Origin of the sequence: Curtobacterium sp. MCPF17_003, from assembly GCF_003224385.1 — a bacterium.
In the GTDB taxonomy this organism is placed as follows: Bacteria; Actinomycetota; Actinomycetes; order Actinomycetales; family Microbacteriaceae; genus Curtobacterium; species Curtobacterium flaccumfaciens.
In genome coordinates this window covers 1-55507 of sequence record NZ_QKLC01000020.1, presented here as the reverse complement: position 1 = coordinate 55507, position 55507 = coordinate 1, and the positions used below count along the sequence as shown (strand labels likewise).

The following is a 55507-nucleotide window of genomic DNA, read 5'->3' as shown; positions in this document are numbered from 1 at the left end:
TCGGCAGCGTCAGATGTGTATAAGAGACAGCGTGGTCGCCGGCACCGGCGCCGGCGCTGGCGCCGCGGGCATGGTGGCGTCGCGCAGCAGCTCCGCGAAGCCGATCTCGGCGGCGCCACGGACCAGGACGTCGCGGCCGAGTGCCGCCGGGACGATGCGGAGCCGGTCGGTCATGGCGGCCATCGTCTGCGCCCGGACGTCGGTTTCGATCCGGTCGCCGACGTGTCCGAGCAGCGCACCGAGGAACCCGCCGAGCACGACGACCTCGGGGTCGACGGTGTGGATGGCGTTCCGCAGTGCGGTCGCGAGAGCGGTGACCTGTCGGTCGACGACCCGCTCCAGCTCGGGCCGGCCCTCGGCGAGCGCCGCGGCGAGCGCGTCGAGGTCGTCCGGCGGGGTCCTGGTGACCGCGGTGAGCGCGGAGCGCGAGGCCTCGGTCTCCAGACAGCCGACCGCACCGCAGTGGCAGCGGATGCCGTTCGCCGCGACGAAGGTGTGCCCCAGCTCGCCCGCGTACCCGTCGGCGCCGCTGAAGGGCCGGCCGGCGCTGACGATCCCGCCGCCGATGCCGCTCGCGCCGCCGTTCAGGTACACGAGGTCGTCGACGCCGCGGGCGCTGCCGTACAGCCGTTCCGCCCAGGCGCCGAGGTTGGCGTCGTTCGCGGCCCGGACCGGCAGCCCCAGGCGTTCCGCGAGCGGTGCGGCGAGGGGTTCGTCACGCCATCCGAGGTGCGGGGCGTCGCGGACGGTGCCGTCCTCGACCCGGACGATGCCGGGCACGGCGACACCGACCCCGACGATCCGGGCCGCCGGTCCGGTGCGGGCGAGGAGTGCTGCGAGGACCCGGGCGACGGCGTCGATCGCCTGCGCCGCGGTGGGCACGGTGGTCTGCGGCTCGACCAGCCGGTCGCGGACGGTGCCGTCGAGGCCGACGAGGGCGACCCCGACGGCGTCGATCTCGACCGTGACCGCGGCGGCGAGGACGTCGCCGGACGCCCGGACGACCCCGCTCGGCCGTCCGACACCGGTACCGGGGGTCCCCGCGGCGGGAGTCTCCTCGTGCACGAGACCGGCGTCGACGAGTTCCCCGACGAGCGCGAGGATGGTCGAGCGGTTCAGGCCGGTGCGCCGGGTGAGTTCGGCGCGGGTGACGGGGCCGTCCTCGTGGACGAGCCGGAGGACGCGCGCGGCGTTGCCCGGCGTCGCCGTGGGCTGCCGTGCCATGGGTCCTCCTCGTTGGTGGGTGAGGTCGTGGGTGGGGTTTCGGGCTGAGCGACGAGTTTCGCACCGGCGGGCCCGTGAACTGTCGCGCCGCGCGAAACCTCGGCGACCGCGCGGCCCCGCAGCGTGGTGCCGGTCAGCGCGACCGCGAGAACGCGGCGTCGAACGCGGCGTCCGGCGGCGCGATGGTACCGAGCTGCCGGACGAACGCCAGCGCCTCGGGCCCGCCGACGAGCCGGTCCATGCCGGCGTCCTCCCACTCGACGCTGGTCGGGCCGGCGTACCCGATGTGGTTCAGGACGCGGAACACCCGCTCCCACGGCACGTCCCCGTGACCGGCGGTGACGAAGTCCCACCCGCGCCGGGGGTCGCCCCACGGCAGGTGCGAGGACAACCGCCCGTTGCGCCCGTCGAGCTGCTTCACCGACTCCTTGCAGTGCACGTGGTACACCCGGTCGGCGAAGTCGAGCAGGAACGCGGCGGGGTCGAGGTCCTGCCAGACGAAGTGCGACGGGTCGAAGTTGAACCCGAACGCCGGCCGGTCCTGGAACACCTCGAGCGTGCGCTTGGCGGTCCAGTAGTCGTAGGCGATCTCGGACGGGTGCACCTCGAGTGCGAACCGGACCCCGACCTCCTCGAAGACGTCGAGGATCGGTGACCACCGGTCGTGGAAGTCCTGGTACCCGGCGTCGATCATCCCCGGGGGCACGGGCGGGAACCCGGCGACGGTCTTCCAGATCGACGAGCCGGAGAAGCCGGTGACGGTGTCGACACCGAGCGCCGCGGCGGCACGGGCAGTCCACTGCAGTTCCTCGGCCGCACGCTGCCGCACGCCCTCGGGGTCGCCGTCGCCCCACACGCGCGGCGGGACGATGTCCTCGTGCCGCTGGTCGATGGGGTCGTCGCACACGGCCTGGCCGACCAGGTGGTTCGCGATCGTCCAGACCCGCAGGCCGTGGCGTTCCAGGATCGCCAGCCGGTCCGCCACGTACTCCGGGTCCGTCGCGGCGCGCCGGACGTCCAGGTGGTCACCCCAGCAGGCGATCTCCAGCCCGTCGTAGCCCCACTCGCCGGCGAGCCGGGCCACCTCTTCGAAGGGCAGGTCGGCCCACTGTCCGGTGAACAGGGTGACCGGCCGGGAGGCCCGGGTCGTCTCCGTCGTGTCGCTCGCGTCCGTCGTCGTCATCGTCGTCGTCCTTCTTCGCGGTGGTCGGGTTCCGTCACCAGGATCCGGGTGCGGACCCGGCGGGGACGGTGGCGGGTCGCTCGACGCGCGAGTGCACGTCGACGACCGAGTGGTCTCGGGCAGCGGCCGAGACCGCCTCCATGACCTCGAGCACGTGGAACGCGAGGTCGCCGGAGGCACGGTGCGGCCGGTCCGTCGCGATCGCATGCGCCATGTCGGCGAGGCCGTAACCGCGGCCGGCGTCGGCGTACCCGGCGGCGACCGGCAGGTCGCGCCACGAGCGGTCGTCGGCGGTGGCGATCGACACGGTGTCCGAGAACCGGTTCGGGTCCGGTACCCCCAGGGTGCCGGCGGTGCCGTACACCTCGAACAGCGGGGCGCGGGTGGCCCAGACCTCGAATGAGACGCTCACGGTGGAGACCACGCCGCCCTCGTGCTCGAGGATCGCGACGACGTGCGTGTCGATGTCGACCGGGATCGACGTGCCGGCGTTCGGTCCGGTCGCGATCGTCCGTTCACGGGTGGAGCGGGTGGCGCTGCCGCTGACCCGGACGACCGGCCCGAAGAACGTGACGAGGCTGGTCAGGTAGTACGGCCCCATGTCGAGGAGCGGTCCGCCGCCCGGCTGGTAGTAGAACGCCGGCGCGGGGTGCCAGAGCTCGTGCCCGGGTGCGCTCCAGGCGACGGCAGCGCCGACCGGGGTGCCGATCGCGCCGTCGTCGAGGGCGGCCCGTGCGGTCTGGATGCCCGTGCCGAGGACGGTGTCCGGGGCACTGCCGACGCGCAGGCCGGCGGCGTGGGCGGCTTCGAGCACCGGTGCGGCCTCGGCGGTGGACATCGCGAGCGGCTTCTCGCCGTAGACGTGCTTGCCTGCTGCGAGTGCCCGGGTGGCGATGTCGGCGTGCGCGGCCGGGATCGTCAGGTTGAGCACCGCGTCGACGTCGTCGGCGGCGAGCAGGTCGTCCACGGTGGTCCCGCGCACGCCCTGAGCCGCACCGACCTGCTCGGCACGGGCGACGTCGAGGTCGGCGACCGCGGCGAGCTCGAGGCCGGGCAGGGCCGGGAAGTGCTCGAAGTACTGCTGGCTGATGACCCCGACGCCGACCACGCCGACGCGAAGCACCCCTTCGTTCACCGTGCTGCCCACAGGAGTCCCCGTTCGATGATGGTGCGGACCGGCTGCGACTCGACGATCTCGATCCGGTGTCCGGGGGCCGAGACGAAGATGCGTCCCTTCCCCCACTGCCGGGTCCAGATCGCCGGTGCGGTGACCGGCCGGTTCCAGGGGTCCCACGAGCGGGCCTCCTGCGTGGTGGTGGCGAGGACGTCGTCGTACTCGTCGCTCAGCACCCAGTACTGCTCGGTGACGAGGTCGAAGTCCTCGATGCCCTGGGTGATGGGGTGCTCGTGCCCGAGGTCGGTGATGTGCACCGTGTAGGGGATGTAGTTGTCCGACTGCTCCCCGACCCGGTCGTCGGGGTGCTTGCCCGCGTGGTGCGCGAACTGCCCGCCGATCATGTGCAGGTAGTCGGCGTTGTCGCGGTACGAGTCCGCGATCCCGCCGTGCCAGCCGGCCAGGCCGGTGCCGTTCAGGACGGCCCGCTGCAGACCGGCGAACTCGTCGGCGGCGATGGTCGTCATGGTGTTCACCTGGACGATCAGGTCGACCGTGTCCATGTACTCCCGGTCGGCGTAGACGGCGGGCGATCCCTCGACCCGGACCGCGAAGCCGTGGTCCTGCAGGAACGGGATGAACAGGTCGGTGGTCTCGACGGGCTGGTGGCCGTCCCACCCGCCGCGGACGACGAGCGCCTGGCGGGTCTGCTCGGCGGCGCTCACGAGGTCGCCGTCCAGGTGCTGCCGGCGGCCGCGCTGCGTTCGACCGCGTCGAGGACCCGCTGCACGTGCAGGCCGTCGGCGAACGACGGCGACGGGTCGGTGCCGGCGACGATGGCGTCGACGAAGTCCTTCACCTGGTGGCTGAAGGTGTGCTCGTACCCGATGAGGTGCCCGGTCGGCCACCAGGCCGCCATGTAGGGGTGCTCGGGCTCGGTGACGAGGATGCGGCGGAACCCCTGCTCCCCCGCCGGTGCGTTCGACTCGTACAGCCGGAGCTCGTTCATCGACTCGAGGTCGAACTGGATCGCGCCGTCGGAACCGCTGATCTCGAGCGTCAGACCGTTCTTCCGCCCGGTCGCGTAGCGCGTCGCCTCGAACGTGCCGATCGCACCGTCGGCCGCGCCGCCGTCGAGCCGTGCGGTGAAGAACGCGGCGTCGTCGACGGTGACCTGCCCGCGCTCGCTCGACGCGGTGCCGGAGAGCCCCACCCCCTCGGCCATCAGCGGACGCTCGGTCACGAAGGTCTCGAGGGTGCCGGACACGGTGGCGAGCGACGCGCCCGTGACGTGCTCGACCAGGTCGATCGCGTGCGCGCCGATGTCCCCGAGCGCCCCCGAGCCCGCGAGCGACTTGTCGAGGCGCCAGGTCATCGGGCCGTCGGCGTCGGCGAGCCAGTCCTGCAGGTAGAGCGCACGGACCTGGCGCACGGTGCCGATCCGGCCGTCCTGCACCAGCTGCCGGGCGAACGCGATGGCCGGCACCCGGCGGTAGCTGAACCCGACCATCGCCCGGACACCCTGTGCACGGGCGGCGTCGGCGGCGGCGGTCATCGCCTCGGCCTCGGCGACGGTGTTCGCGAGCGGCTTCTCGCACAGGACGTGCTTGCCGGCCTGGAGCGCGGCGATCGCGATCTCGACGTGCGAGGACCCCGGCGAAACGACGTCGACCACGTCGATGTCCGGATCGGCGACGACGGCACGCCAGTCGGTGGACGCCGCTTGCCAGCCGTACTGCTGCCGAGCGGCCTCGGTGCGTTCGGGATCACGCCCGACGATCACCGCCATCTCCGGCTCGGCGCCGAGGTCGAAGAACCTGGGGGCGGTCCGCCACGCCTGTGAGTGCGCGGCTCCCATGAAGCCGTGCCCCACCATCGCGACCCGCAGTCGTTGCTGCACCGTCGACTCACTTGCCATCCGCTCGCTCCTTTGCGATCACGTGCTTGCCACAGCCAACACTACCGCTTATGTTGGGCGCGGCAACATTTTGTTTCGACGACGAACGGTGACCACCATGGCAACGACGCCCACCCGTGCAGACAAGTTCTCCTTCGGTCTCTGGACCATCGGCTACAACGGCTCCGACCCCTTCGGCGGGCCGACCCGACCCGCCCTCGACGTGGTCGAGGCGGTCGAGAAGCTCGACGAGCTCGGCGCCTACGGCCTGACCTTCCACGACGACGACCTGTTCGCGTTCGGCTCGACCGACGCCGAACGCCAGACCCAGATCGACCGCCTCAAGGGCGCGCTCGAGTCGACCGGGCTCGTCGTGCCGATGGTCACGACGAACCTGTTCTCCGCCCCGGTCTTCAAGGACGGCGGCTTCACCTCGAACGACCGGCAGGTCCGCCGCTTCGCGCTCCGCAAGGTGCTCCGCAACATCGACCTCGCCGCCGAGCTCGGCGCGTCGACGTTCGTGATGTGGGGTGGCCGCGAAGGCTCCGAGTACGACAGCGCCAAGGACGTGCAGGCCGCGCTCGAGCGGTACCGCGAGGCCGTCAACCTGCTCGCCCAGTACGTCACCGACAAGGGCTACGGCATCCGGTTCGCCATCGAGCCGAAGCCGAACGAGCCCCGCGGCGACATCCTCCTGCCGACCCTCGGCCACGCGATCGCCTTCACAGAGACGCTCGAGCGTCCGGAGCTGTTCGGCATCAACCCCGAGGTCGGCCACGAGCAGATGGCAGGCCTGAACTTCACGGCCGGCATCGCCCAGGCGCTCTACCAGGGCAAGCTCTTCCACATCGACCTCAACGGTCAGCGCGGCATCAAGTACGACCAGGACCTGGTGTTCGGTCACGGCGACCTGCAGAACGCGTTCTCGCTCGTCGACCTGCTCGAGCACGGCGCCCCGCAGGGCGGCCCGGCGTACGACGGCCCGCGCCACTTCGACTACAAGCCGAGCCGCACCGAGGACATCACCGGCGTCTGGGACTCCGCGTCGGCCAACATGCGCATGTACCTGCTCCTCAAGGAGCGTGCGCAGGCGTTCCGCGCCGACCCCGAGGTGCAGGCGGCGCTCGAGGCCTCCAAGGTCGGCGAGCTGTCGACGCCGACGCTGGACGACGGCGAGTCGTACGACGCGTTCCTCGCCGACCGCTCCGCCTACGAGGACTTCGACGCCGATGCCTACTTCGGCGGCAAGGGCTTCGGCTTCGTCCGCCTGCAGCAGCTCGCGATGGAGCACTTGATGGGTGCTCGTGGCTGAGAACACGGACGAGCGCCAGCTCGTCGCCGGGGTCGACTCGTCGACCCAGTCCTGCAAGGTCACCATCCGTGACGCCGCGACCGGTGCGGTCGTCCGCGAGGGACGCGCGTCCCACCCGGACGGCACCTCCGTCGACCCCCGCCACTGGTGGGACGCCCTCGGCGCAGCCGTCGCGGACGCCGGTGGCCTCGACGACGTCGGTGCCGTCGCCATCGCCGGGCAGCAGCACGGCATGGTCGCGCTCGACGCCGACGGCCGCGTGGTCCGCGACGCCCTGCTCTGGAACGACGTGCGGAGTGCGGACGCGGCCGCGCAGATGGTCGACGAACTCGGCCGGGAGGCCTGGGTCGCCCGGACGGGGCTGGTGCCGGTCGCGTCGTTCACGGGCACCAAGCTGCGGTGGCTCCGCGACGCGGAGCCCGAGAACGCGGCCCGCGTCGCGGCCGTGGCGCTCCCCCACGACTGGCTGTCGTGGCGGCTCCGCGGCCACGGCCCGGCGGACGAGAGCCCGCTCGGCCCCGACCTCGACGCCCTGGCGACGGACGCGTCCGACGCCAGCGGCACGGCGTACTGGGACCCGGTGCGCCGCGAGTACGACCCGGAGTTGTTCGAGCTCGCGCTCGGGCGACCGATGCGTCCGGCGTCGATGGGTGACGACGACGCCGTGGTCGTTCCCCGCGTGGTCGCTCCCGACGAGGCGATGGGCACCCTGTCCACCGACGTCGAGCTGCCCGGCGGCGCTGTCGCCCGGTCCGGCCTCGTCGTCGGCGCCGGACTCGGCGACAACGCCGGGGCAGCGCTCGGCCTGGGTCTCGGCCCTGGTGACGTCGCGGTGTCCCTCGGCACCAGCGGCACGGTCTTCGGGGTCAGCGACGCCGAGGTGCGTGACCCGAGCGGGACCGTGGCGGGCTTCGCCGACGGGACCGGGTCGCGCCTCCCGATCGTCACGACGCTCAACGCGGCCCGCGTGCTCGAGGTGATCGGCGGCCTGCTCGGCGTCGACCACGACGCACTCGGCGAACTGGCGCTGCAGGCGCCGGCCGGGGCCGACGGCCTCGTCCTGGTGCCGTACTTCGTCGGCGAGCGCACGCCCAACCGGCCGGACGCGACCGCATCGCTGCTCGGCATGACGCCGGCGACCACCGACCGGGCGCACCTGGCCCGGGCGGCCGTCGAGGGGATGCTCTGCGCCCTCGCCGACGGACTGGCCGCGGTGCAGGGCACCGGGGTGACCGTCGAGCGGCTGCTGCTCATCGGTGGCGCTTCGCGGAACCCGGCGGTCCGCACCGTCGCCGCACAGGTGTTCGGCCGTGACGTCCTGGCGCCGGAGCCCGGCGAGTACGTCGCCGCGGGTGCTGCGAAGCAGGCCGCGTGGGCGCTCACCGGCGCACTGCCGACGTGGGACACCGCGACGACCACCGTGCCGTCCGACCCGCACCCCGCGGTGCTCGAGCAGTACCGCGCCGCGGCGCGCTGACCGACGCACCGGATCCGACACTCCCCGCCCCCGGCGCCCTCCACCAGGGCGCCGGGGGCATCATCGTCCCCGGAGGACCCCATGCCACTGACCGACCTGCCCCTCGACGCGCTCCGCGCCCACCGCTCGGACGTCCGTCGTCCCGCTGACTTCGACGCCTTCTGGGCGGACACGATCGCCGCCGCCCGGACCGCGGGCGAGGGGGTCGAGTCGACCCTCGTGCCGGCCGAGACCCCGGTGACCGGTCTCGTCGTCGAGGACCTGACGTTCCCCGGGTTCGCCGGCGACCCCGTGCGCGCGTGGGTCAACCGCCCGGTGTCCGACGACCCCGGCGCACTGCCGGTCGTCGTCGAGTTCCTCGGCTACGGCGGTGGCCGTGGTCGCCCCGGCGAGCGCGTGCACTGGGCCCTCGCCGGCTACGTGCACGTCGTGATGGACACGCGCGGCCAGGGCTCCGGGTGGGCCGGCGGCGACACCCCGGACCCGCACGGCTCCGCACCGCACGCCAGCGGCTGGATGACGAGCGGCATCGGCTCACCGGCCGAGCACTACTACCGCCGCGTCTACACCGACGCCGTGCGGCTCGTCGAGGCGGTGCGGACGCTTCCCGGGATCGACCCCGAGCGCATCGCCCTGACCGGGGGCAGCCAGGGCGGCGGCATCACGATCGCCGCGGCGGCCCTGGTCGAGGCACACGTCGGACCGGTCGCCGCGGTGCTGCCCGACGTGGCGTTCCTCGCCGACTGGCGGAACGGCACCGACGTCGCGGTCGGCGGTCCGTACCTGGAGCTCGCGCAGTACCTCTCCGTCCACGGCGACGCGGCCGACAGCGTGTGGGAGACCGCCGCGTACCTGGACGGGGTGAACCACGCCGCCGGCATCACCGCCCCGGCGCTGTTCTCGGTCGCGCTGATGGACGACGTCGTTCCGCCGCGCACGACCTTCGCCGCGTTCAACGCCCTCGGCTCCACCGACCGCGAGATCGTCGTGTACCCGTACAACGGGCACGAGGGTGGCGGCTTCCGGCACTGGGAGCGTCAGGCTGCGTTCCTGGCGGACCGGCTGCAGAGCCCGGTCAGATGAAGTAGTGGTGCCGGTGGTGGGGGCCGGGGCTCCCTCCACCGACGTCGTAGTGCACGGTGAGGGTCTGCTCCCAGTCGCGTCCGCGGTGGTCGCCCCACTCGAACAGGATGCTGTCCGGCACCACGTCCGGCTGGTGGAGCAGGACCCGCTCCGCCAGCCCGATCAGCCGCTGTTGTCGCGTGCGCACGGGCGGGTCAGGTGCTCGTCTGGAGCGTCTTCTTCGGGTACTCGTCGAAGCGCTGGTGGTACGTGCTCGAGAACCGCCCCATGTGGCGGAAGCCCCACCGGTGCGCGACCTCGGCCACCGTCGTCTGCGCGCAGTCGGCGAGCTGGAGCGCGATCCGCACCCGGTCGAGGCGGACCTGCAGCAGGTACGTCATGGGGCTCACCCCGACGTGCTGCACGAAGTTCTCCTGGAGTGTGCGGGAGCTGACCCCGACGGCCCCGCAGACGTCCGCGAGCTGGAGCGGCCGGTCGCAGTGCTCCGCGAGCCAGGCCTGCGCGAGCTGCACGGTGTTCACCGTCCGGCGCACCGGCGGTGCGTCGCCTTCGGCGCCCGTCCCGCCGAAGGCCCGCAGGACGGACTCGGCCAGCAGCACCTGTGCGGACAGGTGGCCGCCCGGGTTGCGGTCGGGGTGCAGCGCGTTGACCGCCACCGCGTCGATGCGGGCGAGCAGGTGGGAGACCTCGGCCTCGGCCGGGCGGGATCGCAGTCGCCCGGCGAAGCGGTGGTCGAACACGACCCCGTTCACGGCGTCGAGGAAGCCGCGGTCGACCCGCAGCACCTGGACGGTCCCCGCCGGCACGATCAGGGTGAACGGTCGGTCCGTCGGCAGGAGCACCGGCACACCGGGACGGGTGGGCGCGTCGTCGTCGACCCGGAGGCACCCCACGGTCGACCACGCCAGCACCGGCGTGCCGTCCGGCGTGAACGAGGCGGCGGCGGCCGTCGACACCGCCGACGACAGCAGCGCGACGTTGTGGTGGCGCACCGTCCGGTGGCGGAACGCGAACCGGTCGGTGGGTGCGAACCGAACGTCGCGACCGTCGTACACGGCACGGACCGTCCGGACGGCGTCGGAGGGGGTCCGGCCGCACCGCTCGGCGGCCCGGGGTGCGTGGCCGACCACGGCCCGCGGGACGGTGTCGCTGCTCACGGGTTCCGCCCCCGCTGTGCGCGGAGGTCCGCGAAGGTGAAGCGCTCGCGATCGACGTCGTCCTCGGACTGCACGATCCACCCGCGTCGGGCAGCCCGTGCCCGCGCCCGGTAGGAGGTGATGTGGACCGGGGCGACCCCCGGTGCACGTTCGTAAACACTCATGAGATCCTCCGATCTGCCCCCGCACCTCCGACCCTGTTCGGAGGGGGACAGTTTGAGTACCTTCTGGACGATAAGCGCCTCCGTCGAGGTCCACAATGGCCCCCGAACGGGTGCGATCCACATCCGCGCACCCCGGATAACGGCGGCGTCGTGGCGTCGGGGGCCGATCCGCCCGACCGACTCGTACCCTCCACGTATGGACCAGGCACCGACCACGGCGAGTGGTCCCGAGCACGGCGGAGCACGGCTGTCCCGCAGCGTGCACGAGGCGCTGCGGTTCGTGCACGCCCACGCCCGTGAAGCGATCTCCGTACCGGACATCGCCGCCGCCGCACACCTGTCGACCCGCGGCCTGCAGAGCGCGTTCCGGCGGGAGCTGCAGACCTCACCCGCGTCGTACCTGCGCGGGGTGCGGCTCGAGGGCGTCCGCCGCGACCTGCTGTCGATGACACCGGCCGACCGACGCACCATCGCAGACGTCGCGAAGCACTGGCACTTCAGCAACGCCGGGCGGATGGCTGCCGAGTACCGTGCCGCGTTCGGCACCGCACCGTCGGCGGCGCTCCGGTCGTTCGACCCGGAGGACCCGGAGCCCCTCGCCACGCCGGACCTCGCTCGGCCCCCGGGCGAGGGATCACGCTTCCGGATCGTGCTCGATTGCGAGGTGGAGGTCGACGACGCCGACGCGACGTTCGCCAGTGCCCTGCGACGCGCCCAGGGCGACGACCGCCCCTGGCACGGCTACGACCCCGACGGCAGCACGGCCGACGTCGTCGCGTTCCTGCTGGCGAGCGCCGTCCGCGGGGTCACCGGGGACAGCTCCGGCATCCGGCTGCGCGCGGTCAACCCGATGCTGCGGGCGCCGGATGAGCACGGCGGGTACCCGTCGGCCGAGCTCCCACCGTGGTCGGCACCGACCGTCCCGCCGTCGGCCGCCGGCACGGAACGGGACTGATCACGCCGTGGATGGACGAAAAGCGCCAGGGGTCGAGGAATCGGGGGAGGATGGACCCCGCGGGCCCGGCACGTGCGGCGGGTCCCACCCGACGGAAGGCAGCGCCATGGGCCAGCTCATCTACGACTCGCAACCCCTCGAGCTCCGCCTCGACGACCGTGCGCTCACGCACCTGCAGATCGTCATCGTGAACCTCATCCGCCGCGGAGAGAGCTTCGTGTTCTCGTGGAAGGACGACCCCGCCGTCGGTGGCGGCCGCAGCAGCATCTGGATCCACCCCTACTGCGGACTGCACTTCAAGTTCGCCGGCGGCAAGTCACCGAGCGTGAACCGCTCGTGGCTCGACGAGCTCTACGCCAGCGCGGCGAGCGGTTCCGGCCTCGTCCTGAGCCCGGAACCGACGGACGCCGAGGGCCCGGTCTCCGCCGACGAAGTCGCCGGGGCCCCGCCGGCACGCCCCACCACGACCATCAGCGCCTCCTGACCGGAGCGCCGACGACACGCCCCGACCGGGTACCAACGACAGGACGCCCCTCCCCGTGACCACCACCCCGCGTCGACGCCGCTCCGCGCTGCTCGCAGCCGTCCTCTCCACGGGACTCGCACTCGCCGGCTGCACGACCCCGACCGCTGCCCGGGCCGACGGGTTCGACGTGACCGGCTTCCAGCCCGAGAACGCCGACACCGCCCTGGTGGACGCGAACGCCGCCGCGATGGACGTGGTCGGCGTCGACGGCCTGCTGCTGAACCGGACGGGCACGAAGGTCACGGTCCCCTCGCGTGCCGCGAAGGCCCAGCGCGACCGGGCGCACGCGAACGGGCTCACCGCACAGCTGCTCGTGAGCAACTACTCCGAGGCCGACGGGGACTTCAGCGAGCCGATCGCGCGGAAGCTGCTCACCTCGCCCGCGAACCGCGCCCGGGTCGTCCGGTCGCTCGCCGCCGACGTCACCACGGGCGGCTGGGACTCGATCATGATCGACCTCGAGGCGTTGACCCCGGCCGAGAAGCCCGGCCTCACCGCCTTCGCCTGGGAGCTCCGAGCCGCCGTCGGCGACGACGTCCGGCTCGACATCGCCCTGTCCGCGTCGACCACAGCCGCCGGGTACGCCCGCCTGGGCTACGACGTGCGCGCCCTCCGCGCCCCGCTCGACCACCTGACGCTCATGGCCTACGACCAGCACGGCCCCTGGGAACCGGACGCGCCCGGCCCGGTCGGGTCGCTCGCGTGGTCGTCGAAGGCCGCCCGTGCACTCGCGACCCTCGCCCCCGCCGACCAGATCGTGCTCGGTGTCGCCGGGTACGGCTACCACTGGAAGGGGACGCGTCCGGCCGGTCAGCTCTCCGACGCCCAGGCCCGGCTCCGGGTCCGGAAAGCGGGCGCGACCGCCCGGTGGGACGCGACGGTCGGCGAGTGGACCGCGACCCTGCCGAGCGGTGAGGTGCTCTGGTGGTCCGACGCACGCTCGCTGCGCGAGCGGATCGCGCTGGCGGACCGGCTCGGCCTGACAGGCGTCGCCGTCTGGTCCCTGGACCTGTCCGACCGGATCGAACCGGTCGGGTGACCGCGACCCACTGACGGACAGGAGGCCCGGTGCACGCTGGCACCGGGCCTCCTGTCCGTCTCCCGGTCAGACGAGCGACCACTCCACCAGGCGGGGGTCGTCGAGGGTGACCTCGTGGACGGCGCCGGTGACCGCGACGGTGGCGCGCTCCGTGGCGGTGCCGGGGACGGGGTGTCGGACCGGCCCGTCGCCCGAGGCGACGATCCCACCGGCTGCCACCGGGCCTCCCGGCCGTGACACCGCCGCGTGCGACGCGACCCAGACCTGCACGTCGCCGGGCTCGACCACCCTGCGCATGCGGCGGTCGGTGAACGCGAAGCGCTGCACCGGGACGCGGAAGCGGACCCGCGCGAACTCCCCCGCGGCGAGCGCGACCCGCGCGTACCCGAGGAGCTGCACCTCGGGCCTGGTGACGCTGCCGTGCACGTCGTGCCCGTAGAGCTGCACGACGTCTTCGCCGTCACGGGACCCGGTGTTCCGGACCGTCACCGACGCGGTGAAGACGCCGTCGGAGCGGACGTCCTGGTCGACGACGAGCTCGTCGTAGGCGAAGTCGGTGTAGCCGAGGCCGAAGCCGAACGGTCGCACCGGCGTCGAGTCGGCGGCGGTGACGTCGGACGGACCGCCGAGCCGCGGGTGCAGGTACGTGAACGGCTGCGCACCGGCGGACCGGGGCAGGGACAGCGGCAGGCGGCCCGAGGGCGAGGCGACACCGGTGAGCAGGTCGGCGATCGCCAGCCCGCCGCCCTCGCCCGGGAAGAACGCCTGCACGACCGCGGCCGGACGCGGCTGGTCGCCGTCGAGCGCCCAGCCGATCGCGTACGGCCGGCCGGTGAGCAGCACCATCACGGTGGGGGTACCGGTCGCGACGACGGCCTCGACCAGCTCGCGCTGCACGCCGGGCAGGTCGAGCGACTCGGTGTCGTTGCCCTCGCCGACCGTGCCGCGGCCGAAGAGTCCGGCCTGGTCACCGACGACGACCACCGCGACGTCCGAGGCGGACGCCACGGCGACCGCGTCGGCGAAGCCGGCCCGGTCGTCGCCCGTGACGGCGCAGCCCGCTGCGAAGCGCACCGCTGCCGGGCCGAGGGCCTGGGCGACGGCTTCGCGGACGGTCGGGATCGCGAAGCCGAGCGGCAGGTCGGGGTGCGAGGCGAGCACGTGGTTGGCGAACGAGTAGCAGCCCTGCAGGGCCTCGGCTCGGTCGGCGTTCGGGCCGATGACCGCGACCGAGGCGCCTGCCGCGAGCGGGAGGACGGGGGTGGCGTCGCTGGCGCCGTCGGCGCTGCCGCTGTCGGTGGCGCCGCTGTCGTTCGACAGCAGCACGAGCGACTTCGCCGCCAGCCGGCGTGCGAGTGCCTGGTGCAGCGGGGTGTCGAGGTCGATCCCGGTGGAGGCGTCTCCGGCGAAGGCGTCCGGTTCGAGCAGGCCGAGCCGTTCCTTCTGCCGGAGCACCCGGAGCACGGCGCGGTCGACGAGTGCCTCGTCCACCTGCCCGCTGCGGACCCGCTCGACGAGCGGCGCGAGGTACGCGTCACCGGTCGGGAGCTCGACGTCGACGCCGGCCTCGAGCGCCAGCGTCGCGGCCTCGCCACGGTCGGCGGCGATGCCGTGCATGACCTCGAGGAACGCCACCGAGAAGTAGTCCGCGACGACCGTGCCGTCGAAGCCGAGCCGGCCGCGGAGCAGGTCGGTGAGCAGCTCGCCGTTCGCCGCGACGGGCACGCCGTCGATCTCGGCGTACGAGTTCATGACGCTCCGGGCGCCGCCGTCCCGCAGCGCCATCTCGAACGGCGGCAGGTACACGTCGGCGAGTTCGCGGGCCCCGGCGTGCACGGGGGCGTGGTTCCGTCCCGCCTGCGACGCCGAGTACCCGAGGAAGTGCTTGAGGGTCGCGTCGACCCCGGCGGACTGCAACCCGCGCACGTACGCGGTGCCGACCGTGCCGACCAGGTACGGGTCCTCGGCGATGCACTCGTCGACCCGGCCCCAGCGGGGGTCACGGATCACGTCGAGCACCGGTGCGAGCCCCTGGTGGACGCCGAGCTGCCGCATCGACGCACCGATCGCGGCGCCGACCTGCTCGACGAGCTCCGGGTCGAACGACGCGCCCCACGCCAGCGGGGTCGGGAACGTCGCGGCCTTCCACGCGGCGAGGCCGGTCAGGCACTCCTCGTGGACGAGCGCCGGGATCCCGAGCCGGGTCTCGCGCTGCAGTCGGCGCTGTTCGGCCCAGAGCCAGGCGGCACGCTCGTCGGGTTCGACGGGACGGGTGCCGTAGACGCGGGTGAACTGCCCGATGCCGTCGCGGGTGATGTCCGCCAGCGTGCTGCCCTGCTGCACGGCCGCCATCTCGCCCTGCATGGGGGCGACGACGCCGTTCTGGTCGAGCCAGTAGCCGACGAGCTGGGCGACCTTCTCGTCGAGGGTCATCACGGCGAGCAGGGCGTCGGCGCGGGCTCCGGCGGTGGTCGCGGTCGCGGCCGTCGCGTCCGTCGCGTCCGTCGCGTCCGTCACGCTGTCGGCCTGGAGGCGCGGGTCGTGTCCGGCGGTCTGCGTCGCGTCGGTCGCGGTCACCCCTTCACCGCCCCGGTCAGGCCACCGACGATGCGGCGCTGGAAGATCGTGAAGAACACGAGGGCCGGGATCATCGACATCGAGGTGAACGCGAGCACCTTGGCGGTGTCGACGGAGTACTGCGACGAGAACGACTGGACCCCGAGCGGCAGCGTGTACGCGGCCTCGTTGTTCAGGATGAACAGCGGCAGGATGTAGCTGTTCCAGCTGGCGATGAACGCCAGGATGCCGACCGTGACGACGCCGGGCAGCGACAGCGGCACGACCATCCGGAAGAAGAACCCGAGACGGCTCGCTCCGTCGATCGACGCGGCCTCCTCGAGCTCGTCGGGGATCGCCCGCAGGAACGGCACCAGGATGATGACGGTGGTCGGCAGCGCGAACGCGATCTGCGGCAGGATCACGCCGGCCAGGCTGTTCGTCAGACCGAGGTCCTTGACGAGCAGGTACAGCGGGGTGATCGCGACCGTGATCGGGAACATCAGGCCCGCTGCGAACAGGGCGTAGAGCGCCCCGCGGCCGGCGAACCGGTAGCGGGCGAGCACGAAGCTCACCATCAGCCCGAGCACGACGACCCCGAGGGTGGTCGTGACGGCGCTGATCGTGGAGTTGCCGAGCTGCTGCCAGAAGATGCCGCTCGACAGCACGGACCCGTAGTTGCCGAACTCGAACGGTGCCGGCAGCCCGGCGGGGCTCGTGGTGATCTGCGAGTTGGTCCGGAAGCCGCCCAGCACGATGTAGAGCACGGGTGCCAGGTTGGCGGCGACGAACAGGATCGCGACGACGTAGGTCAGCGGGTTCGCGCGTCCGATCGCGGCACTGGACCGGCGCTCCCGCACGGCCCGGCGCCCGGGGGCGACGATGCTCGTGGTGGCCATCAGTTCTTCCTCTCGGTGAGTGCACCCGCGGTGTCGCGGCGGAGCACGAAGCGCTGGTAGATCAGGGCGACCACGAGCGAGATCACGAACATCACGACCGCGACGGCGCTGCCGAAGCCGAAGTTGCCCGAGGTCCGGCCGTTGGCGACCATGTACGTCGCCATCGTCGAGGTGCCCGCGGTCGACGCGATGTACTGCCCCCAGATGATGTAGACGAGGTCGAACAGCTGCAGCGAGCCGATGATCGACAGGAACGCCCAGATGCGGATGGTCGGACCGAGCAGCGGCAGCGTGATGCGCCGCTGGATCTGCCAGTAGCCGGCACCGTCGATGGCGGCGGCCTCGAACAGTTCCTCGGGGATGCTCTGCAGGCCGGCGAGGAACAGGATCACCGCGAAGCCGATGTACTTCCACGAGATGATCACGAGCAGCGTCCAGATGGCGATGTCGGGGTTCGACAGCCAGTCCGCACGGAGGCCGCCCAGGCCGATGCTCTGGAACAGGTCGTTCACGGCGCCGTTCGACTGGAGCATCAGGCTCCACCCTGTGCCGACGATCACCTCGGAGATGACGTACGGCACGAAGACGAGCACGCGGACGAGTCCTCGGCCGTGCATCTTCTGGTTGAGCAGCAGTGCGAGCACGATCGCGATCGGCCCCTGCAGCACCAGGGAGAGCACGACGATGAAGCCGTTGTGCATCAGGACCGCGTGGAACGCCTTGTCCTGGAAGATGATCAGGTAGTTCTGCAGCCCGACGAAGTCGGTGGGCGGGCCGTAGCCCTGCCACTTGAAGAACCCGTAGTACGCGGCGAGCGCCACGGGCAGGATCACGAACGTGACGAAGACGATGACCGCTGGTCCGGCGAGGACCGCGATCTCGACGCGCTTCCGCCAGTCCGCGATGCGGCGCTTGGTCCGCCGACCGGCGGGGAGCGGCGAACCGCTCCCCGCCGGGGACGTCCCCGCGGCCGTGTCCGACCCGGTGGTCGGAGTCGTACCGAGCGAGGTGTCGAGGGTCATGCTCAGCCCTTGGCCGCAGCCTGGTTGGTGGTCTCGACGATGTCCTTCGCGTCGCCCTTGCCGGCGAGCAGGTCGACCACGCTGGTGTTCAGCGCGTTGCCGACGTTCTGGCCGTACAGGGTGTCGAGGTACTGCGAGACGAACGGGGCCTCCTGGTAGGCGGCCAGGGCCGACTTGAGGTAGTCCGAGTCGACGACCGACTGGGCTTCCTTGTTCACCGGGATGGCGTTGAAGGCCTTGTAGTAGCCCTCCTGGTTGTCCTTCTGCACGATGAAGTTCAGGAAGTCGGTGCACGCCTTCTTCGGTGCCTGCGCCGAGCAGGAGTTGCCGTCGACACCACCCATCATCGACTTCGGGTCACCCTTGCCGCCGTCGATCGCGGGGAACGGGAACCAGCCGAGGTCGGGCAGCGGCTTGGCGTCCGGCGTCAGCGACGCGATCACGCCCGGGTCCCACGCACCCATGAGCTCCATCGCGGCCTTGTGGTTGGCGAGGAGACCGGCGGAGCTGCCGGCGCCCTGCTGTGCGGCGGTGGTCAGGAAGCCGTTGTTGAACGGCTTGGTGGCGTTGAAGTCCTCGAGCTGCTCGCCCGCCTTCGTCCAGCAGGCGTTGTCGAACTTCAGCGACTCCGCGGCGTCCTCGAGCGTCTTCTGGCTGCACTCGCGGAGCGCGAAGTTGTAGTACCAGTGGGCGGCCGGCCAGGCGTCCTTCGCGCCGACGGCGACCGGGTCGATGTCCTTGGCCTTGAGCTTCGTGATCGCGTCGTTCAGCTCGTCCATGGTCGTGGGCGTGCCCTCGATACCGGCTTCCTTGAACAGGTCCTTCGAGTACCAGATGCCCTCGGGGAGCACCGCGCCCGGCATGGCGTACGTCTTGCCGTCCTTCTCGTACCCGGCGAACGTGCCCGCACTGATGGACTTCTTCGCGTCGGCGCTGATGGAGTCGGAGATGTCCATGAGCTGCCCGGCAGCGATCATCGCGTCCATCTTGCCGCCGCCGCGCTGCAGGAACACGTCGGGGGCATCGCCGGAGTTGAGGGCGGTCTGGAGCTTGCCGTCCAGGTCCTCGTTCTGGATCGCCTGGGTCTTGATGGTGACGTTCGGGTACTTCTCCTCGAACGCCTTGACCGTCGAGGCCCAGTAGGCCTTGCCCGGTCCGGTGGTCGAGTTGTGCCAGAAGGTCATCGTGACCTTCCCGCCGTCCTCGGAGGCATCGCTGCCCGCCGAGCACCCACTGGCCACCAGTGCTGTCGCCCCGATCAGCGCGATGGCTGCCGCGGCACGGATCTTCCTCGTCATCGTGGAACTCCTGAAGTGTCGTCGTTGACATGCGCGACATCGACTGCCGCTGCGGAGAGCATGCCTGCTGCTCCGTGCCGGTGTCAATCGATATCGATAACGTTTTCTTACTCGATTGCATGGTGCCGCAGCGGTACGGTGTGCACATGGACTCGGCACTCGGCGCGCGTCCCGGTGCCGGCCGGGTGACGATCGGCGACGTGGCGCGGGTGGCCGGGGTGTCGATCCCGACGGTGTCCAAGGTGATCAACCAGCGGGACGGCGTCGCACCCGCCACGATGCTCCGCGTGCAGCAGGTGGTCGAGGACCTGGGGTACGAGACCTCGCTGGTCGCCCGGAGCCTGCGGAGTTCGCGGACCGGGGTCGTCGGCATCCTGGTGCCCGAGTTCGAGCCGTTCTCGACCGAGCTGCTCCGCGGCATCTCGCGGGCGGCCACCGGCACCGGCTACGAGCTGCTCGCCTACGCCGGCCTGATGACCGGCGCCGACCGACCCGGGTGGGAGCGCCGGTCGCTGTCCCGCCTCTCCGGCACCCTGATCGACGGCGCGATCGTCGTCACCCCGACCACGGCACTGTCGAGCTCGTCGATCCCCGTCGTGGCGATCGACCCGCACACCGGGCCGGAAGGGCACGCCACCGTCGACGCCGACAACGAGGCCGGCGCGGTGCAGGCCGTCGAACACCTGCTCGCACTCGGACACACTCGCATCGCGCACCTGCAGGGACGCGCCGACCTGGCCTCCGCCCAGCTGCGCGCGGCCGGGTACCGCTCGGCCCTGACGGCCGCGGGCATCACGGTCGACGAGTGCCTGCTGCGTGACGGCGGCTACCAGGAGGACCAGTCCGCGGCCGTCGCCCGTGAGCTCCTGGCCCTCGCCGACCGCCCCACCGCGGTGTTCGCCGCGAACGACTCGTCGGCGATCGGCGTGCTCCGCGCCGCGGCCGAGTTCGGGCTCCGCGTGCCCCAGGACCTGTCCGTCGTCGGCTTCGACGACGTGCCGCAGGCGTCCACCACGACCCCGCCGCTCACCACGGTGTCGCAGCCGCTCGCCGAGCTCGGGTCACACGCCGTGCAGATGCTCCTGACGATGCTCCGTGGCGAACCGACCACAGACCACGTCCGGCTCCCCACGACCCTGCGCGTGCGGGCGAGCACGGGCCCCGCGCCGAGGCCGGCACCCGGCCGCTGAGCACCCGCCGTCGTCAGCGGCGCAGGGTCTGCTTCGGGTACTCGCCGAACCGGGCAGCGTACGCCGCCGAGAACCGGCCGAGGTGGGCGAACCCCCACCGTCGGGCGACGTCGCCGACGACCCCGGCCTGCGGGTCGAGCTCGAGCAGTTCCCCGCGCACCCGGTCGAGCCGGACCTCGCGCAGGTAGGTCAGCGGCGACACGTCGAACACCCGGCGGAACGACTCCTGGACCGACCGCACGCTCAGGCCGGCGACCTCGGACAGCTCCTGGACGGTGACCGGCTCGGCGGCGTGCGCGTGGATGTACTCCACTGCTGCCCGCAGCCGGGCGTTCCGGGGCAGGCCGAGCACCGCGGGCAGGTCGTCGGCCTGCGGCGGGAAGGTGTCCAGGAACGCGGTGGCCGCCGACCGCTTGGCCTCGTGCCACGCGTCCGAGTCGGGCCCCTCGGCGCGCAGCGCCCGGGACAGCGCCAGGAGCGCCCCCTGCCAGCGCTCCGCCGTGTCGGGCTCCGGCGCGCGGGTGGGGTCGAACCGCAGTGGTGCGGCGTCGACCTCCAGGTGCTCGAACGCGACGCGGTGCACGTACTCCCGCCCGAAGTGCACCAACCGCTGGTCGTGGTCCTCGGCCGTGAACACGAAGTCGTCCTCGGGCGGCAGGAGCACGGGGACGTCGCGGCGCAACTCCATCCGGACGCGCCCGGAGTCCAGGTGCGCGGTCCCGCTGGTGATCCAGGTCACCACGTAGTCGGTGCCGACGGGCACCGAGCCGCGCACGGCACCGCGGAGCTGCGAACGCCGGATGCTCACGTCGGAGTCCCCGACGGCCGTGTACCGGTAGGAGAAGTCGTCGTCGATGCGCCGGACGGACCACCGATCGGCGCCGTGGACGGCGGCGAGGTCGCGCTCGGCCGAGTCGGGGTCCCCGCCGGAGACCTCGAAACGGACCGGTTCACCGGCGCGGGAAGCGGACTGCGGAGTCGGGACGGGGTCAGCCACGGTGCCCCGAATCCGTCATCGCCACCTGAACCGTTCCACGCTTCGCGTTATGTGGATACGCTGGGGCGGTGACTGCGGCGTATCGTGATCCGGACGAGACCCGTGCAGAGGGGGCGTTGTCGTGAGCGATGTCGACCTGGACGCGGCTCTGACCCGGCTCGAGGCCGCGGTCTCCGAACTGCGCGGGCGCCTGCGCGACGAGCTCGGCGTCTCGGGCGGCGACCTGACGCTGCTGCAGTTCGTCTCGCGCGCCGAGGAAGCGGGCCGGACGGTGCGCGTGAAGGACCTGTCGAAGCACCTGGGGCTCACCGGCCCGGCGGTCACCGGCATGGTGGACCGACTCGAGCACAGCGGACACCTCAGTCGCATCCCGAACCCGGATGACGGCCGCAGCCGGCACATCGAGCTGACCGATGCTGCCCGCCGCGACTACGCGCGCGCGATGGACGGCACGAACAAGCACCTGCACGACCTGATGGCCTCCTTCTCGGAACGGGAGCGGGCCAGGTTCGTGCGGATCATCGACCGCATCGTCGCGGCCGTCGATCTCGGCGCACCGAGCCCCTGACGGCAGGTTACGGGCGGTCAGGACGACGCCCTGACGAATGTCCAGCATGCGCAGCTAGGTAAGTTCCCTACCTATCTCCGCATGCCGGACACCCGTCACCCCTTCACCGCGCCGGAGGTCAGACCGGACACGATCGAGCGACGGAACACGAGCACCAGGATGACGATCGGCACCGTCGCAGCGACACTCGCGGCGAAGATCTGCGCGAACGGCACCGTGAACTGCGTCCCGAAGAGCGCGATGCCGACCGGGATCGTCCGGAACGAGTTCTCACTGTTGAAGGTCAGCGCCATCAGGAACTCGCTCCACGACGCCGTGAAGGTGAAGACGCCGACCGTGAACAGGCCCGGCTTCGCCATCGGCAGGATCACCGACAGCACGGTCCGCCATGCCCCGGCGCCGTCGATCTCGGACGCCTCCTCGATCGTCGACGGGATCCCCTGCAGGTAGTTCCGCATGATCCAGATGGCGAACGGCAGGTTGAACGCCACGTACGGCACGATCAGGCCCGGGTACGAGTTGAGCAGCCCCAGGTTGCGCTCGAGCAGGTACAGCGGCGTCAGCACCGCGATCGCCGGGAACACCGACAGCATGAGCAGCGAGGTCATGATCACCGTGCGCCCCCGGATGAACCGGCCTGCCAGGGCGTACCCGGCGAGGAACGCCAGCGCGAGCACGATCACCGTGGTCGACACCGACACGATGACGCTGTTCACCATGTACTGGCCGAGCGCGTTGTCGCGGAAGGCCACCACGAAGTTGTCGAAGGTGAACGACTGCGGCCAGACGGTGGGCGGCGACTGCCCGATCTCGGACGCCGGCTTGAGCGACGTCGTGACGAGCCAGTAGAGCGGCAGTGCGGTGAGCACCGCGATGACGACGCCGCTGACGTTGACGGTGTTGACCCACTTCCGCCAGCCCTTGCGCACACGTTGACGGGGCATCAGTCGTCCCCTCCCTTCGCCTGGTTCCGGAACGCCCGGAGGAACAGCAGACACCCGGCCGCGACGATGACCGCGGTGGAGGTCGCGATCGCCGCGCCCGGTCCGATGTTGATGTCCTGGAAGAGCACCTTGTAGCCCATGATCGCGAGCGACTGGGTGGCGGTGCCCGGTCCGCCGTTCGTCAGCACGAACGGCAGGTCGAAGACGCCGAAGGCCTGCAGGATGCGGAACAGCACCGCGATCGTCAGGGTCGGCGTGAGCTGTGGCAGCACCACGCGCCAGAACGTCTGCCAGGTGCTCGCGCCGTCGAGCTCGGCGGCCTCGTAGTGGTCCTCGGAGATCTGCACGAGCCCGGCGAGCAGGATGATCGCGACGAACGGCGTCGTCTTCCAGATGTCCGCGACCATCAGCCCGGTGATCGCGGGCACCGGTTCGCCGAGGATCACCGGGGCGTCCCCGAACAACCCGAAGAACCAGGTCGCGACGCCGTAGGTGCTGTCGTAGATGTACTTCCACAGCTGCGCGTTCACGATGGTGACGAGCGACCACGGGATGAGCATGAGCGCGAGCATCCAGCCGCGGGTGGCCCCGAGGCGCTCGAGCACCAGCGCGACGAGCATGCCGAGCACGAGCTCGACCGACACCGTCACCACCGTGTAGAGCACCGTGAAGCCGAGCGCCCGGTACCAGTCGGCGCTCTGCAGCAGTGCCGCGTAGTTGTCGAGCCCGAACGACTGGATCGTGAAGCCCTCGTAGCCGACCTCGACGTCCGCGAAGCTCAGGACCACCGAGTACACGACCGGGAAGATCGTCACCGCCGCGACCACCAGGAGCGCCGGGGCCGCGAAGCCCCACGCGCCCCGCGAGCGGATGCGGTCGAGACGCGACCGCCCCGTCGGCCGGGGTGGCGGATCGACGCGACCCGTGCCTCCAGGCCGTGCCGGTCGTGTCGCCGTGCCGGCGCTCACAGCGCCGCTCCCTGCAGGGCGAGCGAGATGGCGGAGGCCATCGCGCTGGTACCGCCGTCGACGGTCGCCTGCCCGCCGAGGATGCTGTTGCCGTTCTGGTAGACGCCCTGCGACACCTTCGGGTAGTAGGCGGTCGAGGTCGGACGGGGCACGAGCGTGATGCCCGCCGCCGTGTCGTAGGTCGGGCGCTCCTGGCGCTTGGCGTCCGCACTGACGAGGCTCGCCGACCGGGCCGGCAGGACACCGCCCTCACGGGTCAGGAACTGCTGTGCGGTCTCGCTCGACATCCAGCGTGCGAAGGTCAGTGCCGCCGCGGGTTCCTGCGTGTGCGGGTTGATGTAGTTCCCCCACCCGCCGATCGTCGAGTGGTGCTCGTCCATGCCGTCGAACGTCGGCCGGGCGGCGAGACCCACCTTGCCGGCGACCCGGCTGTCCGGGCCGTTCGCGATCCCCCACGCGTACGACCAGTTGCGGAGGAACGCCGCGCGGCCGCCGGAGAAGGCGTCGTTGGTGTCCTGCTCCTGGTACGTCAGGGTGGCCCGTGGCGACGCTCCCGATGTCACCAGCGACCGCATGAACTCGAACGCGCGCTTGGTCTCGGAGCTCGTCGTCGCAGGTGCCGTGAGGTCGTCGTTGAGCAGTGAACCACCGGCGTCGGCGACGAACTCGGTGACGTTGCAGGTCAGTCCCTCGTACACGTCGCCCTGGAACGCGAACCCGTACGACACGTCGCCGGTGTCGACGAGCTTCGCGGCGGTCTCGCGCACCTCCTCCCACGACCCCGGCACCTGCAGGGAGTGCTTCGCGAGCAGGTCCTTCCGGTACAGGAAGAACGACTCGTCGATGTACAGCGGGAACATGTAGTAGGTCCCGTCGACGCTCGCCGCCAGCCGCAGGCCCTCGGGGAACTGGTCGAAGAAGTCCTCGCCGACGAGCTGGTTCACGGGGGTCGCGAGCTTGTTCTTCGCGAACTGCCCGGGCCAGGCGACGTCACCGAGGTAGACGTCCGGTGTGCTGCTGCCCGCCGCGATCTGGGTCGTCAGGCTGGTGCGGTTCGTGTCGGTGTCGCTCGGGGCGCTGACGATCCGGACGCGGATGTTCGGGTGCTCCTCCTGGAACTCCGCGATGAGCCGGCGCCGCAGGTCACCGCCGTCCTTCGAGGCGACCTGGCCGGCCCACCAGCTGATCGTCGCCTCGCCCTCGGGCGGCTCGGTCGGCCAGTCCTCGACCCGCGTGCGCTCGGGTCCGGTGGAGCAGCCGGCGAGCAGCAGCACCCCCGCTCCCCCGAGCATGAACGTCCTCCGGTCGATTGCCATCCGTCCTCCTCGACGTGTGGTGCTGCGAACCTGTACATCCACACAACCAGGCGGAGCCTGGTCTGTCCGGCAGGGCGCGGCGGCGGTGCCGTGCCGGGCACCTTTCGGTCTGGACGAGACCTCACGCGCTCGGGGATCCGTGGACTGTCGCGCAGCCCGGAACGTGGCCGGCGGCTGCCTGGAGGCGCGTGGCGGCGCCGACCCGTGCCTCCAGACCGGCAGGGGTCAAGCGGGGGCGGGGGCCGTCGATCCGGCGAGGTGCAGGGCGCACGGGATGAGCGTGTGCGTGCGCTCGGTGCTGCCGCCCTCGAGGCGGTCGACCAGCGACTCGACCGCCAGGCGGCCGAGCTCGGGGCCGGGGGCGTTCAGCGTCGTGAGCACCGGTTCGGTCGCCGCGCCGGCGCCGTCGGAGGACACGATCGCGATGACCGAGACGTCCTCCGGCACCCGGCGCCCGCCGGCCCGCAACCCGCTGACGAGCCCGAAGTTCGAGTCGTCCTTCATGATGATCGCGGCCGTGACGTCGGGGTCGCGCGCCAGCAGGTCCCCCGCCGCACGGCGCCCTCCCTCGGCGGAGGCACCGGCGGCGACCACGGTACCGGTGAGGCCGCGGCTCGCGATGCCGGCGCGGAACGCCGCCTCGGACCGGACCTTCGGGCCGTAGTCGGCCATCGACGTGCCGTCGAGGTCCTCGACCACGAGGCCGATCCGACGGTGCCCGAGCCCGGTGAGGTGGTCGAGGGCGTCCTCGACGGTGCGCTCGAAGTCGATGTCCACGTACGAGATGCCCGAGGGGTCGGCGGTGCGGCCGATCGCGACGAACGGGACCTCGAGTTCGGTCAGGCGGCCGATCCGGGGGTCGTGCATCGTGACCTCCATCACCACGACCCCGTCGGCGAGACCGCCCGAGATGAGGTCCTGCACGTCGTCCGCCGTCGTCACCGCCGGCCAGAGCACCAGGTGGTACCCGAGCTCCGAGGCGCGGCTCGCGGCACTCGTGAAGAACTGCAGCGCGGTCTGGCCGAGCCGGTGCTCGAGCACCGGGAACACGAGCGCGAGGATCCGGGTGCGGCGCGACGCCAGTGCCCGGGCGACCACGTTGTTCCGGTAGCCGAGCTCACGCATCGCCGCCGTGACCCTGGCACGGGTGTCGGCGGACACGCGCTTGTTGCCGTTCACGACGAAGGACACCGTCGCGATCGAGACGCCCGCCCGGTCGGCGACCTGCTGCATCGTCGCCATGCCGCTCCCTCACCCTGTCCCGCTCACTGTAGCGGGGCGGTGCCCGAAAAAAATTCGTCTAAGCGCTTTACCATCTAACCGCTTCGATGCTAGTTTCGACCCCACTCGGGACGCGACGGAGCGGTTCTGGTCCGGTCGTCCCCGATCCACGAGCGACACGTTCGACTCGTGTCCGGCAACCATCCAGAGAAGAGCGAAGCAATGAAGCCTCGACACCGCAGGATCGCCCCGGTCCTCAGCGCGGTCGCCATGCTGGCGACCGTCCCCCTCGTCCTCGCCGGCTGTTCCGGCGGCTCGTCCGCGAGCTCCGGCGGCAAGGTGGACTCCATCACCGTGCTCGACTACTACAACCAGGGCAACGACAAGAAGGTCATCGGCGAGTACCTCGACAAGTGCGGGGCCGAGAACGACGTCACCATCAAGCGCAGCCTGGTGCCCGGCTCGTCGCTCATCCAGAAGGTCCTGCAGCAGGCGTCGTCGAAGACCCTGCCGGACGTCCTGATGCTCGACAACCCGGACCTGCAGCAGATCGCCGAGACCGGTGCGCTGTCGCCGCTGTCCGACTACGACATCTCGACGGACGGCTACGCCAAGGGCGTGCTGCAGGCCGGGACCTACGAGGACCAGGTCTACGGCCTCGCCCCCACCGTGAACACCATCGCGCTCTTCTACAACAAGAAGGCGCTGTCCGAGGCCGGTGTCACCCCGCCGAAGACGTGGGACGAGCTGCAGTCCGCCGCGGCGAAGCTGACCGAGGGCGACCAGTACGGGTTCGCCGTCGACGCCAACGCCACGTACGAGGGCACCTGGCAGTTCCTGCCGTTCATGTGGTCGAACGGCGGCGACGAGAAGGACATCGCGACCCCGGAGACCGAGGAAGCACTGTCGCTCTGGAAGGGCCTGGTCGACGACGGCTCGATGTCGAAGAGCGTCGTGAACTGGACCCAGGCCGACGTGAACGACCAGTTCATGGCCGGCAAGGCCGCGATGATGATCAACGGCCCGTGGCAGATCCCCGGCCTGAAGGAGTCGAAGGTCGACTACGGGATCGCCCAGATCCCCGTGCAGTCCGCCAGCGACAAGGCCGTGGCCCCGCTCGGTGGCGAGGTCTGGACCGTCCCGAACACCGGTGACAAGGCGAAGCAGGCCGTCGCCGCCAAGATCGTCGACTGCATGAACAGCGACGCGAACCAGCTCGCGATGGCGAAGCTGCGGTACACGATCCCCTCGAAGACCGACGTCGCCCAGCAGTTCGGCAAGGACGTCCCCGAGGAGCAGGTGTTCGTCGACCTCGTCGCCGACGCCCGTGCCCGCACCGGCGAGCTCGGTGCCGACTGGCCCAAGGCCGCGACGAAGATCTACACGGCCGTGCAGTCGGCGCTGACCGGGCAGGACTCCCCGGCCGACGCCCTGCGGAACGCGCAGTCGAGCAACTGAGCATGACGAGCACCGCGACCCCCGTCGCCCCACGGCGGGCCGCCGGGGACGGAGCACCCGCTCCGTCCCGGCGGGCCCGCCCGGGCCGCTCGCTGCGCTTCGAACGGATCGCGCAGCTGCTGTTCCTGCTGCCGGCCGTCCTCTTCCTGCTGCTGTTCTTCGGCTACCCCGTGGTCAAGAACATCGTCATGAGCTTCCAGGCGTACACGACGTCGACGTTCTACACGGGCGAGGCACCGTGGGTCGGCCTGGCGAACTACGCCTCGGTCGTGTCGTCCCAGCTGTTCGGCACGGCGATGCTCAACACGGCGCTGTTCACGATCGGGTCGATCGTCGGCCAGTTCGTCCTCGGCCTGCTGCTCGCCCTGTTCTTCCGCCGGAACTTCCCGCTGTCCGGCCTCCTGCGCTCCCTGCTCCTGCTCCCCTGGCTGCTGCCGCTCATCGTCTCGAGCGCGGTCTGGAAGTGGATGCTCGACCAGGACTCGGGCGTCGTCAACCAGTTCCTCGGCACCTTCGGCATCCCGTCGGTCCCGTGGCTGACGAGTCCCGCCGTGGCGCTCATCACCGTCATCGCGGTGAACATCTGGATCGGGATCCCCTTCAACACCACGATCCTGTACGGCGGTCTGCAGGACATCCCCACCGAGCTGTACGAGGCAGCTGCACTCGACGGCGCGACCGGGTGGAAGGCCTTCTGGGCGATCACCTGGCCGATGCTGCGACCCGTCGTGAGCGTCACGCTCGTGCTCGGCGTCGTCTACACGATCAAGGTGCTCGACATCATCCTCGGGTTGACGAACGGCGGGCCGGCGAACGCCACCCAGACCATCGCGACCCAGTCCTACGACCTGTCGTTCAAGCAGTTCGACTTCGGGCAGGGCGCCGCGCTGAGCAACATCCTCATCGTGATCTCCGCGCTGTTCGCGATCGTCTACCTCCGCCTCAACAGGAAGGCCGTCGATGACTGACGCAGCGTCCACCAACGACGTCCTCCGGACCCGCGCGGTGGTCACCCGCGGCACCCGGCGACCCGTCCGTCCCACGAGCGCGAAGCAGTGGGTGCTGTCCGGCGTCGGGATCCTGATCCTCGCCGTGATGCTGTTCCCCGTCTACTGGATGATCAACATCTCCCTGCAGCCGGCCGGTTCCGCCATCGAGGCCGCCTGGTTCCCGATCAACGCGCAGCTCGGCGGTTACGCGCAGGCGATCGCCGACCAGGGCGGCGCCCTGGTCACGAGCCTGGTGATCGCCCTGGGCAGCGTCGTCGTCAGTCTGCTCATCGCGACGCCGGCGTCGTACGCGCTCGCCCAGTTCAAGGTCAAGGGCATCAACGCGGTGCTGTTCGGCATCCTCATCTCGCAGATGATCCCGGGCATCGTCGTCGCGAACGCCCTGTACGCGGCGTACAACGACCTCGGTCTGCTCAACACCGTGCCGGGGCTGATCCTGGCCGACAGCACCGCCGGCGTGCCCTTCGCGATCCTGATCATGCGGGCGTTCATGCAGAACATCCCGCCGTCGATCATCGAGGCCGCGAAGGTCGACGGTGCCGGCAACTTCCGGGCCTTCCGCTCGGTCGTCGTGCCGATCAGCGCCAACGCCCTGATCACCGCCGGACTGTTCACGTTCCTGTTCACCTGGAGCGACTTCCTGTTCGCCCTGACCCTCACCACCACCGAGGACGTCCGGCCGATCACGCTCGGCATCTACAACTACATCGGCACCTTCACCGCCGACTGGTCGACCGTCATGGCCGCCGCGGTGATGGCCTCGATCCCCGCCATCGTGCTGCTGCTCGTGGCGCAGAAGTTCATCGCCGCCGGGGCCACCGGCGGCGCAGTCAAGTGACCGGGTCCCACCACCCCCGAAAGGCACACACCATGACCACCACCCCGCTCCGCATCACCGTCTGGGGCGAGAACGTCCACGAACAGGTCGAGCAGCACGTCGCCGAGCGCTACCCCGACGGCATGCACGGCGCGATCGCGGACGGCATCCGCGAGCACCTGCCCGAGGCCGTCGTCCGGACCGCCACCATGCAGGAGCCCGAGCACGGCCTCACCGACGAGGTCCTCGCGAACACCGACGTCCTCACCTGGTGGGGGCACGCCGCACACCAGGACGTCGACGACGCCGTGGTCGACCGGGTGCACCGGCACGTGCTCTCCGGCATGGGGCTGCTCGTCCTGCACTCCGGCCACTGGTCGAAGATCTTCGGCAAGCTGATGGGCACCACCTGCACCCTCCGCTGGCGCAGCGAGCACGACCAGGAGCTCGTCTGGACCGTCAACCCGCAGCACCCGATCACCCGGGGGGTGCCGAACCCGATCGTCATCCCCGAGCAGGAGATGTACGGCGAGTACTTCGACGTCCCGACGCCCGACGAGCTCGTGTTCATCTCGGGTTTCACCGGCGGCGAGGTGTTCCGGAGCGGCATGACGTACCGCCGCGGACTCGGGAAGATCTTCTACTTCTCCCCCGGTGACCAGGACTTCCCCGTCTACCACCACCCGGACGTCCGTCGCGTGATCGCGAACGGCGCCGAGTGGGCCCGGCCCGAGCGCGAGCGGGAGATCCCGACGCTCCGCCGCTACGACCTGGGCGAGTACTTCGACGGGCAGCACTACCGCGGCCCGTTCGACGACGCCGAGCCGGAAGCGGTCGACGCGTGAGCCCGCTGCGCGTCCTGCAGGTCGGCGCCGGCGGGATGGGGCGGGCCTGGCTCGCCACCGTCGCAGCCGACCCCGAGGTCGAGCTGGTCGGCATCGTCGACCTCGACCTCGACGCCGCCCGCGCCGGGGCCGAGCACGCCGGTGACCCGTCGATCCCGGTCGGCACGGACCTGACCGTGCTGGCCGCCGAGACCGGTGCCGAGGCCGTCCTCGACATCACGGTGCCGGTCGCGCACCACCCGGTCACGCTGCAGGCGCTCCGTGCAGGGCTCCCCGTGCTCGGCGAGAAGCCGGCCGCGCAGACCGTCGCCGAGGCGCTGTCGCTCGCCGCCGCCGCCGAGGCCACCGGCAAGCTGTTCATGGTGTCGCAGTCCCGCCGCTACAACGACCAGCTCGTCGCGTTCCGGCAGCACGTCCGCGACCTCGGTGCCGTGGGCGGGCTGAGCACCCGGTTCGCGAAGGCTCCGCACTTCGGTGGTTTCCGCGAGGAGATGGACGACGTCCTGCTGCTCGACATGGCCATCCACGCCTTCGACTCCGCCCGGTACGTGCTCGAACGCGACCCGGTGTCGGTGTACTGCGAGTCGTGGAACCCGTCGTGGTCCTGGTACCGGGGCGACGCGGCCGCGGCAGCCGTCTTCACGTTCGAGGACGACGTCCGCTACGTCTACGACGGCTCGTGGTGCGCGCCGGGTGCCGAGACCTCGTGGAACGGCGACTGGCGTGCCTCCGGCGCGGCCGGCACGGCACTCTGGGACGGCGACCACGACCCGTCGAGCGACCTCGACGGCACCCCCGGTTCCCCTGCCGCTGCGCCGTCGGTGGGGCACGAGATCGCCGGGTCGTTGGCGTCCTTCGTCCGGGCGGTCCGCTCCGGCGAGGTGCCGGACGGCGAGGTGCACGGCAACGTGATGAGTCTGACCATGGTCGACGCGGCCATCACCTCGGCCCGCAGCGGTCGCCGGGTCGTCATCGACGAGGTGCTCGAACAGGCGCACCGGGACGCCCTGGCCGCCGAGCAGGACGACGCGATCCGCGACCGCCTGGCGGGGTGGGAGTCGGTCCGCGGCGCCCTGCGCGAGCGGCTGCCCGCTTCGTGAGCAGGAACGGTCGGGTCGCGCGCGGCGACCCGACCGTTCCTGCTCACCACGTGCGGTACGACGCACCCGAGCAGGCCTGGAGGCCCGTGGCGACGCCGCCACGGGCCTCCAGGCCTGCGTTCTGCGGCGATCCGGGCCCCGCGCGCGCTCGGCGGGGACGCCGCCGGTTACGGTGTCCGGGTGCACGGACAACGGTCGTCGGACAGTGACACGGCGGCGGAGCCGGTCGTGCTCGTCGCGGCCGACCCGCGCCGGCGGACCGGCCGGACTCCTTGGCGGCTCGTCCTGATCGGCGTCGTGCTCGCCGCGGTCGTCGGCGGCGCCGCGGTCGCGACCGCCGGCACGCTGGTGGCGCAGCGCATCGCGGAGTCGTTCGCCGTCCGTGACGCGACCAGCGACACCGCGGCGCTCGCACGCGTCGTGGTCGAACCCGCACTGCTCGACGCGGTCGCCGACCCGTCCCGGTCCGCCGTCGACCGGGCTGCCGCACGGACGCGCCTGGACGACGCGGTGGCCGGTGAGCTGCGCACCGGATCGGCGGTCCGGATGAAGCTCTGGGCGGCCGACGGCACGGTGCTCTGGTCGGACGAACGTCGACTGGTCGGCGAGCGCTTCCCGCTGTCCGACGAGGACCTGGAGGCGCTGGAGTCGGACCGGTCCGACGCCGAGGTGTCCGACCTGACCGAGCCGGAGAACCGCTACGAGCGCGGGCGCGGGCCGCTGCTCGAGGCCTACCAGGCGGTGCACACGCCGTCCGGCGAGGCGCTGCTGTTCGAGGCGTACCAGCCGTACGACCAGGTGCTCGCGCGCGCCGCGGACCTGCGGCGGTCGTTCGCCGTCCTGGCCTTCGGCACGGTGGCGGTGGTGCTCGCGCTCCTGGTGCCGCTGCTGCTCGGGTTGCTGCTGCGGATCCGTTCCGGGCAGCGCCTGCGGGAGCGGCTGCTCGGTCGCGCGCTCGACGCCGAGGCCGCGGAACGCCGTCGGATGGCCGCCGAACTGCACGACGGACCGGTGCAGGACGTCGCCGGACTCGCACTGTCCCTCGGTGCCGATCCCGCCACGCGCGACGCCGCCACCGTGCTCCGGGGTGCAGTGTCGTCGCTGCGGACCTCGATGGCGACGATCCGGCCGGCGGCGCCGACGCCCGAGGGACTCGGCGCCGCCCTCGACGACGCCTGTGCCCGCGCGCGCGCAGCGGGGCTCGCGACCACCGTGCGGGTGCCGGACGCGGTCGACGCGTCCCCCGGCGCGCTGCTCGCGGTCGTGCGCTTCGTCCGTGAGGCCGTCTGGAACGTCGTCAAGCACTCCGGTGCGGGCCGGGTCGACATCACGGTGACGCAGGCCGGCGGCTCGGTCCGGGTGGTCGTGCACGACGACGGGGCGGGCTTCGACCCCGCCGTGGTCATCGAGGGCGGCCGCACCGGACACCTCGGCACGACCCTGCTGCGCGAGGTCGCCGAGGACACGGGCGGGTCCCTGCTGCTCCGGACCGCTCCGGGTGCCGGCACCACCTGGGACCTCGAGGTCCCCGTCGACGCGGAGGCCCTGCGGTGAGGATCCTGCTGGTCGACGACCACGCGCTGGTCCGGAGCGGGCTGCGCGCGGTGCTCGCGACCACGGACGACTGCGAGGTCGTCGGCGAGGCAGCCACCGGCGAAGCGGCGGTGTCGCTCGTGCCGACGCTCCGTCCCGACGTCGTCGTGATGGACCTCTCGATGCCCGGTGCCGGCGGCGTGGAGGCGACCCGGCAGGTGCGGGCGCTCCTGCCGTCGGTCCGGGTCCTCGTCATCACGACGTTCTCGGACGACCACCGGGTGCGGGCCGCGTTGGCGGCCGGCGCCACGGGCTACCTGCTCAAGGACGCCGCGCCCGACGACGTGGTCGCGGCGGTCCGTGCCGCAGCGCGCGACGAGACGCCGATCGACCCCCGGGTGGCCCGGGCGCTCCTGCCCGGTGCAGTCGCCGGAGCCGTCGCGGACCGGGGCCCGGAGCTCCCGCCCCGGGAACGGGACGTGCTCGTCCGCATCGCCCGGGGCATGTCGAACCGGCAGATCGGCACGGAGCTCGGCATCGCGGAGCGCACCGTGAAGGTGCACGTCGGGTCGCTGTTCCGGCGGATCGGCGTCGCGGACCGCACGAGCGCCGCGCTGTGGGCGCGCGACCACGGGTGGTGACCGTGCCCTGCCGAACGCTGCTGACCGGGTACTAGTACCAAGGTCCGATGGTGCGGAGTCGGGCTGGCGACGACGATCGTCGTACCGGCCAGACAGGCCCACCAGGAGGCACCCATGCACACCCAGCGCTCACGCAGGATCGGCAGCGGTATCGTCGCCGCGATCGCCCTCGGCACCGTCGCCGCCGCTGCCCTCGTCGGGGTCTCCCCCGCGAACGCGTCCGGCAAGACCTCGACCGGTGGCGACTACGCCGTCACCGTGAACGGGGTCACGACGAACCCCGCCCAGGGCAAGGAACTCAGGGTGCGCGACACCCCGGTCTCCGGCACGATCGCGGTACGGGGCAAGCACAACGGCTTCGACATCCGGATCGCCGACCTCGGCGTGTACGACTACACGCTGACCGGCGCTCCGGACACCCAGCGGATGGTGACGAAGCCGACCGTGGTGTTCGCGTCGAAGGTCCCGTCGCTCACCGCCGCGCAGCTCGCCAGCACGAAGCTCTCGTCACTCGAGGTCAAGGACGACACCCTCGTGGTGATCTTCTCGACGGGGGCCGGGAAGCTCAAGGTCCAGGCGAAGGACGGCGCCCAGGGCGGCGTCTTCCAGATGGAGACGGAGTTCGCGGGGCCGGTGACGTTCACCCACACCCTCGGCGCGGGCCTGTTCTACTTCACGAACCCGTACACGGGCAAGATCAACTTCGGCGACGGCACGGCCGCGGTGTCCGCGGGCAGCGGTGCCCACCAGATGCTCCTCGGCAAGGACAGCCCGCAGGTCGCCACGAAGACCTCGCAGACCACGACCACCACCACGTGGACGGTCCAGCCCGGTGGGCGTCTGGGCGGGGTGCTCGGCGAGGACGCCGTCGAACTGTCGCAGGGTGCGACGAACTGCACCAGCGACTGCCAGGCGCAGAACCAGATCCGCGGGTCGCTCCCGGTCCCGCCGGACCCCGTGGACCCGACGCCGCTGGGCGTCACGCGGATCGCGTGAGCGCATGACGGACAGGAGGCCCGTGGCGACACCGCCACGGGCCTCCTGTCCGTTCGTGCTCGCGATCAGCGCGGGATGACGGAGAACAGGAACTTCTTGCGGACCATGTACCAGGCCAGCAGGATCAGCGCCGTGTGCACCACGAACCCGATCCAGAAGTTGCCCCACGGCACTCCGGGGATCGACGCGATCGCCAGGGCGAAGAACACCTGCCAGACGAACACGTACAGGCTCGCCTGCCCGAGCGGGATCCAGAGCCAGCCGATGGCGGCGGCGATGGGCTTCCAGAACACCGTGAGGATCGCGTAGGACACGATCGCGAAGAACGCGATGTCCACCAGGCGGCCCCACTGCAGGTCCACCCGCTGGTACGCCGTGTTGTACAGCGACTCGTACATCGTCGCCGGGAACGGCACCGGGGTGAACCCGAAGTGGTCGCCGGCCCACACGTAGACCAGGAACGCCGCGTACCCGACGACGGCGACGCCGACCAGGACCTTGCCGAGACGCCCGGTGAGCGCACCGACGATCTGCCGCCGGTAGTACCCGAGCACGAGCCCGTGGGTGAACACCACCTGCCAGGTGAACAGGGGGAACACCGCCTCGAACTGGGAGTTCAGCGGACGGAATTCCGGGTTGAGGGCCTGGAACACGTACAGCGCCCAGCTGGCGGCGAGGAGCGCCCACCAGAACCCGCGCCGGATCACCCAGATCAACACCGGGATGAACAGGCTCAGCACCACGAACAGGCCCATGATGTTGAACGGCCACGGCCCCATCTCGAGCAGCAGGAACTGCCGGATCGCGTACCAGGGCGGCGGGTAGGCGAGCAGCTGCATCGCGTTCGGGTACAGGTCGTAGACCCGGCCCTCCGCATCGACACCGCCGGTCCCCGTGCCGCGGTCGGTGAACGTGGTGATGGCGTCGGTGTTCAGGAACGGGACGAAGCTCAGCGCGAAGACCACCAGGATCACCACGAGCGTGACGACGTACTGCTTGCGCGCGCGCTTCCACGCCCCGACGGCCGCCGCCCACTCGCCGAACTTCTTCACGGCGAACGGGTACGTCATGCCGAGGACCATGCCGGACAGGAACACGAACATCTCGGCGCCGGTGATCGCCCCGACGGCGTGCAGCGTGAGGTACGAGTACGGCCCGCCGATCTCGATGTGGGTGATCACCACGGCGAGGATGATGAACCCGCGGAACAGGTCGAGCCGCAGGTCACGGCCGGGCTTGCCGTCGTCGGGGTAGCGCCAGCTCGGCAGGAGCCGGCCGAACACCCCGCTCAGCAGGAACACGACCGCCAGGCCAGCGGCCAGCCAGACGATCCACGCCATCTGCTCGCCGCCGGTCTCGTACTCCTGGGAGATCGCGGCGTTGCCCTGCTGCACGGTCACGCGGTCGGTGACCGGACCGAAGGCGAAGTCACCGGATCGCTCGAGGTCGGCGCGGAAGGACTCCGCGACGCCCGGGTCCGCGGTGAGTCGCCAGTCGGCCACGCGGTTGCCGGCCTCGGGCTCGCGTCGCTCGGCCTCGAGCACGGTCATGCCCCGGATCAGCGGACGCTCCTGCACGGCGGCGAGCACCTGCCGCCACCAGCTCCGCTTGACCTGGAGCTCGGCGTCGCCCTGCAGCTCGCGGTTGTACAGGGCGCCGGTGTCGAGGAGCATCGGGCGGTCGTCGGCCGCCGCGAACCGGTCGTAGAACGTGCCCGACTGGGGTTGGTCGTACCCCCAGTCCTCGTCGAACCGGGCCTCGACCTCACCGCTGCGGGTGAGCGGCACGGCGCGACCGGCGGCCTCGGTCGGGTCGCCCTTGCCGTACGAGAACATCGAGAGCCCGACCCAGTCGACGGCCTCGGCTCCCGGCCAGTACGGCCCGTACGGGTCGTCGGCGCCGGTGAGCTGTCCGTCACCGCTCGTGTCCGCCTTCGCGACGTCGACCGGGGACAGGTTCCGCAGCCGCCCGGCGGACTCGCCGAACGGGTAGCCGGCACCGTACGACGGCGACCACACCATGAGCGCGTCCGACGTGCCCGCGTGCACGGTCGTGCCGAGCGCCCGGAACGCCCGGACGAACTCCGTCGGCTGCTGGCCCCAGCGGACCCACGTGCCGTTCATCTGCGGTGCGAACCGCACGAGCACCTGGGTGTCGTACTGGTCGTGCAGGTCCTCGAACACGGTGTTGACGGCACGGGTGTCCGCGGTGTCGAGCGACCGCAGTTCGCGGTCGGGTTCGAGGCTCACGACGAGCACCGCACCCTGGGTCGCCGCCGCACGCGCCGAGCGGAGGAGCTCCTGCTTCGCCGTGCGGTCGAGCGGGTAGTCGACGGAGACCCCGTACATCGACGGCGTCGCGCCGAGCCGCCCCTCGTACCCTTCGGGTGAATCGCTGGCCCAGTCGAGGTCGGGGCCGAACCACGTCGACCCCTCGGCCGGCTGCACGGCGGCCGTCGGGTGCACGGACGCAGCGGACGCCGGCAGCGCACCACCGAGCAGGAGCGTGGCGATCGTGACGATGAGGGCGACCGCGCGGGTCACCGGCTTCTTCACCGGTCGCACGCAAGCGTCCAGACGTTGTGGCCGGGCTCGTGCCGGTGCTCGAGCCGGTCGAGCGCCGCGATGGCGAGCGCCAGACCGCGCCCGCTCTCCTGCTCGACGTCGGCCATGGTGACGGCACTCAGGTCGATGTCGGCGGGCATCCCGTTGTCGGTCAGCACCGCCGTCAGGGCCTGCTCGGTGGCCTCGAGGTGCACGGTGTACCGGCGCCCGGTGCCCCGGTCGGCGCGGACGGTGTGCTCGACGATGTTCGCGGCGACCTCGGCCAGGGCGGTCTCGAGTGCGAAGCGGAGCCGGACGTCGTCGATGCCCAGGCCGTCCCACCACGCGGCGAAGCGGTCCTGCACCTCGTCGAGGGAGTCGGGCGTCGCGGCGACCTCGAACGTGGTCTCGGTGCTCACAGGGGTCCTCCGGCGGTGCTCGACTCGTGTTCGGACTGGGCTGGGGTGGCCGGGCCGCGGTACCGGACGGCCCGGATCACGATGCTGAAGATGAACAGGTCGAAGACGACCCACGCGGTGTTCACGAGCGGTGCGATCCCCTCGGCCTGGCCGGTCAGGTAGCGGATGCCGATCATGATCAAGGCCGCGACCAGGGCGCCCATCGCGTACAGCTGCGGCTTGACCAGGTCCCACCGCGGCTTCTGCTCGGTCTCGTCGCGCACCTTCGGGGTGACGCGGAACCCGAGCGGCTTGCCCCGGAAGACGTTCTCGAACGCGCTGGTCACCGACTCGATCCAGACCGGGAACAGGGCGAGCGAGTACTGCTGCCCGCGCCAGGTCGGTCTGCCGGCGGCCACCACCCAGAACAGCAGCTGGTTCAACACCAGGAACGGGATGAGCCGGGCGAAGAAGTCGACGCTGTAGGCCTGCACGGGGATCACCCCGAACGACAGGCAGAGCACCGGGGCGGCGATGTAGACGATCGCGGCGAACCCGGACAGGTAGCTCCACATCGTCGAGAAGTACATGAGCCGCTGCCCCCACGACAGCCCCTTCTGCACCAGGGGGTTCTCGCGGAAGAACACCTGCATGGTGCCCTGCGCCCAGCGGAGTCGCTGCACGAGCATCGTCGGCAGGTCCTCGGGAGCCAGGCCCTTCGCCAGGATCTCGTCGTGGTACGCCGACTTCCAGCCGAGGCCGTGCAGACGCATCGCCGTGGCCATGTCCTCGGTCACCGAGATCGTCGCCAGCGGCATGATCGGCTGCGCCTCGTCGTCGCGGTTGACGTCGAGGGCACGGGCGAGCACGGCGATCGACTCGATGGCGGCGACCGGTGAGGCCTCGCGCCGGCCGAGCACGTCGAGCGCGGCGTCGTCGAGACCCGCGAAGGTGTTGGCGTCGGTGGACATCGCCGCGAGCTCCTGCAGGTCGTTCCGCACGGACTCGAGGTCGGCGGCGGCGAACCGGAACGCGATGGCGTCGATCCCCCGCTGGAACGCGTACGTCACGTCACCGAGGGGTTCACCGGCGCGCACCTGGTCGCGAGCCTGGTCCACCACGATCTCGGCGTCGTCGAGGGCGGCGAGCACGCGCGGGTCGGTCTCGGTCTCGCGGGAGCGGGCGAGGAGCTTGCGCGAGGTGGCGAGGGTGCGCTGGACGGACGCCTCGACCTCGGCCACGTAGCGCGAGATGCCGAGCTGCATGAGCGCCTCGCGCCGCAGGATGGCGTTCGACCCGCAGAAGAACGCCGCGTTCCAGCCGTCCTTCGACTGCTGGATCGGACCGTAGAACAGCGGTGCCTGGCTGCCGAGGGGGTCGTCGTCCGGCACGTTCTCGAACCACTGCGGCGTCTGCACGAGCGCCATCCGCGGGTCCTTGAAGTAGCCGAGGGTGCGGTCGAGGATCGCGGGGTCCGGCACCTGGTCGGCGTCGAGGATGAGCAGGAACTCGCCCTGCGTCGCGAGCAGGGCGTTGTTGAGGTTGCCGGCCTTGGCGTGCCGGGGCCGGTCCACCCAGTCGGCGCCGCGCGTGATGACGCCGATGCCGAGCGCCTCGGCCGCCGCACGCATCTCGGGACGGTTGCCGTCGTCGAGGATCCAGGTGGTGTGCGGGTGCGTGATCGCCTTCGCCGCCCGGGCGGTGCGCTCGACCAGGTCGATCGGCTCGTTGTAGGTCGTGATGAAGACGTCGACGGTGACGTCGGTGGACGGCTTCGCCGGTGGTTCGCCGCGCTCCCGGAGCCGCCAGGCCCCGAGGGCGAAGAGCAGCGAGTCGATGACGCTGTAGGTCTCGGCGAGGATCAGCGGCACCGCGATCCACCACGAGTGCCAGTTCACCGAGGCCGCCCAGCGCCAGACGATGTAGTTCACACCGGCGAGGGACGCCAGGAGCGCCACCGTCCGCACGGTCACCAGGCGTCGGCGGGCGGTCCCGGTGGCCAGGCGGCGGCGGTCCTGTCGGCTGACGTCGAGCGCGGTCACCGGGTCTCCCCGTCCGCGGCGTCGCCGGACGTGCTGCGTCGCAAGCGTTCCTCCTGATCCACCCTGCCGGTCCCGCTCCGGTCGTCGGTGTCGACCTCGGCGTAGGGACCTGTCTACCCCAGCCACGGGCCTCCTGTCAGTCCCCTGCCCCGATCTGGGGACGGACGGACACCACACGGCACGCAGCGCTCGCCTTCCGGTCACCGGCAGGGCATGCTGCTGACGGGGCACCGCGGTCGCCGGGCCCGGCCGACGGAAGCGGGACACCATGTCACACCACCTCGTGATCGGCGCAGGCCCGGTGGGCCGTCACGTCGCTGCCCTGCTCACGGAGCGCGGCGACCGGGTCACGGTCGCCACCCGCTCGGGTCGCGACACCGGCCTGGAGGCAGTGGGTCACGTCGCCCTCGACGCATCGGACCCCGACGCACTCACCCGGGCCGCCGACGGCGCCGCCGTCCTCTACAACTGCGCGAACCCCGGCGCCTACCCGGAGTGGGAGCGGGCGTGGCCACCACTCGCCGCGTCGCTGCTCACCGCAGCCGAACGGACCGGTGCCGTGTACGCGATCACCGGCAACCTGTACCCGTACGGTCCGGTCACCGGGCCGATGCACCCGGGTCTGCCCGATGCCGCGACCGACCACAAGGGCGCCCTCCGTGCCCGGATCTGGGCGGACGCCCTGGCGGCTCACCGTGCTGGTCGGATCCGCACGGTCGAGGTCCGCGGTTCGGACTACGTCGGCCCGGGCATCGGCGGGAACGGCCACGTCACCCGGGTGCTCCCGGCGGCCCTGCGTGGGAAGCCCGTGACGATGATCGGCCGGACCGACCTGCCGCACACGTTCACCGACGTGCTCGACGTCGCTCGCACCCTCGTCACGACGGCGGCCGACGACTCCGCGCACGGCCGGACCTGGATGGTGCCGAGCAACCCACCACGGACGCAGCAGCAGGCGCTGACCGAGGTGCTGGCGGCGGCCGGGAAGCCCCCGGTGCCGGTCCGACGCCTGCCGGCCGGCGCAGTCCGTGCCCTCGGGCTGGTGTCACCGATGCTGCGCGAACTCGCCCAACTGGGCTACCAGTGGACGGCCCCGTACGTGGTCGACGACACCGAGACCCGGACCCGCTTCGGCCTCGAGCCCACCCCGTGGGACGAGGTGTGCCGGCGGACGGTCGCCGGGATGACCGCATGAGGGCGGGGCGGGACGCGCCGTTGCGTCCCGCCCCGCCCCGCTCGTGCCGCGGCTCAGGACACCTGGAGCCGCGAGTACTGCGCCGACGAGAGCTGCTCGGCGGCACCGCCGTCGGCGCCCACCCGCCAGAGCCCGGGCGTCGGACCGCCGTCGATCACGACGAACACGTCGCCGTCCTCGTCGGCGGCGCCCACGAAGGCACCACGACCGTTCGCGGTCGGACCGCTCATCGTGTGCTCGCTGAGCGTCCCCGCGGCGTCGCGGGCGACCAGGTGTGTCAGGGTCTGGTCGACGTGGCAGCCCTTCGGGCTCCCCTCGCTGGCCGACGGGCACCACTCCGCCGACTGCAGCTGCGTGAGGTGGGTCGAGTTCACCGCGGCGTACTGGAACGCGGTGCGGGGTTCGAACAGCGTGATCGTCGTCGATGCCGCGGCGATCGCGTACCAGCCGGAGTACCCGGACCCGCCGAACGCCTGGAAGCTGACGTAGAGCGTGCCCTGGCCGTCGGCGAGCAGGCCGTTCAGGTATCCGAGGCCGCTGCCGTTCGGCGCGACGACCGTCCGCTTGGTGACGGTGCCTGCCGGGCTGGCGGTGTTCACCACGCCACCGCGGCTCGTGCTCGAGAACGTCGACACCGTGCCGTCACGGCCGACCGCCCACAGCGTGCGCGTCGCCGAGCTCTCGGGCGGCGCGAAGGCGACCACGCTGGCAGCAGCGCCGCCGCGCACGGACAGCTTCTGCACCGCACGGGTCACGGAGTCCACCCAGTACAGGTTGCCCTCGGCGTCGGAGCGCAGGTCCGGGGTCAGGTGCAGACCGGACGCGATGGTCTCGGTCTCGCCGCCGTCGGCCGGGTGCAGCAGGATCGCGGTGCCGTCCACCGACGGTGTGAATACGTCGCCGTCGGCGTTCGCGGTGAAGCCGGCGCCGTCGGTCGCGACCGTGGTGGGCTCGTCCGTGCCCGAGGTCGGGAACCGCACGACGTCGCCGTTGCCGTCGAGGGCGAACAGCGACTGCGTCGTCTCCGGCTCGGGCGCCGGCGGTGACGTCCACCGCAGCGTGACCGTGCGACCGGTCCCCCGGTGGCCGAGGGCACGCACCGAGAAGCGGTACGTGGTCGCGGGCGAGAGCTCGTCGAAGCGGTCGGAGCGGGCGCGCGGGTGGAGTCGGTGGACCTGGTGGTCGTGCCGGTTCGCGACGGCGTCGACGGCGACCTTCCAACCGGTCACCTTGGCGCCGCGGTCCGGGCCGCGCCACGTCAGCGTGGCACTGTCCGCGTCGCCGGTGACGCGGACGGCGGTCGGTGCTCCCGGCACCGACGGAGAGGTGTGCGCCGTCGCCGGCACCGCACCTCCGAAGACGAGCGCCGCGGCGGCCACCGCGGTGATGAGTGCTCGGTACACGATGGTTCCCCTGCCTTCCCCGCGGCTCCCTGCGTCACGGCTCCGGGTATCACAGCACCCTGCGGACTCCAGGGGAACGCCTGCGGGCGGGATCTGCGGTTCCCCGCACCGCAAGATGCCGCAGGTCCGGACCGGCAGACGCCGTCGTGTTCCCGAGACACCGCCGAATCCGACGGCGTCTCGCCGACTCGGCGGCGTGGAACCGACACGACGGCGTCTCGGGGGCCCGGGACCCGCACCGACGACGGACGGGAGGCCCGGTGCCAGCTAGCACCGGGCCTCCCGTCAGAAGGGGGTCGCGTCTCGGACGCGGCGCGTCTCAGTAGCGCGGCTTGCGCTCCGGACGGTCGTCACGGTCACCGCGCGGCGCGCGGTCCTCGTACCGGCGCCCGCCACCACGGCGGTCCGGGCGGATCTCGATGAGCTTGCCGCTGATCCGGGTGTCGGTCAGGCGGTCGAGCACACCGGCGTCCATGTCCGCCGGCAGTTCCACGATCGAGAAGTCCGGACGGATCTGGATCGCACCGAAGTCGTCACGGCGCAGACCGCCCTCGTTCGCGAGGGCACCGACGATCTGGCGCGGCTCGACGCGGTGGCGGCGGCCGACCTCGATGCGGTACGGGGTCATCGGCTGCGAACGACGCGGTCCGCGGTCACCACGGTCGCGGTCGCCTCCACGGTCGCCGCGGTCGCTGCGCCCACCACGGTCGTCGCGGGCACCACGCTCGTCGCGCTCGCTGCGACGGGCGTCGCGCTCCATCTGGGTGCGGAGGGCGTCGTCGGCTGCGGTGAGGAGCAGCGGCGAGTCGCCCTGCGCCACGACGGCCAGGGCTGCGGCGACGTCGTCCGAGGGGACGTCGTGGTGCTCGACGTAGTGCGCGATGACGTCGCGGAAGGCCGCGATCCGGCCCTGGTCCTCGAGCGCCGCGGTGATGGCGTCGTCGAAGCGGGTCAGGCGCGTCTCGTTGACGTCGTCGATCGTCGGCAGCTGCATCTGCGTGAGCGGCTGCTTGGTGTGGCGCTCGATCGCGGACAGCAGGCGACGCTCGCGCGGGGTGACGAAGCTGATCGAGTCACCCGAGCGGCCGGCGCGACCGGTCCGGCCGATGCGGTGCACGTAGGACTCGATGTCGACCGGGATGTCGAAGTTCACGACGTGCGTGATGCGGTCGACGTCGAGACCACGGGCGGCGACGTCGGTGGCGACCAGGATGTCGAGCTTGCCCGACTTCAGCTGGTTGACGGTGCGCTCGCGCTGGGCCTGGGCGACGTCACCGCTGATCGCGGCGGCGGCGTACCCGCGGGCACGGAGCTTCTCGGCCAGGGTCTCGGTCTCGCTCTTGGTGCGGACGAAGATGATCATGCCCTCGAAGTCCTCGACCTCGAGGATACGGGTGAGTGCGTCGACCTTCTGCGGGTACGAGACCATCAGGTAACGCTGCGTGATGTTCGCGGCGGTCTTCGTCTTGGTCTTGACGGTGATCTCGGCCGGGTCGGTCAGGTACTGCTGCGAGATGCGGCGGATCTGCGCGGGCATGGTCGCCGAGAAGAGCGCGACCTGCTTGTCGTCCGGGGTGTCGGCGAGGATCGTCTCGACGTCCTCGGCGAAGCCCATCTTGAGCATCTCGTCGGCCTCGTCGAGCACCAGGTACTTGAGCTCGGACAGGTCGAGCGTGCCCTTCGCCAGGTGGTCCATGATGCGACCCGGGGTGCCGACGATGACGTCGACGCCGCGGCGCAGGGCGGAGAGCTGCACGCCGTACGCCTGGCCGCCGTAGACCGGCAGGACGTGGACGTTCTTCATGTGCGACGCGAACTGCTCGAACGCCTCGCAGACCTGCAGGGCGAGCTCACGCGTCGGGGAGAGCACGAGCGCCTGGGGCTTCTTGCTGCCGGACTCCATGCGGGACAGGATCGGCAGCGCGAAGGCCGCGGTCTTGCCGGTGCCGGTCTGCGCCAGGCCGACGACGTCGCGCCCGGCGAGGAGCGTGGGGATGGTGGCTTCCTGGATGGCGGAAGGGGTCTCGTAGCCGATGTCCTTGACGGCCTTGAGCACAGCGTCGCTCAGGCCGAGATCGGCGAACGTCACCACGGGCCCGTCGTCGAGGGTCTCAGTGGTGGGGGTGGTGTCCGTGCTCATACCACCAACGGTATCTCGAATGCGCGCTCCGCAGGGACGGGAGGCCCGTGGCGACGCCGCCACGGGCCTCCCGTCCGTCCCCCTGGTCACGTCACGAGCGCGTGGTGCCGATCCCCAGGACCGCGTCGGCCCGGTCGTTCAGTCGCGTCAGCATCTCGGCGAGCGAGCGCAGCTCGTCCGAGGCGAACTCCCCCGTCAGGTCGTCGAACACCTCGGCGCCGGCGGCGTCCAGCTCGTCGAGCAGTCGTCGGCCGGCGGGGGCGAGGGCGACGAGCGTGGCGCGGCCGTCCGCGGGGTCGGGCGCCCCGACCAGGTGCTCGGCCTCGATCAGCGAGGCGACCCGGCGGCTGATCACCGGGCGCGACAGCCCGGTCGCGTCGGCGATCGCGGTCGCCCGGACCGGGCCGTGCCCGGCGACGGCTCGCAGGATCACGCGGGCCGTCGGGTCGAGCCCGCCCCGGGACTCGATGAGCGAGGAGCGCAGGGTCTGCCGGACCCACAGCCGGTCGAGCTGGGATCGCAGAAGTCGCTCGGCGGCACGCCGGTCGTCGGTCACGCGCTCAGCGTAGCGGGCACATTTAGTTGCTTGCCGGAAGCAACAGATGTATCGTTGCGCGGTCTGCAAAGTTTCACAGCCAGAAAAAGGAGTTCGATGACCGCCACCGCACCCGTCCCGGTGCAGCACGGTCGGCACACCGCCGAGGCCCCCGCGGCCTCCGGGGGCGCCGGCCAGCAGCCGCTGATGACCCACCGTCAGATCCTCCTGGTGATCTACGGCCTGATGGCGGGCATGTTCCTGTCCTCGCTCGGCCAGACGGTGTTCGGCACGGCGATCCGCACGATCGGCGACGACCTGCACGGGCTCGACCAGCAGGCCTGGGTGACGACCGCGTACCTCATCACCTCGACCATCGCGACGCCGATCTACGGCAAGCTCTCCGACATCTTCGGCCGCCGCCCGCTGTACATCTTCGGCATCGTCGTCTTCATCCTCGGCGCCGTCCTGTCGTCGATGTCGACCTCGATGCTCATGCTCGCCGCCTTCCGCGCGGTGCAGGGCATCGGTGCCGGCGCGCTGATGTCACTGCCGCTCGCGATCATGGGCGACATCCTCGCCCCGCGCGAGCGCGCCAAGTACCAGGGGTACTTCCTCGCCGTCTTCGGCATCTCGTCCGTCATCGGCCCGCTCATCGGCGGTCTGCTCGCCGGTTCCTCCGAGATCCTGTGGATCACCGGCTGGCGCTGGGTGCTCCTGATCAACGTGCCGATCGGTGTCGCGGCGCTCCTCATGGTCATCGTGTTCCTGCACCTGCCGAAGGTGCACGGCGCCGGCGACGCGAAGCCGAAGGTCGACTGGTGGGGCGCGACCGCCGTCATCGTCACCCTCGTGCCGCTCCTGCTCGTCGCCGAACAGGGCCGCATCTGGGGCTGGGGCTCCCCCGCCGCCATCGCCTGCTACGTCGTCGGTGTCGTCGGCCTGATCGGCCTGCTGCTCATCGAGTCGAAGATGGGCGACGCGGCGATCATCCCGCTCAAGCTGTTCCGCTCGGGCACGTTCTCGATGGCGACCGTCATCGGGTTCCTGGTCGGCTTCGCGATGTTCGGCGCGATGCTCACCATCCCGCTCTACCTGCAGATCGTCGTCGGACTGACCCCGACCGAGTCCGGCTTCGCGACGCTGCCGCTCGTCGGTGGTCTGATGATCGCCTCGATCACCTCGGGTCAGATCGTCGCCCGCGTCGGCCGGTACCGGATCTTCCCGGTCATCGGCACCGCGCTCGTCTCCGCCGGCTACGTCGTCCTGACCTTCATGACGATCGACAAGCCGCTCTGGTTCCTGATGATCGGCATGTTCCTCATCGGGCTCGGCCTCGGCTCGGTCATGCAGTCGCTGACCCTGGCGTCGCAGGGCTCCGTCGAGGCTCGTGACATGGGCGTCGCCACGTCGTCCGCCACGTTCTTCCGCCAGATCGGTGGCACGCTCGGCACCGCCGTGCTGCTGTCCATCCTGTTCTCGGTGATGCCGGCGAACATCCTGACCGCGACCGCGAACCAGAAGGACCTCGGTCCGGCGCTCGACGCCGCGCTCAACCCGACCGTCGCCAGCGCGAAGGCGAACCAGGGCGCCATGGACAAGATCTGGACGCCCGTCGTCACCCCGCTGACGAAGACCGTGCAGTCGCAGCTCGACGCCGCCTCGGCGAAGGCGAAGCAGGCCGCCGACGCCGCGGTCACCGAGCAGGTCACCGCGGCCGTGCAGCAGCAGGTCACCGCCGGTGCCGTGCCCGCCGCAGCAGCGCAGACCGTCATCGACCAGCAGGTCGCCGCGGCCACGCCGGCCGCCGAACGGTCGGCACTCGAGCAGGTCGCCGACCAGGCGCACGCCAGCGTGCAGGACGGCACCGTGTCCGTCGACTGGGCGGACGCCGGACAGCGCTCCTACTGGGTCGACGAGCTCACCCCGGAGCTGGCGAAGAAGATCGACGACGGCAACACCACGAGCGACAGCGCCACCAGCACGAACGACACCTCGTTCCTGACCGGTGCGGACAGCCGCCTGACCCGGCCGTTCATGGCGGGCTTCAACGCCTCGTCCGTGACGATCTACTGGGTCGGTCTCGGCGTCATCCTGCTCGCGTTCGTGCTGACCTGGTTCTTCCGGGTGCCGCCGCTGCGCCAGCGGTCCGCCCTGCAGGAGCAGGCCGACATGTCCGCCGAGGCGCAGCTCGAGGCCGAGGCGGGCGCCGCCGCAGCCGAGGCCGGCTCGTTCACGGGCCCGATGACCGGGTCCGTGCCGACCGGTTCGGGTTCGACCGGTTCGGGTTCGACCGGATCGGGTTCGACCGGATCGGGTCCCACCGGATCGGGTCCGACCGGATCCACGCCGACGCACCGTCGGTGACCGACCGGGGCGTCCGTCCGTGCCCCTTTCCGGGCGGGCGCCCCGCCCACACACACCAACCCACCAGGAGTCCACGTGATCACCACCCCGGCAGCGGCTGCGGCAACGGAGCCGTGCACGCTGCGTGAACGGAAGAAGCAGCAGACCCGGCAGGCACTGCACGACGCAGCGCTCACCCTGGTGTCCGCGCACGGGCTCGACGGCGTCACGGTCGAGCAGATCTGCGCCGACGCCGACGTCTCCCCCCGCACCTTCTTCAACTACTTCTCGTCGAAGGCGCACGCCGCGCTCGGGCTCGACTCCGTCGAGGTCCCGGAGCACTCCGCGGCCTGGTTCGCCGAGGCCGACGGTGCCCTGGTCGACGACCTGTGCACCCTGGTCGCGGCCACCGTCCCGCTCTCGCAGGACCGCCTCCGAATGAAGGAGCTGCTCGTGCTCCGGCCGGAGATGTCCTCGATGGTGATGCAGTGGATGGCCGAGTCGCGCCAGTCCCTGCTCAGCGTCGTCGGCACCCGCACGGACGCGCAGACCGCCCGCACCGCGGTGACCCTGGTGATGTCGGCGCTCAGCGAGGCGGCGCACCGCGAGACCGTGCGGAGCAACGACGAGCTCGCGGACCGGCTCCGTGCCGTCGTGCGCGAGATGGCGGCGCTCGTCTCCTGAGCCGCCGCCGCCGGCAGGCTCACCTTGTCGAATCGGGCGTACCTGGCAGGAAGTTCCTGCCCGGTACGCCCGATTCCGCTTTCCAGTGCACCTGTTCTGGGAAGGAACGTCGCGCCGTGCGCGTGCCCGGAGCCGGACGGGAGGCCCGTGGCGGTGTCGCCACGGGCCTCCCGTCCGTCAGGTGTCCGGGTGGCGAACACGCCGTCGTGTCCGCCCGACGCCGCGAAGTCGTCGAGACGCCCCCGTTCCCGGAGGCGTCTCGACGTGACGACGGCGTCTCGTGCCGCAGCAACGGGTCAGACGACGGACCAGCCGCCGTCGCTCGGCAGCACCGCACCGTTGACGTTCGCCGAGTCATCGCTCAGCAGCCAGGTGATGGCGGCGGCGAGCTGCTCGGGCTGGGCGACCGGCGGGATGGTGGTCTGCATGATCGGACCGACCCGGCGGGCCGCGTACTCGCTGCGCATCGGTGCCTCGATGTTCGTGGCGACCGCACCCGGTGCCACGGCGTTCGCCCGGATGCCCTGCGGCCCGTGGAAGAACGCGACGCTCTTGGTGTACCCGGCGATGGCGTGCTTCGACGAGGTGTAGGCAGCACCGGCGGCCGAGGCCTTCAACGCGGCCTCGGACGCGACGTTCACGACCGAGCCCTTGCCGGCGGCGATCATCAGCGGCAGCACCGCGCGCGTCAGGCGCATCGGGCCGGTGACGTTGACGCTGAAGACACGCTCCCAGGTGGCGTCGTCGACCTCGTCCGGCGGCAGGAACGCGTCCATGATGCCGGCGACGTTGGCGAGCCCGTCCACCCGGTCGCCGGCGGCGGCGATGAGTGCGTCGATGGTCTCGCTCGCGGCGACGTCGCCGACGACGGTCTCCACGGCGAAGCCCTCGAGCTCCGAGCGGAGTGCGTCGAGTCGCTCGGCCACGACGTCGGTCGCGATGACGCGCCCGCCCTCGTTCGCGATGCGCGTCGCCGTGGCGCGTCCGATGCCGGAACCCGCTCCGGTGACGATGATGGTCCTGCCGGTGAACCGTCCGGCGGTGGTGTCGGTCATGTCGTCTCCTCGATGAGAGGCGCTCACTGCGCCACACCGGTTATAGCACTCAGTGCCGAAAGGTCTCCATGAGCTCGACGAACGACCGTCCGACGGGGCGCCCGCGCACCATCGACCCCGACGCCGTGTCCCTCGTCGCACTCCGGCTGTTCGACGAGCAGGGCTTCGACGCGGTGTCGATGGAGGACGTCGCCTCGGCGGCCGGGGTGAGTCGTCGGTCGCTCTTCCGGCTGTTCCCGAACAAGGCAGCGCTGGTGTGGGGCGGTCTCGACGAGTTCGCCGCACGGTTCCGCGAAGCCCTGCGGTCACGGCCGGCAGACGAGCCCTCGGCGGTGGCGCTCCGGGCGGCCTACCGGATCGGAGCGACGTTCCCGGACGACGCGGTCGAGGTCACCCGACACCGACTCCGGGTCATCCGCGCGAACCCGTCGCTCGAGCACGTCGGCGCCGCCACGGTCACGGCCCTGACCGACGAGATCCTGCGGTACGTGGCCGAGCGGGACGGGGTCACCGCCGACGACCTCGTCGTGGCCGTGCGCGCCCACACGCTGGCCGCCGCCGCGAGCGCCGCACTCACCTGGTGGGCACTGCACGGCGACGGACGGCCGGAGGACGTCGTGGAGCGCGCACTGGCGCTGCTCGGCTGACGAGTCCCCGGGGTTCCCCCACTCCGCACACCGGAGTACCTTGCCGGGCATGCACACGACCGGACCCGCGCCGTACTTCCAGTTCGCCGGCGCCGCCAGGCAGGCCCTCGAGCACTGGCAGCGGGTGTTCGGTGGCGAGGTGCAGATCGCGACCTACGCGGACTTCTCCCGCACGGACGGTCCGGCCGACGCCGTCGCGCACGGCCAGCTCACCGGCGAGCTGCAGCTGTTCGCCGCGGACCCGAGCGAGCGCGACACCCCGTTCTCGGCGACGGGGCTGCTCTTCTCACTGCTCGGCGCTGCGGAACCGGGCGTCCTGCGTCGGTGGTTCGACCAGCTCGCCGAGGGCGGCACGGTCGTCGACCCGCTGCAGCAGCGCCCGTGGGGCGACTGGGACGGCACCGTCCGTGACGCGTACGGGGTCACCTGGCTGATCGGGTTCGAGGACTCGGCGCGCTGAGTCCCGCCCGCTGCAGCGCCTACTGCTGGTCGGACGGCAGCAGCGGCGCCCAGAAGGCGTCGGGACCGTCGGCCTGCACCGCGTCGCGCTCGAACCGGAACCCGTAGTCGCGCACGAAGTCGAGGGCCGCGGCCTGCTCGTCCTCGGCGTCGTCGTGGTCCGCGTCGAACAGGTACACCCCGTGCCCCATCGCGACACCGGCGTCGCTGATGACGGAGAGGTCCCAGCGCCCCTGTTCGGAACGCTCGATCCGGACGACGGCGGCCTGGGATGCGGTGAAGTCAGCCATGTCGCGAGCCTACGGACGCCCCGTGGCTGGCGTTCAGGATGCTCCGCGGCCACTACGCTGTGCACGGTCACAGGTCAGACGAGTGGAGAACGAATTGTCAGTCGGATTGCTCGCCGTGGTGGACGACATCCTCTCCGCAGCCCTCAAGGCCAGCGCGAAGACCGCCGGGGTCGTGATCGACGACGCCGCCGTCACGCCCCAGTACGTGCAGGGCCTCGAGCCCGCTCGTGAACTCCCGGTCGTCGGGCGCATCGCCCTCGGCAGCCTGTTCAACAAGTTCATCATCATCATCCCGCTGGCCTTGCTGCTCACGGCCTTCGCACCCGGGGTGCTGCCGTGGCTGCTGCTGCTCGGCGGCACCTACCTGTGCTTCGAGGGTGCCGAGAAGGTCACCGAGTGGTTCGGTGTCCACCACGAGGGCGGGTCCGACGAGGCCGTCACCGAACCGAAGCTCGTCTTCGGCGCCATCCGCACCGACCTCATCCTGAGCACCGAGATCATGCTCATCGCACTGGCGGGCCTCGATCCAGACCTGGGGCTCTGGCCGACGCTCGGCGCCCTGATCGTGATCGGTCTGGTCATGACCGCGGTCGTCTACGGCGCCGTGGCACTGCTCGTGAAGGTCGACGACATCGGCCTGCAGATGATGAAGAACTCCGTCCGCCGCACCCGCCGGATCGGTGCCCGCATCGTGCGTGCGATGCCGATGGTCTTCCGGGTCATCAGCGTCATCGGCACGGTCGCGATGCTGTGGGTCGGTGGCCACCTGGTCATCGCGAACCTCGCCGAGACCTTCTGGCACGGTCCGTACGACCTGCTGCACGTGATCGAGCACGCGCTCGAAGCCGCAGGCCCCGTCGTCGTCTGGATCGCCGACACGGCCGTGTCGGCCGTGGTCGGCCTCGCGCTGGGCATGGTCGTCGTCGGCATCGTGCTGGGCATCGGCCGCCTGCGCGGCAAGCGGCACTGACGCGGCTGCACGGCGGACGGGAGGCCCGTGGCGGTCCGACGCCGCGCCTCCCGTCCGGCGCACCGCGCGCCCACCGCTGACGGTGCGAGCCGCACTCAGCGCTGCACGTTCTCCAGGTCCTCGAGCAGGCTCGGGTGCGTCGGGACCCAGCCGAGCGCTCCGCGCGTGTGGGCACTCGACGCCGGCTGGTCCATCGCGAAGATCGGCGCGAACGCGCCGAACGTCTCGTCGGCCACCCGCTCGACGGGCAGGCCGAGCCGACGCCCGATGACCTCGGCCAGGTCACGCACCCGGTCGCCCTCGTCGGCGACCGCGTGCCAGACGGTCCCCGCCGGAGCACCTTCGAGCGCGAGCCGGAACAACACCGCGGCGTCCGCGGCGTGCACGGCGGGCCACCGCTGCTCGCCGTCGCCGGGGTAGCCCGCGACCCCCGCCTGTCGGGCCGCCTCCGTCAGGATCCCGGCGAACCCGCCCGTGCCGTCCGCGTGCACGGTGCGCGGCAGCCGGATCGCCGAGACCCGGACACCCCGTGCCGCCAGGTCGAGGGCGGCGAGAACGGATCGGGCTCGCCCCGCGACCGGCCCCTCGAGCGGGAGCGGGTCGGTCTCGACCGATGCCCGACCAGGCTCCCACGGTGTGCCGGAGACGACGACGAACGGGCGGTCGCTGCCGACGAGCGCCTCGCCGAGTGCGGCCATGGCGGCACCTTCCTCGGCGATGCCCCGCTCGAGCGCCTCCGCCGAACTGAAGTCGTTCGAGAACGCGAGGCTGATGACCCCGTCGGCGGCGCGTGCGCCCTCGCGCAGCACGTCGAGGTCGGTGAGTGCACCGCGGGTGGGGGTCGCCCCCGCGGCGACGAGGGCAGCGGTCGACCGGTCCGACCGGGCCAGGGCCGTGACGGTGTGCCCGGCTGCGATGAGTTCGGTGACGACCGCGGTGCCGATGGTGCCGGTGCCGCCGGTGACGAAGACGTGCATGGTGCTCCTCAGAAGTGATGGGACTTTTGTACCGTCACCGTACACCCGCGATGGGACAATTGTCCCGTCGCGTATGATCGTCCCATGGTGCGATGGCAACCCGGGGCCCGGGAACGACTGGTCCTGGCCGCGGTCGACCTGTTCTCCGAGCAGGGCTACGACGAGACGACCGTCGCGCAGATCACCGACCGCGCCGGTGTCACGAAGAGCACGTTCTTCCGGCACTTCCCGGACAAGCGCGAACTGCTCGTCGCCGGGCAGGAGACCCTGAGCCGGCTCCTGGCCGAGGGGATCACCGGCGCACCGGCCGGCGCCACCCCGCTCGATGCCGTCGCCGCGGGACTGGAACGGGCATCGGACGAGATGGGACCGCTCAACCGCGAGCTCGGACCACGACTGCGAGCGGCCGTCGCCGCCAGCGCCGAGCTGCAGGAGCGCGACGCCCTGAAGAGCGTCGGGATGGCCGCGGCCATGACCGACGCCCTGGTCGGCCGCGGTGTCGCCGACGCGCCCGCTCGACTGGCCGCCGAGATGGGTGTCCTGGCATTCAAGCAGGGCTTCGAGCGGTGGTCCGGTGTGGGGCGCGCGGACGACGACCGGCTGGCCGACCACGCCACGGCCGCGCTCGCGGAGCTCCGAGCCGCGGCCGCCCAGCTCGGCTGAGCGGACGCCGGTCGCGCATCGTCGTATCCTCGGCGCCATGGCAACGGTGCGACAGGTCCAGGTGACGTTCGACTGCGCCGAGCCGGAGCGTGTCGCCCGGTTCTGGTGCGAGGTCCTCGGGTACGTGGTGCCACCGCCCCCACCGGGGTTCGCCGACTGGGACGCGTTCGACCGGTCGCTGCCGCCGGAGCACCGAGGATCGGCCTTCGCGTGCGTCGACCCGACGGGTGCCGGGCCCCGCCTGTTCTTCCAGCGCGTCCCCGAGGGCAAGACGGCGAAGAACCGGGTGCACCTGGACGTCCGGGTCGGCACCGGGATGGTCGGTGCCGAACGGCTCGCGGCCCTCGACGCCGAGAGCGCCCGACTGGTCGGACTCGGCGCCACCCAGGTCCGTCGCATGACCGCGGACCAGGTGAACGAGTCGTGCATCGTCATGCAGGACGTCGAGGGCAACGAGTTCTGCCTGGACTGACCGGCGTATCGTCGACGGACCCGAAACCGCACCGCCGCGCCACGGAAGGACCCCCACCCCGAATGACCGTCACCACCGCCTCCGACGCCACCGCCCTCGAACACCTGCTGGGGTCGGACCAGGTGCTCCGCGACCCGGAGTCGCTCGAGCGCTACCGTCACGACGACGCCGAGTGGGCCGACTCCACCGCGCCGCTCGCCGTGGTCCTGGCACGCAGCACCGACGACGTCGTCACCGCCGTCCGCTGGGCAGCAGCCGCGGGTGTCCGGGTCGTCCCCCGTGGTGCCGGCACCGGCCTGTCCGGCGGTGCGAACGCGATGGCCGACTCGATCGTCGTGTCGCTCGAGCGGATGAACCGGGTGCTCGAGGTGAACACCGACGAGCGCTACGCCGTCACCGAGCCCGGCGTCATCAACGACGCACTCCGCGCGGCGGTCGCCGAGCACGGCCTCTGGTACCCGCCGGACCCGGCGAGCTCGGCCATCTCGACGATCGGCGGCAACGTCGCGACGAACGCCGGCGGCATCTGCTGCGTCAAGTACGGGGTCACCCGCGACTACGTGCTCGGCATGACCGTCGTGCTGGCCGACGGATCGGTGGTCGAGCTCGGTCGCCGGACGGCGAAGGGCGTCGCCGGGTACGACCTCACCGGGCTGATGGTCGGTTCCGAGGGCACGCTCGGCATCGTCGTGTCGGTCACCGTGAAGCTGCTCCCCCTGGCCGGCCGTGACGAGCGGGCGGTGATCGGGTACTTCCCCTCGCTGACCGCAGCGGGCGACGCCGTGGCCGCGATCTCGCGCGCGGGCATCATCCCCGCGGCACTCGAGATCGTCGACCGCACCTGCCTGCGAGCCGTCGACGCCTGGATGCACCTCGGGCTGCCGGCGGACGTCGACACCCTGCTGCTCGCACGGGTCGACGAGCGCGGTGCGGCCGGCGACGGGATCGCCGACCACGTCGCCGACGTCTTCGCGCGGGCCGGCGGCACGGACGTCGAGCGGGCCACCGATCCCCAGGACATCGACCGACTGTTCCAGGCCCGCCGACTCGCCTACCCGGCACTCGAACGGCTCGGTCCGGTGCTGACCGAGGACATCTGCGTGCCGCGGAGCGCGGTGCCCGAGATGCTCCGGCGGATCCAGGTGACCGCGGACGCACAGGGCGTCACGATCGCGAACATCGCGCACGCCGGCGACGGCAACCTGCACCCGCTGATCATCGCGCCCGAGGGCGACGACGCCGCGAAGGCCCGTGCGAAGACCGCGTTCGACCAGATCGTGGCGGACTGCCTGGCGCTCGGTGGGACCGTGACCGGTGAGCACGGCGTCGGGCTGCTGAAGCTGCCGGGCCTGCGGGTCGAGCTCGGCGACCGCGTGCTCGCGATGCACCGCTCCGTCAAGGACGCGCTCGACCCGGCGGGGACCCTGAACCCGGGCAAGGCGTTCTGACCGGGCAGACGACGGACGGGAGGCCCGGTGCCAGCTGGCACCGGGCCTCCCGTCCGTCAGGTGGTCGCGTTCAGCGACCGGTGTGCGTCACGCAGGAGCGCATCCGCACGCACGCCCGCTCAGTGGCGACGGAAGTACCCGTTCGCGCCACCGACGTACATCAGGATGGTCGCGATGAGCACCGCGATGCCACCGATCCAACCGAAGGCGTTGCCACCCGAGGCCGCGCCGACGCCGACACCGATGAGCTGCAGGATCGCGAGGACCGTCAGCACGATGCGGGCCCAGTTGCGGCCGTCGCGCATCTTGAAGACGATGATGAGCTCGATCACGGCGAGGATGAACGCGAAGATCGCGCCGCCGACGAGCGGGGCGGTGCCGACGTCCTGTGCGGCGGACGAGCTGCCACCCGAGACCAGACCGATGATGCCCTGCAGGATGTTCGCCAGGACCACGACGAGCCAGATGACGAACGAGACGGTGACGGAGGTGGGACGACTGGACGTCGATGCCATGGGGAATGCCTTTCTCTATGGACCACGTTCAGCGGCCTCTCAGAGAACGTACTTGCAGGCGCGCTCGCTGTCCGGATGAGCCCGAAGGTCACAGAGCGGTAACGACGGCGAATCCGTCCAAACCCTTCGCCGCAGGGTGCCGAATCACCTGCAACGACCGGGAAACACCCGGAGCGCTCACCAGCCGCACATCGCTGGTTCTCCACCCCACCGAG

General features: G+C 71.5%; 52 protein-coding genes. 25 read left to right on the top strand and 27 right to left on the bottom strand.

Annotated elements, in window-relative coordinates; genetic code table 11:
* Window positions 1-9 precede the first annotated feature (9 nt).
* The 5 genes from DEJ30_RS15900 to DEJ30_RS15880 all read right to left on the bottom strand — a co-directional run bounded on the left by DEJ30_RS15900 (window position 10) and on the right by DEJ30_RS15880 (window position 5439).
* Complete coding sequence (locus tag DEJ30_RS15900) at window positions 10-1224, bottom strand: ROK family transcriptional regulator (RefSeq protein WP_110862656.1); 1215 nt, start codon at window positions 1222-1224, stop codon at window positions 10-12.
* A 133-nt stretch (window positions 1225-1357) separates the two neighbouring features.
* Entirely contained in the window at window positions 1358-2407 is a 1050-nt protein-coding gene (locus DEJ30_RS15895) for a sugar phosphate isomerase/epimerase (protein ID WP_110862655.1), read from the bottom strand.
* A gap of 34 nt (window positions 2408-2441) precedes the next feature.
* Window positions 2442-3554 (bottom strand): Gfo/Idh/MocA family protein, encoded by a 1113-nt coding sequence (locus DEJ30_RS15890; protein ID WP_110862654.1) that lies wholly within the window; start codon window positions 3552-3554, stop codon window positions 2442-2444.
* On the bottom strand, window positions 3539-4246 hold the full coding sequence (locus tag DEJ30_RS15885; protein WP_110862653.1) for a ThuA domain-containing protein: 708 nt from the start codon (window positions 4244-4246) through the stop codon (window positions 3539-3541). The genes DEJ30_RS15890 and DEJ30_RS15885 overlap by 16 nt, the downstream gene beginning before the upstream one ends.
* Window positions 4243-5439, bottom strand: a complete 1197-nt coding sequence (locus DEJ30_RS15880) for a Gfo/Idh/MocA family protein (RefSeq protein ID WP_258370007.1) — start codon at window positions 5437-5439, stop codon at window positions 4243-4245. The genes DEJ30_RS15885 and DEJ30_RS15880 overlap by 4 nt, the downstream gene beginning before the upstream one ends.
* Before the next feature lie 97 nt (window positions 5440-5536).
* On the opposite strand from DEJ30_RS15880, the gene xylA reads away from it, so the two are divergent.
* The 3 genes from xylA to DEJ30_RS15865 all read left to right on the top strand — a co-directional run bounded on the left by xylA (window position 5537) and on the right by DEJ30_RS15865 (window position 9290).
* Window positions 5537-6730, top strand: coding sequence for a xylose isomerase (xylA, locus tag DEJ30_RS15875; RefSeq protein WP_110862665.1), 1194 nt, complete (start codon window positions 5537-5539; stop codon window positions 6728-6730).
* Window positions 6723-8207 carry a xylulokinase gene (xylB, locus tag DEJ30_RS15870; RefSeq protein WP_110862666.1) on the top strand — a complete coding sequence of 495 codons (1485 nt, stop codon included), beginning with the start codon at window positions 6723-6725 and terminating at the stop codon, window positions 8205-8207. The genes xylA and xylB overlap by 8 nt, the downstream gene beginning before the upstream one ends.
* Before the next feature lie 81 nt (window positions 8208-8288).
* The gene (locus DEJ30_RS15865) at window positions 8289-9290 is read left to right on the top strand and encodes an acetylxylan esterase (RefSeq protein WP_110862652.1); all 1002 of its coding nucleotides are present in this window, start codon (window positions 8289-8291) and stop codon (window positions 9288-9290) included.
* On the opposite strand, the gene DEJ30_RS15860 is transcribed toward DEJ30_RS15865, so the two are convergent.
* The 3 genes from DEJ30_RS15860 to DEJ30_RS18325 are packed head-to-tail and all read right to left on the bottom strand — an operon-like array spanning window position 9283 to window position 10611.
* Window positions 9283-9477 carry a hypothetical protein gene (locus DEJ30_RS15860; protein ID WP_110862651.1) on the bottom strand — a complete coding sequence of 65 codons (195 nt, stop codon included), beginning with the start codon at window positions 9475-9477 and terminating at the stop codon, window positions 9283-9285. The two genes, DEJ30_RS15865 and DEJ30_RS15860, sit on opposite strands and share 8 nt — an antisense overlap.
* A gap of 7 nt (window positions 9478-9484) precedes the next feature.
* Entirely contained in the window at window positions 9485-10447 is a 963-nt protein-coding gene (locus DEJ30_RS18395) for a helix-turn-helix transcriptional regulator (RefSeq protein ID WP_220032972.1), read from the bottom strand.
* Complete coding sequence (locus DEJ30_RS18325) at window positions 10444-10611, bottom strand: hypothetical protein (RefSeq protein ID WP_181420178.1); 168 nt, start codon at window positions 10609-10611, stop codon at window positions 10444-10446. The genes DEJ30_RS18395 and DEJ30_RS18325 overlap by 4 nt, the downstream gene beginning before the upstream one ends.
* 196 nt (window positions 10612-10807) lie before the next feature.
* On the opposite strand from DEJ30_RS18325, the gene DEJ30_RS15845 reads away from it, so the two are divergent.
* From DEJ30_RS15845 to DEJ30_RS15835, 3 genes are all read left to right on the top strand, one after another.
* Entirely contained in the window at window positions 10808-11566 is a 759-nt protein-coding gene (locus DEJ30_RS15845; RefSeq protein ID WP_181420177.1) for an AraC family transcriptional regulator, read from the top strand.
* 106 nt (window positions 11567-11672) lie between these two features.
* Window positions 11673-12050, top strand: a complete 378-nt coding sequence (locus tag DEJ30_RS15840; protein ID WP_110862649.1) for an ATP-dependent DNA ligase — start codon at window positions 11673-11675, stop codon at window positions 12048-12050.
* A gap of 55 nt (window positions 12051-12105) precedes the next feature.
* Complete coding sequence (locus DEJ30_RS15835; protein ID WP_110862648.1) at window positions 12106-13131, top strand: glycosyl hydrolase family 18 protein; 1026 nt, start codon at window positions 12106-12108, stop codon at window positions 13129-13131.
* Between the two features lie 66 nt (window positions 13132-13197).
* Here DEJ30_RS15835 and DEJ30_RS15830 read toward each other — a convergent pair whose 3' ends face one another.
* From DEJ30_RS15830 to DEJ30_RS15815, 4 genes are all read right to left on the bottom strand, one after another.
* The gene (locus DEJ30_RS15830; protein ID WP_375231884.1) at window positions 13198-15564 is read right to left on the bottom strand and encodes a beta-glucosidase; all 2367 of its coding nucleotides are present in this window, start codon (window positions 15562-15564) and stop codon (window positions 13198-13200) included.
* Window positions 15565-15704: 140 nt separating this feature from the next.
* A complete protein-coding gene (locus DEJ30_RS15825; protein WP_017886791.1) occupies window positions 15705-16586 on the bottom strand; it encodes a carbohydrate ABC transporter permease in 882 nt (293 codons plus the stop codon).
* On the bottom strand, window positions 16586-17608 hold the full coding sequence (locus DEJ30_RS15820; protein WP_027464452.1) for a carbohydrate ABC transporter permease: 1023 nt from the start codon (window positions 17606-17608) through the stop codon (window positions 16586-16588). The genes DEJ30_RS15825 and DEJ30_RS15820 overlap by 1 nt, the downstream gene beginning before the upstream one ends.
* 2 nt (window positions 17609-17610) lie before the next feature.
* A complete protein-coding gene (locus DEJ30_RS15815; protein WP_110862647.1) occupies window positions 17611-18906 on the bottom strand; it encodes an ABC transporter substrate-binding protein in 1296 nt (431 codons plus the stop codon).
* A 146-nt stretch (window positions 18907-19052) separates the two neighbouring features.
* On the opposite strand from DEJ30_RS15815, the gene DEJ30_RS15810 reads away from it, so the two are divergent.
* Window positions 19053-20096: a LacI family DNA-binding transcriptional regulator gene (locus DEJ30_RS15810; protein WP_181420176.1), complete on the top strand. Its 1044-nt coding sequence runs from the start codon at window positions 19053-19055 to the stop codon at window positions 20094-20096.
* Window positions 20097-20109: 13 nt separating this feature from the next.
* Here the strand turns inward: DEJ30_RS15810 and DEJ30_RS15805 are convergent, their stop codons facing one another.
* Entirely contained in the window at window positions 20110-21093 is a 984-nt protein-coding gene (locus DEJ30_RS15805) for a helix-turn-helix domain-containing protein (protein WP_111091415.1), read from the bottom strand.
* 121 nt (window positions 21094-21214) lie between these two features.
* Here DEJ30_RS15805 and DEJ30_RS15800 point away from each other — a divergent pair, with 121 nt between their 5' ends.
* Window positions 21215-21661 carry a MarR family winged helix-turn-helix transcriptional regulator gene (locus tag DEJ30_RS15800; protein WP_110862645.1) on the top strand — a complete coding sequence of 149 codons (447 nt, stop codon included), beginning with the start codon at window positions 21215-21217 and terminating at the stop codon, window positions 21659-21661.
* A 95-nt stretch (window positions 21662-21756) separates the two neighbouring features.
* Here DEJ30_RS15800 and DEJ30_RS15795 read toward each other — a convergent pair whose 3' ends face one another.
* From DEJ30_RS15795 to DEJ30_RS15780, 4 genes are all read right to left on the bottom strand, one after another.
* Window positions 21757-22605 (bottom strand): carbohydrate ABC transporter permease, encoded by an 849-nt coding sequence (locus DEJ30_RS15795; protein ID WP_258370004.1) that lies wholly within the window; start codon window positions 22603-22605, stop codon window positions 21757-21759.
* Complete coding sequence (locus DEJ30_RS15790; protein WP_176708257.1) at window positions 22605-23573, bottom strand: carbohydrate ABC transporter permease; 969 nt, start codon at window positions 23571-23573, stop codon at window positions 22605-22607. Before DEJ30_RS15790 ends, DEJ30_RS15795 begins: the two co-directional genes overlap by 1 nt.
* A complete protein-coding gene (locus DEJ30_RS15785; RefSeq protein WP_110862643.1) occupies window positions 23570-24889 on the bottom strand; it encodes an ABC transporter substrate-binding protein in 1320 nt (439 codons plus the stop codon). Before DEJ30_RS15785 ends, DEJ30_RS15790 begins: the two co-directional genes overlap by 4 nt.
* Window positions 24890-25114: 225 nt before the next feature.
* Window positions 25115-26131, bottom strand: a complete 1017-nt coding sequence (locus DEJ30_RS15780) for a LacI family DNA-binding transcriptional regulator (protein WP_258370002.1) — start codon at window positions 26129-26131, stop codon at window positions 25115-25117.
* A 201-nt stretch (window positions 26132-26332) separates the two neighbouring features.
* On the opposite strand from DEJ30_RS15780, the gene DEJ30_RS15775 reads away from it, so the two are divergent.
* The 8 genes from DEJ30_RS15775 to DEJ30_RS15740 all read left to right on the top strand — a co-directional run bounded on the left by DEJ30_RS15775 (window position 26333) and on the right by DEJ30_RS15740 (window position 34510).
* Window positions 26333-27568, top strand: coding sequence for an ABC transporter substrate-binding protein (locus tag DEJ30_RS15775; RefSeq protein WP_110862642.1), 1236 nt, complete (start codon window positions 26333-26335; stop codon window positions 27566-27568).
* Window positions 27569-27570: 2 nt separating this feature from the next.
* Window positions 27571-28536 carry a carbohydrate ABC transporter permease gene (locus DEJ30_RS15770; RefSeq protein WP_110862641.1) on the top strand — a complete coding sequence of 322 codons (966 nt, stop codon included), beginning with the start codon at window positions 27571-27573 and terminating at the stop codon, window positions 28534-28536.
* Entirely contained in the window at window positions 28529-29416 is an 888-nt protein-coding gene (locus DEJ30_RS15765) for a carbohydrate ABC transporter permease (RefSeq protein ID WP_027464442.1), read from the top strand. The genes DEJ30_RS15770 and DEJ30_RS15765 overlap by 8 nt, the downstream gene beginning before the upstream one ends.
* A 32-nt stretch (window positions 29417-29448) precedes the next feature.
* Window positions 29449-30240, top strand: coding sequence for a ThuA domain-containing protein (locus DEJ30_RS15760; RefSeq protein ID WP_110862640.1), 792 nt, complete (start codon window positions 29449-29451; stop codon window positions 30238-30240).
* A 5-nt stretch (window positions 30241-30245) separates the two neighbouring features.
* Window positions 30246-31340: a Gfo/Idh/MocA family protein gene (locus tag DEJ30_RS15755; RefSeq protein WP_110862660.1), complete on the top strand. Its 1095-nt coding sequence runs from the start codon at window positions 30246-30248 to the stop codon at window positions 31338-31340.
* A gap of 180 nt (window positions 31341-31520) precedes the next feature.
* Window positions 31521-32894 carry an ATP-binding protein gene (locus tag DEJ30_RS15750; protein WP_110862639.1) on the top strand — a complete coding sequence of 458 codons (1374 nt, stop codon included), beginning with the start codon at window positions 31521-31523 and terminating at the stop codon, window positions 32892-32894.
* On the top strand, window positions 32891-33514 hold the full coding sequence (locus tag DEJ30_RS15745) for a response regulator transcription factor (protein ID WP_110862638.1): 624 nt from the start codon (window positions 32891-32893) through the stop codon (window positions 33512-33514). Before DEJ30_RS15750 ends, DEJ30_RS15745 begins: the two co-directional genes overlap by 4 nt.
* Window positions 33515-33628: 114 nt before the next feature.
* Window positions 33629-34510 carry a hypothetical protein gene (locus DEJ30_RS15740; RefSeq protein WP_110862637.1) on the top strand — a complete coding sequence of 294 codons (882 nt, stop codon included), beginning with the start codon at window positions 33629-33631 and terminating at the stop codon, window positions 34508-34510.
* Between the two features lie 65 nt (window positions 34511-34575).
* Here DEJ30_RS15740 and opgC read toward each other — a convergent pair whose 3' ends face one another.
* The 3 genes from opgC to DEJ30_RS15725 are packed head-to-tail and all read right to left on the bottom strand — an operon-like array spanning window position 34576 to window position 39424.
* Window positions 34576-37065: an OpgC domain-containing protein gene (gene opgC / locus DEJ30_RS15735; RefSeq protein ID WP_146238620.1), complete on the bottom strand. Its 2490-nt coding sequence runs from the start codon at window positions 37063-37065 to the stop codon at window positions 34576-34578.
* On the bottom strand, window positions 37062-37472 hold the full coding sequence (locus DEJ30_RS15730) for an ATP-binding protein (RefSeq protein ID WP_110862635.1): 411 nt from the start codon (window positions 37470-37472) through the stop codon (window positions 37062-37064). The genes opgC and DEJ30_RS15730 overlap by 4 nt, the downstream gene beginning before the upstream one ends.
* Window positions 37469-39424 carry a glycosyltransferase gene (locus DEJ30_RS15725; RefSeq protein WP_258370008.1) on the bottom strand — a complete coding sequence of 652 codons (1956 nt, stop codon included), beginning with the start codon at window positions 39422-39424 and terminating at the stop codon, window positions 37469-37471. The genes DEJ30_RS15730 and DEJ30_RS15725 overlap by 4 nt, the downstream gene beginning before the upstream one ends.
* A 337-nt stretch (window positions 39425-39761) precedes the next feature.
* Between DEJ30_RS15725 and DEJ30_RS15720 the strand changes: the two genes are divergently transcribed.
* Entirely contained in the window at window positions 39762-40688 is a 927-nt protein-coding gene (locus DEJ30_RS15720; protein WP_110862634.1) for an NAD-dependent epimerase/dehydratase family protein, read from the top strand.
* A 53-nt stretch (window positions 40689-40741) separates the two neighbouring features.
* Here DEJ30_RS15720 and DEJ30_RS15715 read toward each other — a convergent pair whose 3' ends face one another.
* From DEJ30_RS15715 to DEJ30_RS18320, 3 genes are all read right to left on the bottom strand, one after another.
* Window positions 40742-42091 carry a fibronectin type III domain-containing protein gene (locus DEJ30_RS15715; RefSeq protein ID WP_146238618.1) on the bottom strand — a complete coding sequence of 450 codons (1350 nt, stop codon included), beginning with the start codon at window positions 42089-42091 and terminating at the stop codon, window positions 40742-40744.
* 319 nt (window positions 42092-42410) lie between these two features.
* Window positions 42411-44231 carry a DEAD/DEAH box helicase gene (locus DEJ30_RS15710; RefSeq protein ID WP_110862632.1) on the bottom strand — a complete coding sequence of 607 codons (1821 nt, stop codon included), beginning with the start codon at window positions 44229-44231 and terminating at the stop codon, window positions 42411-42413.
* A gap of 91 nt (window positions 44232-44322) precedes the next feature.
* Window positions 44323-44787, bottom strand: coding sequence for a MarR family winged helix-turn-helix transcriptional regulator (locus DEJ30_RS18320; RefSeq protein WP_181420175.1), 465 nt, complete (start codon window positions 44785-44787; stop codon window positions 44323-44325).
* 96 nt (window positions 44788-44883) lie between these two features.
* On the opposite strand from DEJ30_RS18320, the gene DEJ30_RS15700 reads away from it, so the two are divergent.
* Together DEJ30_RS15700 and DEJ30_RS15695 are read left to right on the top strand one after the other, a co-directional pair.
* The gene (locus tag DEJ30_RS15700; protein ID WP_258370001.1) at window positions 44884-47133 is read left to right on the top strand and encodes an MDR family MFS transporter; all 2250 of its coding nucleotides are present in this window, start codon (window positions 44884-44886) and stop codon (window positions 47131-47133) included.
* A gap of 75 nt (window positions 47134-47208) precedes the next feature.
* The gene (locus DEJ30_RS15695; RefSeq protein WP_110862631.1) at window positions 47209-47796 is read left to right on the top strand and encodes a TetR/AcrR family transcriptional regulator; all 588 of its coding nucleotides are present in this window, start codon (window positions 47209-47211) and stop codon (window positions 47794-47796) included.
* 296 nt (window positions 47797-48092) lie between these two features.
* On the opposite strand, the gene DEJ30_RS15690 is transcribed toward DEJ30_RS15695, so the two are convergent.
* On the bottom strand, window positions 48093-48851 hold the full coding sequence (locus tag DEJ30_RS15690; protein ID WP_110862630.1) for an SDR family NAD(P)-dependent oxidoreductase: 759 nt from the start codon (window positions 48849-48851) through the stop codon (window positions 48093-48095).
* A gap of 68 nt (window positions 48852-48919) precedes the next feature.
* Between DEJ30_RS15690 and DEJ30_RS15685 the strand changes: the two genes are divergently transcribed.
* Window positions 48920-49498, top strand: a complete 579-nt coding sequence (locus DEJ30_RS15685; RefSeq protein ID WP_110862629.1) for a TetR family transcriptional regulator — start codon at window positions 48920-48922, stop codon at window positions 49496-49498.
* Window positions 49499-49547: 49 nt separating this feature from the next.
* Window positions 49548-49958 carry a VOC family protein gene (locus DEJ30_RS15680; RefSeq protein ID WP_110862628.1) on the top strand — a complete coding sequence of 137 codons (411 nt, stop codon included), beginning with the start codon at window positions 49548-49550 and terminating at the stop codon, window positions 49956-49958.
* A 19-nt stretch (window positions 49959-49977) separates the two neighbouring features.
* Here the strand turns inward: DEJ30_RS15680 and DEJ30_RS15675 are convergent, their stop codons facing one another.
* Window positions 49978-50247 (bottom strand): hypothetical protein, encoded by a 270-nt coding sequence (locus DEJ30_RS15675; RefSeq protein ID WP_071245932.1) that lies wholly within the window; start codon window positions 50245-50247, stop codon window positions 49978-49980.
* 94 nt (window positions 50248-50341) lie between these two features.
* On the opposite strand from DEJ30_RS15675, the gene DEJ30_RS15670 reads away from it, so the two are divergent.
* Window positions 50342-51217, top strand: a complete 876-nt coding sequence (locus tag DEJ30_RS15670) for a DUF808 domain-containing protein (RefSeq protein WP_110862657.1) — start codon at window positions 50342-50344, stop codon at window positions 51215-51217.
* A gap of 95 nt (window positions 51218-51312) precedes the next feature.
* On the opposite strand, the gene DEJ30_RS15665 is transcribed toward DEJ30_RS15670, so the two are convergent.
* A complete protein-coding gene (locus tag DEJ30_RS15665; protein WP_110862627.1) occupies window positions 51313-52194 on the bottom strand; it encodes an SDR family oxidoreductase in 882 nt (293 codons plus the stop codon).
* An 84-nt stretch (window positions 52195-52278) separates the two neighbouring features.
* On the opposite strand from DEJ30_RS15665, the gene DEJ30_RS15660 reads away from it, so the two are divergent.
* The 3 genes from DEJ30_RS15660 (at window position 52279) to DEJ30_RS15650 (ending at window position 54777) form a co-directional block, all read left to right on the top strand.
* The gene (locus tag DEJ30_RS15660; RefSeq protein ID WP_110862626.1) at window positions 52279-52857 is read left to right on the top strand and encodes a TetR/AcrR family transcriptional regulator; all 579 of its coding nucleotides are present in this window, start codon (window positions 52279-52281) and stop codon (window positions 52855-52857) included.
* A gap of 37 nt (window positions 52858-52894) precedes the next feature.
* Window positions 52895-53329 carry a VOC family protein gene (locus tag DEJ30_RS15655; RefSeq protein WP_110862625.1) on the top strand — a complete coding sequence of 145 codons (435 nt, stop codon included), beginning with the start codon at window positions 52895-52897 and terminating at the stop codon, window positions 53327-53329.
* A gap of 62 nt (window positions 53330-53391) precedes the next feature.
* Window positions 53392-54777, top strand: a complete 1386-nt coding sequence (locus tag DEJ30_RS15650; protein WP_110862624.1) for an FAD-binding oxidoreductase — start codon at window positions 53392-53394, stop codon at window positions 54775-54777.
* A 119-nt stretch (window positions 54778-54896) separates the two neighbouring features.
* On the opposite strand, the gene DEJ30_RS15645 is transcribed toward DEJ30_RS15650, so the two are convergent.
* A complete protein-coding gene (locus tag DEJ30_RS15645) occupies window positions 54897-55292 on the bottom strand; it encodes a hypothetical protein (RefSeq protein ID WP_110862623.1) in 396 nt (131 codons plus the stop codon).
* Window positions 55293-55507 lie beyond the last annotated feature (215 nt).

Excerpts from the sequence above, each read along its gene's own strand:
- DEJ30_RS15900 (WP_110862656.1), bottom strand. The coding sequence starts at position 1,224 with ATGGCACGGCAGCCCACGGCGACGCCGGGCAACGCCGCGCGCGTCCTC.
- DEJ30_RS15895 (WP_110862655.1), bottom strand. The coding sequence starts at position 2,407 with ATGACGACGACGGACGCGAGCGACACGACGGAGACGACCCGGGCCTCC.
- DEJ30_RS15880 (WP_258370007.1), bottom strand. The coding sequence starts at position 5,439 with ATGGCAAGTGAGTCGACGGTGCAGCAACGACTGCGGGTCGCGATGGTG.
- xylA (WP_110862665.1), top strand. The coding sequence starts at position 5,537 with ATGGCAACGACGCCCACCCGTGCAGACAAGTTCTCCTTCGGTCTCTGG.
- DEJ30_RS15865 (WP_110862652.1), top strand. The coding sequence starts at position 8,289 with ATGCCACTGACCGACCTGCCCCTCGACGCGCTCCGCGCCCACCGCTCG.
- DEJ30_RS18325 (WP_181420178.1), bottom strand. The coding sequence starts at position 10,611 with ATGAGTGTTTACGAACGTGCACCGGGGGTCGCCCCGGTCCACATCACC.
- DEJ30_RS15845 (WP_181420177.1), top strand. The coding sequence starts at position 10,808 with ATGGACCAGGCACCGACCACGGCGAGTGGTCCCGAGCACGGCGGAGCA.
- DEJ30_RS15840 (WP_110862649.1), top strand. The coding sequence starts at position 11,673 with ATGGGCCAGCTCATCTACGACTCGCAACCCCTCGAGCTCCGCCTCGAC.
- DEJ30_RS15830 (WP_375231884.1), bottom strand. The coding sequence starts at position 15,564 with ATGACCCTCGACGAGAAGGTCGCCCAGCTCGTCGGCTACTGGCTCGAC.
- DEJ30_RS15825 (WP_017886791.1), bottom strand. The coding sequence starts at position 16,586 with ATGGCCACCACGAGCATCGTCGCCCCCGGGCGCCGGGCCGTGCGGGAG.
- DEJ30_RS15820 (WP_027464452.1), bottom strand. The coding sequence starts at position 17,608 with ATGACCCTCGACACCTCGCTCGGTACGACTCCGACCACCGGGTCGGAC.
- DEJ30_RS15815 (WP_110862647.1), bottom strand. The coding sequence starts at position 18,906 with ATGACGAGGAAGATCCGTGCCGCGGCAGCCATCGCGCTGATCGGGGCG.
- DEJ30_RS15810 (WP_181420176.1), top strand. The coding sequence starts at position 19,053 with ATGGACTCGGCACTCGGCGCGCGTCCCGGTGCCGGCCGGGTGACGATC.
- DEJ30_RS15795 (WP_258370004.1), bottom strand. The coding sequence starts at position 22,605 with ATGCCCCGTCAACGTGTGCGCAAGGGCTGGCGGAAGTGGGTCAACACC.
- DEJ30_RS15785 (WP_110862643.1), bottom strand. The coding sequence starts at position 24,889 with ATGGCAATCGACCGGAGGACGTTCATGCTCGGGGGAGCGGGGGTGCTG.
- DEJ30_RS15780 (WP_258370002.1), bottom strand. The coding sequence starts at position 26,131 with ATGGCGACGATGCAGCAGGTCGCCGACCGGGCGGGCGTCTCGATCGCG.
- DEJ30_RS15775 (WP_110862642.1), top strand. The coding sequence starts at position 26,333 with ATGAAGCCTCGACACCGCAGGATCGCCCCGGTCCTCAGCGCGGTCGCC.
- DEJ30_RS15770 (WP_110862641.1), top strand. The coding sequence starts at position 27,571 with ATGACGAGCACCGCGACCCCCGTCGCCCCACGGCGGGCCGCCGGGGAC.
- DEJ30_RS15765 (WP_027464442.1), top strand. The coding sequence starts at position 28,529 with ATGACTGACGCAGCGTCCACCAACGACGTCCTCCGGACCCGCGCGGTG.
- DEJ30_RS15760 (WP_110862640.1), top strand. The coding sequence starts at position 29,449 with ATGACCACCACCCCGCTCCGCATCACCGTCTGGGGCGAGAACGTCCAC.
- DEJ30_RS15740 (WP_110862637.1), top strand. The coding sequence starts at position 33,629 with ATGCACACCCAGCGCTCACGCAGGATCGGCAGCGGTATCGTCGCCGCG.
- DEJ30_RS15720 (WP_110862634.1), top strand. The coding sequence starts at position 39,762 with ATGTCACACCACCTCGTGATCGGCGCAGGCCCGGTGGGCCGTCACGTC.
- DEJ30_RS15710 (WP_110862632.1), bottom strand. The coding sequence starts at position 44,231 with ATGAGCACGGACACCACCCCCACCACTGAGACCCTCGACGACGGGCCC.
- DEJ30_RS15700 (WP_258370001.1), top strand. The coding sequence starts at position 44,884 with ATGACCGCCACCGCACCCGTCCCGGTGCAGCACGGTCGGCACACCGCC.
- DEJ30_RS15690 (WP_110862630.1), bottom strand. The coding sequence starts at position 48,851 with ATGACCGACACCACCGCCGGACGGTTCACCGGCAGGACCATCATCGTC.
- DEJ30_RS15685 (WP_110862629.1), top strand. The coding sequence starts at position 48,920 with ATGAGCTCGACGAACGACCGTCCGACGGGGCGCCCGCGCACCATCGAC.
- DEJ30_RS15680 (WP_110862628.1), top strand. The coding sequence starts at position 49,548 with ATGCACACGACCGGACCCGCGCCGTACTTCCAGTTCGCCGGCGCCGCC.
- DEJ30_RS15675 (WP_071245932.1), bottom strand. The coding sequence starts at position 50,247 with ATGGCTGACTTCACCGCATCCCAGGCCGCCGTCGTCCGGATCGAGCGT.
- DEJ30_RS15665 (WP_110862627.1), bottom strand. The coding sequence starts at position 52,194 with ATGCACGTCTTCGTCACCGGCGGCACCGGCACCATCGGCACCGCGGTC.
- DEJ30_RS15660 (WP_110862626.1), top strand. The coding sequence starts at position 52,279 with ATGGTGCGATGGCAACCCGGGGCCCGGGAACGACTGGTCCTGGCCGCG.
- DEJ30_RS15655 (WP_110862625.1), top strand. The coding sequence starts at position 52,895 with ATGGCAACGGTGCGACAGGTCCAGGTGACGTTCGACTGCGCCGAGCCG.
- DEJ30_RS15650 (WP_110862624.1), top strand. The coding sequence starts at position 53,392 with ATGACCGTCACCACCGCCTCCGACGCCACCGCCCTCGAACACCTGCTG.
- DEJ30_RS15645 (WP_110862623.1), bottom strand. The coding sequence starts at position 55,292 with ATGGCATCGACGTCCAGTCGTCCCACCTCCGTCACCGTCTCGTTCGTC.